Here is a 55,435-nt window from a genome sequence, read left to right as displayed (position 1 = left end):
GGTGTCGAATTCCAGCATTGCGTTTTGCTGCATGCCCTCGTCAAACAGGGCTTCCTCGACACGGGCCTTGATTTGCTGCGGTGGTATGATGGTGACCGCGCGCTGAATGATCGCTTTGTCGAGGCGCGAGTTCGCGCGCCAGGGCAGGGCGTACTTCTGTGCCACCGCGGTCAGCCAGCGCACACCGACGGGGACCTTTTTGCCCAGTGCCGGGGTGCGGGCAATCGCAGTCTCTGATTTTTCGCCCAGTCCGCTGAAGATATCGCCCAGCCTGACGATGTCACCCTCGACGACCACGTCGCGGTTCAGGGTGATGATGCCATCGCCGGTTTCCGGGGTATTACTTCCCTTGCTTTCGGCCGCGGCGAGCGGTGCAAGAAGGCCGAGAGCCAGAAACACCAGGCCGGCCAGCGAGATCCTGCGCATGATCAAACTCCTCTTAACTTAGCGAAGGTTGGAGACGCTTTGCATCATCTCGTCGGAGGACTGGATGACCTTCGAGTTCATCTCGTAAGCACGCTGCGCGGTGATCAGGTTGGTGATCTCGGCAACAACATTGACGTTCGAGGTCTCCAGAGCTCCTTGAAGAAGGGAGCCGGTTCCGGTCGAAGTCGGAGTGGCCACGCTTGCCTGACCCGAGGCCGCGGTTTGCAGGAACATATTGTCTCCGATCGCATCCAGGCCGGCGGGGTTGGGGAAGGTGGCCAGCTCGATGTTTCCAACCACCTGCGGCGCGACCTGACCATCAATATCGACAGAGACCTCGCCGCTGGCGTTGATGGAGATCGATGTCGCGTTGATGGGGATCGTGATGCCGGGCTGAATGACGTAGCCGTCCGGTGTCACGATGTCGCCGTCGGGAGAAAGCTGAAACGCGCCCGCACGGGTGTAGCCGGTTTCACCGGACGGCAGTTCGATGGTGAAATAGCCCTCGCCATTGATCGCAACGTCCAGGGGATTGTCGGTGATGGAGATATTGCCCTGTTCGGTGATCCGGTAAACGGCGGCGGGTTTGACACCCAGGCCAACCTGAACACCCGTCGGCACAATCGTGCCGGTGTCCGACGAGGTGGAACCGACCCGGCGCAGGTTCTGATAGAGCAGATCGTTGAACTCTGCACGCTGGCGTTTGAAACCGGTGGTGTTCATGTTCGCGATGTTGTTCGAGATGACTTCGACATTGAGCTGCTGTGCCAGCATGCCCGTAGCGCCAATGTTCAATGATCTCATGAGTTTATTCCTCTACTTCTACTGCTGTGACGAAGCCAGAACCTGGATCGCCCGGCGTTGGCGCTCGTGTTCCTGATCGACGAGTTTGCTTGTGGAGCTATAGCTGCGGACGGTTGTGATCATCTTCGTCATCTCGACGATGCCCTGGACGTTCGAGCCTTCGATCATGCCCTGGGCGACCTCGGCGCCTTCGGCGACCTGAGGCTCCTGTTCTCCCCGAGCGAAAAGGCTGTTCGATTGCTTTTCGAGCTCTTGCTCGTTTTCGAAGCCGACGATTTGAATGCGGCCGATTAGTGTCTCACCGGCTGAAATGCTGCCGTCTCGGGTGATGGAGATGTGCGGTTCGTTCGGCGGAATGGTGATGGCGTTGCCGTCGATGCCCAGCACGGGATCGCCCTGCGTGGTGACGATCTGGCCGTCCTGGTTCAACTGAAAGGTGCCGTTGCGGGTGTAGCGTTCACCGTCGGGCGTCTCGACAACGAAGTAGCCGTCTCCGTTGATGGCAAGATCGAGCGGATTGTCGGTTTTGGTCATGGGGCCGGCGTTGAGGTTCCGCAGGAGCGCAAGGTCCTGTACCAGGCTGACCCGATCGTTGTTGGCGGTCTTTTTGAGATGCTCGACAAACATCATGTCCTCGCCCTTGAAGGCCGGGGTGGTCATGTTCGCCATGTTATTGGCAATGATGTCCATCTGGCGCCGCAGCACCGACTGGCGGGAGAGAGCTATGTAACCGGTATTTTCCATCGCAGACCGTCCGAATTTTTGCTCGTGTTTCCAGCAGCGCGTTACCGGTCACACATGATCGCACTGGTCTTTGCACGACCCGTGCCAAAAGCAGTCTTCATGAAAAACCCCGGAAAACAGCCGGTTGGCGTGGGGAGACAACGCCTGGCTTCGCCCTTGCGGCAGGGCTTGCCGGGTAGTTCTTGCCCCGGCTTGCAGGATTAACGCTCTCTCTACGGCGGGCCCCGATTTCAACGACTTTTTAACCATCAGAGCGTAGGCTTACCGCCAGTTAAGTTTATGAAAACCAAAGAGTCCTGCGTATATGTCCGATCAAGCGGTATCTGAAGACGTCGGCGAAGAGTTTGAGGTCGAAGCGCGCCAGAAGGGTGGCATGAATGGGAAGAAGCTCGTTCTGTTTATCGTTCTGCCGATCCTTCTATTGGGTATCGGAGGCGCAGGCGTTTATTTCTCGGGGCTTGCCGACTCCTTCCTGGGAAAGGAAGAGGAAGCCGCTGAAGAGGTGGTGGAAGAAATTCCGGTCGGACCAGCTGTTTTCTATGACCTTCCGGAAATGCTGATCAACCTGACTTCCGGTGAGCGCCGCGCCAACTTCCTGAAAATCTCCGTTAGTCTGGAGCTGGAATCTGAGGCCGATGTTGCCACGATTGAAGCAGTTCTGCCGAGAATCCGCGACAATTTTCAGGTCTATCTCCGCGAGCTGAGGATCGAGGATCTTCAGGGGTCCGCCGGTCTGCAGCGCCTCCGTGAGGAACTCCTGCTCCGGGTGAACGCGGCGGCGCGACCTGCAGTGATACAGGATGTGCTGTTCAAAGAAATGCTTGTGCAGTGACGGTTGACGTAAATGGCTGAAGAAACAGAAACCGAAACCGAAGAAGTCGATCAGGATGCAATGATGGCCGAGTGGGAGGCCATGGCGGATGACGACGAAGAGGGCGGCGGCGAAGCTGAAGGTGACGGCGATGAGATGGGGGGTGCCGCCGGTTCCACCCGGGTTCTCGATCAAAGTGAAATCGACAGTCTGTTGGGGGTCGATACCTCCGCGGACGACGATGTTGCGCAGTCCGGCATCCAGGCAATCCTCAACTCCGCGTTGGTGTCCTACGAGCGGTTGCCGATGCTCGAGGTCGTCTTTGATCGCCTTGTGCGGATGATGTCGACGTCTCTGCGTAACTTTACCTCCGATAACGTTGAAGTCAGCCTGGACAACATCACCTCGGCCCGCTTTGGCGATTATCTGAACTCAATTCCCCTGCCGGCGATGCTCTCGGTCTTCAAGGCCGAGGAGTGGGACAATTTCGGTCTCATGACCGTCGATTCCGCCCTGATTTATTCGATCGTCGACGTGTTGCTTGGTGGGCGCAGGGGAACCGCGGCGATGCGGATTGAGGGTCGGCCATATACAACTATCGAGAGAAACCTCGTCGAGCGGATGGTTCATGTTGTGCTGGCGGATCTTTCCAGCGCCTTCGACCCGCTTTCACCGGTGAATTTCCGCTTTGAGCGCCTCGAGACCAACCCGCGTTTCGCGACGATCGCACGCCATGCCAACGCAACCATCGTCATCACCTTGCGGGTCGATATGGAAGACCGGGGTGGCCGGATCGAACTCCTGATCCCTTACGCAACTCTGGAGCCGGTTCGTGAACTGCTGCTGCAGATGTTCATGGGCGAAAAGTTCGGACGGGATTCCATCTGGGAAGGCCACCTGACGGCGGAACTCTGGCAGACCGACGTTCCCATCCAGGCCGTCCTGGAGCAGGTCGAGCTGCCCCTGGGTGAGATTATGAACTGGGAAGTCGGGAGCCATCTCGAGCTCTCCACCACACCGGCCTCCGCAATCGAGATGCGGTGCGGGGATGTGCCGATGTTCCAGGGGAACATGGGGCGCAAAAACGGCAGCATTGCCGTCCGCGTGGTTAACAAGCTGGCGCGGGAGAGTGAAGCGTCGTGAGCACAGGGTTTGATTTCACTTTGATAGTAGATCTGATTGTGGCGGGCCTTTTGGTCGCGACCATCGTTTATGCAGCAATCCTCGACCGGAAACTGGGCGCTCTTCGCAAGTCGAAAGACGAGATGGAGAGCTTGATCAAAGACTTCGCTGATTCAACACTCAAAGCCGAGGAGGGCTTGGCGGAGTTGCGCTCTCACGCCGGCTCGAGCGGAAACGAGCTCCAAAAACAGGTCGAGGGCGCCGCTAAAATGCTGACCGATCTCAAGTTTCTGGTTGAGCGGGGCGAGACGCTTTCCAACCAGCTCGAAAGTGCTTCGGCTACGGCTCGTGACAGTCTGGGCGGCAGTGGTTTCGGCAGCACACGCGGGGGCGGCCGGAACGTCGTGTCGACGGGACAAAGAGATGCGGGCGCGCGACAGCTGCGCCCGAACTCTGACATGGGCGCTGGCCAGAGCTCCGCGGCACCCAAGGTTTCGCCCGGGATGCATGACGAAGATGCCGATCCCGATGTGCCGATTTCGGAGCGGCTGAACCTGTCATCCGAAAATCCAGGCGCACAGGCGTTGCTGAAGGCTTTGCAAAGAATGCGTTAATCCACCTGATGTAATCTCTCCATGGCGGGCTGACCGGCTCATTTAAGAGATATGCAATTCAGTCAGTTAACACTACTGGCAGATTAAAAGCTCTGACTATTCGGGCGGAACAAGAGCGAAGCCGCCCAGATCCAATAGGATCCCGTACGAGGAAGGTATCCATGCGACTTCGTTTGCTGCCATTTGTTATTCTTGCCGCCGCCGCCTTGTTCACGGTGAAGGTCGGCAATATTTGGCAGGGAATCTCCTCCGCAACCGCCGCAAAAACCGGATTTGAGCAGCTTGCCGCCAAACCGGCGGACGAAGAGGCGGATGAGGGCGCTGAAGCTGCCGGAGACGAGGCTGCCGAACCCGCTGCGGCAGGCGAGACAGTTGAAACGGCTGCCGTCGCGCAGGATGAGGACACAGCCGAGAGCGGCGACGTCCGGGCTGATTCGGCTGAAAGCAAACAGCCCCGCGATCCTTTCTCCCTGACCGACGAAGAAATCAACCTCTTGCAGTCCCTGTCCGAGCGCCGCGAGGAGATCGAACAGCGCGGACGGGCCCTTGATCAGCGTGAAGTCCTGCTGAAGGCCGCGGAGAGCCGGATCGACGAGAAAGTGGCGGAGCTGGAGGCGCTGCGTAAGTCGATCGAAGGACTGCTCGAGGAGCATGACGAGGAAACCGAGGCTCAAATGAAAAGCCTCGTGAGGATATATGAGGCGATGAAGCCCAAAGATGCGGCGCGCATCTTCGAACAGCTCGACCTGGCGGTGTTGCTGGACGTTATCGAGCGGATGAAAGAGCGCAAAACCGCGCCAATCCTAGCGAAAATGGATCCTGAGCGGGCAAAAACCATCACCTTGGAACTGGCCCAGCGCCGGACCCTGCCCATTGCCAAATAGTAAACCGAATTCAACGATTTGAGCGCCGTGCCGTTTACGCTGCGTTAATCGAATACCGTTAATGTTCAACAGGTTTTACGAGCCGGTTCAGTGGAATCGCTCTGAGGGGACCGCCGGTAATTAAAGGAGACTAATATGTCCGCTGTCGACATGAACATGCCGATTTTGATCGTCGATGATTACAAGACGATGCTTCGTATCATTCGTAATCTGCTGAAGCAGCTGGGTTTCAACAATGTTGATGAAGCCGCTGATGGCAGTGCCGCGCTGCAGAAACTGCGCGATAAGTCCTACGGTCTGGTGATTTCCGACTGGAACATGGAGCCCATGAGTGGTCTGCAGCTTCTCAAGGAATGCCGCACCGACAATCAGCTTCAGGCTCTGCCGTTCATCATGATCACCGCTGAGAGCAAAAGCGAGAACGTCGTTGCCGCCAAGCAGGCCGGTGTGAACAACTACATCGTCAAGCCGTTCAACGCCGCGACGCTGAAAAGCAAGCTGACCGCCGTCCTTGGTGCGTTTTAAGGATCAGACAGATGTCAATGCCGGCGGGCAAAGAGACCGCTGTGGATAATGCCACGGCGGTCGACATGGAAGCCGCTGAGGGGGATCTCTCAGCGGTGAACATGCGCCTCTTTGCTGAGGTCGAGTCGGTCGCCGAGTTCATTACAAACGCCAAAGCAGAGATCGCCTCGCTTCGAGCAGATGAAATCACCAGTGAGCATCTGCCAACCGCGACGGACGAACTGGCGGCGATCGTCGGCGCGACCGAGGCTGCGACCAATACCATACTGGGGTCGATGGAAGAGCTCGAAGCTTTGGCTGAGACCGTCGATCAGGAGGTTTCCGACAAAATCAACAATTCGGTGACCCAGGTCTACGAAGCATGTAGCTTTCAGGACATTACGGGACAACGGATTGGCACGGTCGTCAACGCCCTTCAACATGTCGAAAACAAGGTTACGGCCTTGCTGGCGGCATTTGGTGAAGAGTTCAAGGCTGCCGGTGTCGAACGCCCGGCCACGCCCAAGCGTGCCGACGGCAAAGCAGAGCGGCCGGATGAAGACCTTTGCAATGGTCCTCAACTGCCGGGAAATGAAATCAGTCAGGATGACATAGACGCCCTTATGGGCTTCGACTGATTCGCGATGGCTGGTCCGCTGCCAAGGACCTTCGTGGGGCAAAGCGATCCCAATGTAATCGCCCTGCTGAGTCTCAAACTCCTTCTTCTGGCATTCTTCATTTTGCTCAACGCCCTCTCGGTGATTGAGGAGGATAAGCAGCGCGTCGTTATCGACAGCGTGAGCCAGGCCTTTGACGGCCGCATTCAAGCCTACAAAAATCTTTCCGAACAGGCTGCAGGGTCCGGACAGCTCTCAGGCGCCCGGGAACTGGCGAACGAACTCGCCGATCTCCTGGATACGACCCTGCCGGCGATCCGCCTCAACGAAGGGGCGCGCAACAGCGAAGTCCGGGTCGAGTTACCTTCCAGCATGCTGTTTGCACGCAATGCGACCGAATTGAATCCAGGCCGTGATCTTCTTTTGCAGCGGCTGAGCAAGGCGCTGCTAGCAGCAGGCACGAAGGGTAATGCGTTTCTGGTGGAGGTACGGCACGGCGTTCCCGAGGACGCACTTGCGCGCCTGGATGGGGCGCAGGAGCGCTCCGTCGAATTGCGGCGTCTTGGGGAACTTGCACGGCACCTCGCCAACGCCGGTCTGCCGGTCGAGCGCGTTTCGACGGGGCTCGAGGTTGGCCGGCCCGGTGCGATCTTCCTGAATTTCCGCAGTGTCGAGGTTCCTGCGGACGAGGCTGGAACCCCTGCGGCCGGCAATCCCCAAGCTGGCGCGGAGACGCAGCCATGACCCAAGCGGACCTCAACAGCGAAGAAACCTTGAAGGTGAAGGTGCAGCCGCTGCGGATGTCACGCCCAGCCTCAACCGCGGCTGCACGCCCGGCCGCGTCGCCGAACGCTTGGATGGTAACCTTTACAGATCTGGTCGCGTTGATGCTGACGTTTTTCGTTCTCTTGTATTCGATGTCCAGCCTCGACCTGGTGAAGTGGCAAAACCTGACCGGTTCCCTGGCGGAGAGTCTGGATAGCGTCGAGGACTCCACGGTCGTTGAACCCAAGTCGCAATTGGACATTGTGCCCGTCAAGTCCATACCCGGAACCGATCTGGACTATCTGGCGAATGTCCTTTCGGAACGCTTGGAAGAAGATGCGGTTTTGCGAGGCGCGGACTTTGTCAATCTCGGTGATCGCCTGATCGTGTCTTTGCCCGATGCGCTCGTCTTCGAGGGACAGTCCAATGAACTTGGCGCGGCGGCGGAACGCACGATGTTGGCCTTAGGCGGGCTTTTTCGGAGCCTTTCGAACAGCGTCGAAATTGTCAGCTATCCAATCGACGACCTGGACCCGGGCGCTGTTGGCGCAGAGCGAGAAGCCGTTTGGACGCAAACCCTCGGACGCTCGATCCGTCTGGCGCGCCTGCTGGAAGACACGGGCTATTCGGGAAGCATTCGCCCGCGCGGTGTCGCGCTGACACCCCAAGCATTCGACACTCAGTCACCGGAGGCCGATGCGACCGGGCAGGGGGCTCGGGCTTCGGTGCAGCGCCGCTTTGATGTGGTTCTGCTCGATACCGCGGGGGAGAGATGATGCGCGGTCTGCGTTTTGCCCGGCTTTGGCTGGCGTTTTTCCTGCTGACGGCAACCTCGGCATTTGGTCTCGCCGCAGAGACCATTACGGTCCGTGGCGGTGTTCATCCGGACTTTGCCCGGATTGTGTTTGATACGCCGCCCGAAGCGCCCTTCACCGTCCAGGCCGAGAAGGACGCGGTTGTGGTCCGATTTCAAGTTGGCGCCGAGTACGACTTGTCCGCTGCCCAGAAGGCTTTGTTCCGGTACATCGGCGCGGCGACGGTCAGCGCTGAAGGGCGTGAAGTCCGCTTTCCCTTCAAGAGAGAATTCGACGTCCGGTCCGCGCGGATCGACGGCAAAGTCGTGGTCGACCTCTACGCACAGAAGGCAGCTGACCGGCGCGTCCGGGTGCGGGCAGGTGAGCACCCGACCTACAGCCGCATCGTGTTCGATTGGGACAAGCCGGTTGCGGCGCGCCTGGAGCAGTCTGAGGGCGAGGCCACTATCGTGTTCGATCAGGCGGCGGAGTTTGGCCTGGAGCGCGTGCAAAGGAATTTACCGGCTGGAATCACTCGCGTTTCCGTCCCGAAGTCTGATAAAGGCAGCAGGGTCGCGATTCAGGCCTCTGAGAACTCAACCTTCCGGCTCTTTCGCGATGGTAACAAAGCCGTCCTGGACGTAACACGCCCAACGCAAAAACAAGCGGCCGAAGCCAATAAGGCTGAACCTGAACAGACTGAGGGCAAGTCGCTCGTAAACACGGCTGCTCCCAAGGCGACTGCAAGTGCCGAAAAGCCTGAAGATCCCAAGGCGTCTGCGGTCGATAAACCGACATCTCTTCTGCCACAAAAGCCGCAGGTTGATTCAACTGGACCGGCCGGCGTTGCACCGGATGCTTCCGCAGCACAAGGCAACGCTCCAACACCAAGCGCCGCTACAAACCAGGCGACCGCAACAAAAGACGCTGATGCCAATCCGCTCGAGCAGGAAGACAAGAAAGCCGTCAACCGGCCTGCCCGCCAGGAGACGGCGGCGGAGGCCCGACTGGCCAAGGGCGTAGTGCGTTTTGCGACGCCCGAGAGTATTCGCGCGGCTGCCGCAGCACAGCGGGCAGGTGCTCCGATACCTGAAGATAATCTTGTCACTCTTGATGCCTTCAGGACCGAGCTCAATGTCGAGGCGGCACTCGCTCAGGGCCAGGATGTCGGTGGTGATGCCGGACTCGTGATGCTGGCAGACGATCCCGACCTGCCACTGCTTACACCGGCTCCAGGAAAGGCGCCGGAACCCATCGAGCCGACTGTGCTCAAGTTCGGCTGGGATCGCGAAACCGGCGCGGCCGCTTTTCAGCGCGGCAACCGTCTCTGGCTGGTTTTCGACCGGCTTGGGCCTTTCGACCTGACCCGGCAACTGCGCAGGATTGCGCCGCATCTGGAGCCAATCGACCGTGTGCCGGTCCAGGGCGGTACGGCCGTGCGATTGACGCTTCCGCCGCTTTTCGCGCCGCGTTTGGCCTTTGACGACAATGTCTGGACTGTCGATATCAGACGGCGCGTGCCATTGCCCGAAGACGCCGTTTCGGTATCTGTCACCACGGGGGCAAAGGGACCAGAAGTCGTTTTCACGCGTGGCGATGCCCGGACTCTCTTATCGATCGCCGACCCTGATCTGAATGACCGCATCATCGTTGCGCCGGTCCGTCAGCCCGGCCTTGGGGTGGCATCCGTACAACAGTTCGCGCAGTTCAGGGCTCTTGTCAGCTATCAGGGCGTGGTGCTGCAGCCGACTGCTGAAGGCCTTGCCATGAGCCTCGAGAAGCGAGGCGTCGTGGTCTCGGGACGTGAGCCGCTCCAGGTCTCCGGTTCCGACGCCCGCGCCTTGCCCAGCACTGGAGAACGTAACCCGCTCGCGGGCGGATCAATGTTCGATCTGGAGCAGGCCCGGCGTGGAGGTGACGAGGAATTCACCGCCAACAAGCAGGAACTGCAGCGCGATGTGGTGCGCAGGGACGCAAACAAGGTCGGGATCGCGCGGCTGGATCTGGCGCGCTTTTACTTCGGCCACGGCCGGGCGCCTGAAGCGCTTGGAATGCTGCGTCTGCTCGACGCGGAAAATCCCGCCCTCGCGACGGACCCGGAAGTGGTGATGATGAAGGGGGCCAGCCAGTTTCTGACCGATAACTTCGATGAAGCCGCTCGCAACCTGGCGCACCCGGCCTTGGTCGGCGAACGGGAGGCGGTGCTGTGGCAGTCGGCTCTCGCGGCAAAAGATCAGGACTGGGAAGCGGCCGCGACCGGCTTTGCCGAGACGGACGATCTCATTGATCAATACGCGCGTCCGGTGCGGACCCGGCTGCGTCTCCTGGAGGCCGAAGCCAGTCTGGCCACCGGCGACACTGGCGGGGCAAGCCTTCAACTGCGCAAGATTGAGGCGGACGAGCCGACCGAAGCTGAACTGGCGCAAGTCGGTTATCTTCGGGGCCGGCGCTTGCTGCTGGATGGCGAAGAAGAGGAAGCAGAAAAACTCTGGAAGCAGATTGCGCGCAACCGGCACCGGCCCTCCAGCGCCCGCGCCCGGCTCGCGCTGGTCGATATGGGGCTTAATAAAGAGACCATTACGGACACGGAAGCCATCGACGAGCTTGAGAACCTCCGTTTTGCCTGGCGCGGTGATAAGTTCGAGTTTGCGCTCTTGCGCCGCCTCGGGGATCTCTATCTGGCCGGGGGCGACTATCGCCAGGGCCTGAAATCCATGCGGCAGGCCGCTTCGCACTTTCCATCCTCGAAGCGGTCCGAAGAGGTGACGCGGCGCATGCAGCAGGAGTTCAAGGATCTTTACCTTAGCGAAAAGGGGCAGGACGTGCAGGCGGTGACTGCTGTGGCCCTTTACGAAGAATACAAAGAGCTGACGCCGCCGGGCGAGGAAGGTGATGCGATTATTACCAAGCTGGCGGACCGCCTTGTCGAGGTCGACCTTCTGGAGCGCGCCGGAGACCTGCTGGAAGATCAGGTCACTTATCGTCTCAAGGGCGAAGAGAAGGCCAAGGTCGCAGCCCGCGCCGCGCTGATCCGCTTGCTTGAACGCAAACCTGAAGACGCCTTACGGCTGCTGGCCGAAAGCGAAAGCGATGAGCTTCCGGGTGGGCTCGTGCAGCAGCGCCGCCACCTGCAGGCGCGCGCTCTGGCCGAGGCGGAGCGGGAAGATGAGGCATTGGCATTGCTGGAGGGTGACACCGCCTCGGATGCCCTGCAGCTTCGCGCGGAGATCCTCTGGAAGCAGCGGAACTGGAAAGATGCGGGCCTCGCTTTGGCGCGTCTGGTGCCGGCCGAGCCCCCCAAACGGGAGCTGTCCAATAAAGAGGCGCTTGCGGTGCTGAATCTTGCGGTCGCGCTCACCCTCGCGGACGACCGTCCTGCACTGGAGCTCCTGGCGGAGAGCTATCGCGATCCCATGGACGAGACGCCTCAGGCAGAATCCTTCGCGCTGCTGTCGGGCGATCTGATCGGTAACGATGTGAAGTCGATCACCGAAGAGCTTGCCCAGATCGGTCAGATCCAGGACTTCGTGACGAGCTACCGCCAGCAACTCAACTCCACGCAGTTGAGCGAACTGGAATAGTTGAAGGACGAATCACTGAAGTCGTGGAGGGCCTCACGTGGTTTCCAAAGAAGATACTCACTCGGCCGATAAGCCGAACTCCGCTGATGTATTCCTTCGATTTGTTATCCAACGAAATCATCCCGAGTCAGGCGTTTTCTTGGGCGTATTTGGTGCAGCCTACGAACTCTTGGATGATAACACGACACCACACTGGGATAACGAGAGAATTACTGCTCTATTGTGTTGGTTTGGCGAAAACCTTGCACGGCCAACCCGCTTCAATCGCACAAAGTCAAAGGGTCATTACCACAGATCGGCAAAGGGCATTTCATGGCTGAAGTCGTCGGCGCAGGATCACATCAGTAAAATGCGCGAACTCATCACTTTGCTTGAGAGTTATGGTCATGTGACGGAGCAGATAAGGACACAGCGGCCAGGTTACATCGTCTATGAGGATGAATACCAGATTGTTGCCGAACCCTTCTCGGATACATTCCAGTCATGAGAATCTGTTGCTCTTGTGCAAGGGAAGATTGCGCCTCAATCCGCACGATGCCGCAGGATAGTGTGTTCAGATGAGTGATACACTTTTCGATGATAATGCGAATCAAATCGAGATGGCATTCAAGTCAGTGGGTATGACTAGTGGCAACTAAAAATTGTATATAGTTGTATTATTTCTCTAATTTTAACTTATGCTGTGTTATTCGGATACCACCTGAAGGGAGTGTCCGGATATGGGTATTTTTCGGTTTGGTGTAAGTATCTTCGCGAACCTCATCATGACGGTGGTTGGCGGTTTCTTGCTTTATTTCGGAAGCATGAGCCTCGTCATAACAGCATTGGTTTTCTTCGTTCAGGACACCGAGATACTGGACACTGAGTTCACGGCCAGGGAAGCACTTGCCACTATGAATGCCGGCCCGATGGATCTTTTTGCAGATCTGACGCCCTGGCTGATCATGTTCGGTCAACTTCTTATCGGTTTGCCGCTTGTCGTCTTCGGCATTCGCGGAATCCTGAAACGCTTGCAGGCAGGTGTACCGGACGAAGACGATGGTCTGCCAAAAACCTCGCTCGGGCGGATCGGTAACACCCTGGTGTTTCTCGCCGGCGGGCTCATCGGACTTAAGCTCATGATTTTTGCCATGCTTGATGTGGCGGATCATTTGCATGTCGCCGCGAGCTACGTTCGCGCCCAGGCTGTAGTCGAGAAAACCTGGAAATCCCTCGGCGTGGAAGACGAGCAGCGTGGTGCCTACTATAGTGTCTATCGCTTCCGTACCCCTTCAGGTGAGGTCTTTAAATCAAAAATCAGAGTCCCGCACCATGCCGGCAATCACTTTGTCGAAGGCAACCGGGTTTGGATAAAATACTTGCCGAGCAATCCCAGTGTTACAGCATGGGAAGCCGGCCAATCGCTCTCGGACTTTATTTTGCCCCTGTTGTTTTACGCTGTGCTCGTGGTGGGTGGCTTCTGGGGAGTGAAGATAAACCTGTTCGGCGTGTCTAAAGCCGCTTAGCGCGGTAGCCTTGCCTGCGTCCGTGCGATCAGCGCTCATCCTGGACAATGCGACCGTCCTCCATGGTGATAATCCGGTCTGCCAGATTGAGAATGCGATTATCGTGAGTGACCATCAATGTCGTTGTCTGCCGGACCCTGCCCAGGTCTTTCAGGAGCTTAACAACCTGATAGCCGCTCTCCTTATCGAGCGCGGCCGTCGGCTCGTCCGCGAATACGATCTCCGGATTTCCGACAAGAGCCCGTGCAATCGCCACTCTTTGTTTTTGCCCTCCCGATAGATTGCCAGGCAGGTAGTCGAGACGCTCTCCCAGCCCCAACAGCCGCAAAAGATGACTTGAAGCCTCATACCAGTTCCGCATCGCCGCCGGGCCGTGAACTTCCAGCGCCATGCGCACATTCTGCATTGCGGTCAGGCTTTCGTGCAGATTGTGAGCCTGGAAAATGAATCCGACCTGCCGGCGGCAGGCCACGAGCAGCTCTTCACTTGCGCTGTTCAGTTCCTTGCCCAGCAGCCGGACACTGCCCTCGTGGACCTCCCGGAGGCAGCCTACGAGCGTAAGGAGCGTGGTTTTTCCCGATCCTGACGGGCCCATCAGAATAACCAGTTCACCCCGTTCGATCTCAAGGTTTACATCGTACAGTGCCTGTTTCCGTGCTTCCCCTTGGCCGAACCAGTAATCAAGGTTTTGAACGGCGATTGGAGCGGCGCGCTGACCACGGCCTGGTTCCGTCATAAGATGAGACGCCGGGGAAGCAATCATGGCGGCTCCTAGAAAAGATCTGCCGGATCGGCACCGGCGAGCCGCCGGGTCGCAATGGCGCCCGAGATCACGCACATCAGGATCGTTCCTGCCAACACGAAAAGCGGCCGCAGGCCGGACATGACCACCGGCAGGCCGGTTGCGATGGAAACCAGCTCATAGAACCCCAGTGCAATGAGCAGGCCGGGCACGAAGCCGAAGAGCGCCAGTATCAGGGCCTCCTCAAAGACGATCCCTAGAAAGAAGCTTTGACGATAACCGACGGCTTTCAGCGTTGCATATTCACCCAGGTGATCGGTGACATCCGTAGAGAGCACCTGGTAGACGATGATAATGCCTACAAGGACACCGATGATGATGCCGAAGCCGAAAACAACGCCGATGGGACGTTCGGTGGTTTGATATTTCTGATCGTCGGCAGCAGCTTGGGCCAGAGTCCGCACGATACTGTCGCTGCTCGGAAGCCTATCGCGGAGACCTGTGACAACTGCGTCAGGGTGGCTGCCCGGTTCCACGTTAATCGCGATGTGGGTCGGCGCACCGGGAACACGTGCGGGAAACAGCCGCAGGAATGTCTGGTCCGAGACGATCATGTAGCCATCGGCTTCGAATCCCGAACCGACTTCGAAGGTTTCAGCCAAGGTCAGAGTCCGGTCGTTGATTTCCCGCAGAACCGGCGTGCCGCCATCGATCTCGTCAAACACAGCCCGTTCCATATTTCGGGTCTTGCGGTCGATCAAGGCATAATCGAGAAGTTTCAACTGCTCAAGCGCCCTGTTGATCCTTTCGGATGCGAAGATCTTTTTGCCGGGATCGACGCCGAAGACGTGCAGGCTGACCGCATTCCCGTCCTTGGGTTGCCAGTCTATCTTGCCGAGGTGAATGGCTGCGGCGTCGGCGACACCGGGAGCAGCCAGGGCCTGGTAAAGACGTTGCCGTGGCAGGTTGCTTCCGTCCGACAGGGTATTCGCGTCCGAAGCCGAGATCAGGATGTCCGAGGCGAACAAACCATAGGGTAGTTTTGTGCCCTCCATCAGTGCCCCCAGGAACCCAAGCTGCATGAAGATCAGGATGTTGGCGAAGGCAACGCCTGCGATCGCGGCGGCGAAGCGTGTCCGGTTGTGGATGAGCTGCAGCCAGCCGATGGGCAGACGCCCGAACAGGACCGTCAAAAGGCGTGTCATGGATTGCCGCCGGGGTCTCTGGTAGCGGGGTCTCTGGTGCCGGGGTTGTCGCCGCCAGGGCCTAGGCCAATGAGATCTTCGCCACTAAGATTTGCGCCAACCGCGATCCGGGCAATAACCTGCAGGTTCGTGTAACGCGACGCGGTTGCGGAGGAAGCGGGATCAAGAGCTACGGTCACCTCGATGACGCGCGCGTCCGTATTGGCGGCGGGGTCGTCGTCAATCAATGTCTGCCGGCCGATTTCCAGGCCGATCTTCGAAACTCTGCCGGTTAACGGCGTGGTCAGGGCGTCGGCATCGATCGTCACCCGGTCGTTCAACGAGACGGCACTGATCTGGGCTTGATAAATCTCCACCTCAGCGGTCATCCGATCGATGTTTCCGATGTTGAGGACGCCTTCCGGGCCGGGTTTTTCGCCTTCCTGCAGGTGGATCTTCAAGACCACGCCGGACAACGGCGCGCGGATGTAGGCTCGTTCCAGGTCCTGAATACGCCGGGCCAGGTCGATGTTTGCCGCTTCCAGATTGCGTCGCGCGACGACCACGTCGACCTGTTGTCCGATGTCGTCGGTTTGATAGCGCGAGAGTGTTGCAATGGCCCGGTCCACCTCCCGACGCGCCTGATCGTGGGTTGCGAGCCGTTGATCGAGTGTTGCCTGGGAGATGACTTTCCGTTCCACCAGCACCCGGCCGCGTTCGTATTCCTGTTTCGCATTCACCGCCGCCGCCTCGGCCTGCGCCAAAACGGCTTCGGCCTCCTCAATGCTGGCGCGGACAGAGGTCCGGGTTTGTGCCAGCGTCGCTCTTTGCACAGAGACGCTTGCCTTCGCGGCCTCGGCCAGGGCCAGGAGTTCAGGCTCGTTATCCAGGACGGCGAGGATTTCGCCGCGTTCAACACGATCGCCTTCTTCCACCTTCAGCACAGCAATCTTTGCATCGTTTGAGCCAAAAGGAGGCGCCAGGGTGACGATGTCCCCGTCCGGAAGCAGCCGCCCCAGGCCGACGACCACCTGCGGTCCGGGCGCTATCCCTGACAGCGGGCCGGTGGCTGCAATCGCACCGGCGCCGTTACCTTTTTGAGCCGGTACCGCGATTGGCGTGCTCGTTCCAGCGCCGGGCTCGAGATTGAGCAGTTCCATCGCTTTTTGAAGGCCGGGCGGCTGAAAATAGAGGCCGATCACGCCACCGGTTGCGACAAGAAGCAGGATCAAGGGCACGTATCGCAGCAGGCCCAGCGAGGTCAAAAACCGCGAAGTGGGGGTAGGGGCGCCGAAACCTTGCCCGGGCGCAGACCCATGCTTGATGATAGGCAGGGGCAGATCCTGCTTGTCCGTCGGCGGAGCGCTGGTCTCGCGCTCGGGCGCAGCCTGGGGTTCTATCTTCTGCCGGATCGGGCTATCCATCTCGTGCGACCTCTTGTATGGCGGCCAAGTCGCCGTAAATCACTATTAATGACTTTTGAGTCATTAATATATAGGATCGGAACCGATAACTGGCAATGATTGAAAAAAACGAACAGGCTGCCGAGGGCGAGCCTGGGAAATCAGATCGGATGAACACGCCAAAAACGAGGCGTCGGCGGAAGGCCGCACGGCCCGCGGAAATTATCGAGGCCGGCCTTCAGGAGTTTGCGGAGCGCGGCTTTGCCGGGGCGCGTTTGGAAGATGTCGCCGCCAGGGCCGGGGTCGTGAAAGGAACGATCTACCGCTACTTCGAGAGCAAGGAGGCGCTGTTTGAAGCGGCTGTGCATTCACGGATTGTGCCGATACTGGATGAGGTTGGGGGACTCGTTGATGCTTACACCGGTTCAACCGAGGATCTTTTGCGGATGGTCCTGCAGAGAATTTACGAGCGGATCGTCACCTCCGATGCGCCGGTCCTGATGCGCATCATCATCGCCGAAGGTAACCGCTTTCCTCAGATAACAGGCTACTACCATCGAACCACGCTCTCGAAAGGGCAGGCGCTTCTGAAACGGATTGTCGACCGCGGTATTGCAAACGGCGAGTTTAGGGCCGGGCCCGCCACGGAACTCCCGATCGTCCTGATGGCACCGGCCATCGTCGCGGCAATTTGGAGAATGACGTTTGAACGTCATCAGCCCGTCGGGTCCGAAAAATTCCTGGAGGCCCATCTCGATCTGGTTCTGAACAGCCTCAAGCAGCGCTAAAGAGTGTCGCTGCGCAATGAGGTGTCTGCGGGACCAAGCGGAGCTGATCCCAGCTTTGCTAACCGAAACTCTTCACCAGACTTCCCGATACGAGATACCAGCCATCGACCAGGACGAAAAAGATCAGCTTGAAGGGCAAGGAGATCACGATCGGCGGCAGCATCATCATACCCATCGACATCAGGATTGAAGCGATCACCATGTCGATGATGATGAAGGGCAGGAACAGCAGGAACCCGATCTCGAAGGCGCGGCGCAGCTCACTGATCATGAAGGCCGGGATCAAGGCGCGCATCGGTGTGTCCTCGGCGGTCTCAATCTCGCCGATGTCCCCCAGTTCGATGAAGAGCTTGAGGTCCTGCTCGCGTACGTGAGACAGCATGAAGTCGCGCACCGGCACCACACCGCGCTCGACGGCCTCCATTTCAGTGATTTCCTCCTCGATCAGGGGTTCGATGGCCTGATCGTAGACTGCCTCCATGGTCGGCATCATGATGAATGCGGTGAGAAACAGGGCCAGGCTGACCAGCACTGTGTTCGGCGGGGTCTGCTGAATGCCCATGGCGCTTCGCAGGAACGACAAGACCACAACGATCCGCGTGAAGGAGGTCACCATCATCAGGATTGCAGGCGCGAGGCTCAGGATCGTGATCAGGGCGACGATCTGAAGGATCCGGCCGGTGCTTGATCCCACGGAATCGCCCCCAAGATCGAGAGACAACTCCTGTGCCATGGCCGGCAGAGAGAGCAGGCTGAACGCCAGAGCCAGGGAGACTGCGGGCAGAAGCGAGCGCAAAACGATCATGCCTGACCCCCTTCTTGTGAGATTGCCGGGGGAACGTCGTTTTCTACGACAAGCGTGTTGGCCGGCCCGATCATCAAGAGGTGCTCGATCCCGTCGCGTTTGACCAGCACCAGTTTGTGACGTCCGTCGATCGGACGGACTTCGGTAACCGAGAGGCGTTGTTTCTGCCCCGCCTGAATGATCATCCGACCGCCAAAACCGAACCGCCGGGCCAGAAGAGCGAGGCCGCCGATCAGGCCGAGGACAAAAATCAGGGCCAAAACAAAGCGCAGGTATACTTCTAAATCCATGACGCCAATTCAGAGACTTGATGTTTTCCGGGAGTGGGACTCTTGCAGTCGATGTATGGGACTGTTGTCGTCAAGGTGCCTTGCCGTAGGCGGAGACCGCACGCTGCCGCTCAGAGAGATCCTTGAGCTCGTTGCGGATAATGACCAGCCCCTGATTGAGCTTGTCCGAGAGTGTGGAGAGTTCTTCGACCAGACCAATGACGTCACTCTGCACGGCGTCGCTCTCGTCCTTGGGGAGCGCCGCCAATGCTGCGCAAAGAGAGTCAACCTCGGCCTGCACAGGCAGTAGGTCGATCACGTCGCCTTTCTCGGCGGCCTCGATGCCGCGGCGAATCTTGTGACGCAGATCACGGGCGGATTCTGTGACTTGAGCAAGGTTTGTCATGAGCTGCTTTCCGGAGCTGAGGGCTGTTCTGCGCGATAGATGTAGCTGAGGATGTTGGCGACCGCGGTGAGTGCCTCGAGCGGGATCTCGCTTTCCACCTCGACCGCAGATAGGATTGTTGCGAGGTCCGCATCGCTGCGCACTTTTACACCATGCTCGAACGCGAGCTGGAGAATCTGCTCGGCAACTTCGCCGGTGCCTTTTGCGATCACCTGGGTGGCTTGTGCCTTTCCGCCCCTGGAGTTCAGCGCGATCGCCAAAGACTGTGATTCGGGCGCTTGGGCAGCGCTATCCGCCGGCGGAGCCGTGACCGTGCTCGGGGGAGAGGGCGCCGTGCCGCGCGGTGTATCTGGCTGCTTGGCCAAATCAACTTCCTGTAAAGCGAGTGCGCGATTTCTGTCGCTGCACCTCGGATGATCCTGAGTCGATTATCAACGGTTATGCTTAACGAATGGTTTAACGAATCGGCTATGCTGCTGATTCGCATCTGTTTTTGGGATGATCTGTCGTTGCGGTCATTCATCCCGGGGGCCAATCCCGACAAAGGGGCAGGGGATTTTGTGAAAACCGCCGTCTCAGATTGCCATGCAAAGATCTCTGCAGGCGCTTCGTCAGGCGGTGGAAGACGCCGGGACGGGCAAAAGGAAATTTGATGGAGAGTTCGGTTTATGCCCGGAAATCAACGCAGGTCAGGGCATCAAAACATGCTTTTACGGGCGGAAAACAGCCGTCAGAGGGTCATGATCCCTTATCGTCACTCGGCGTGTCGTCGTTTTCAATTCCCGCGATGGAGAGGGCAAGGGCTTCACTGCCGGCAGCAGCGGCACGGTTTTCTTCCTGAATCCGTTCGTAGATCTCGCGTCGCAGTACGGTCGCATCTTCCGGGAATGTGAACCCGAGCTTGATCGACTTGCCACGAATATCAACGACGGTGACTTCAATATTGTCGTTGATGATCACGGATTCGCCGATTTTCCGCGTTAAATAAAGCATCGGCTTCGCAAAAACTCCCTGCCCCTAGCCGGATTCTGACCGGCCCCCGAACCATACTCTAATACGCGGATTGTTCCATAACAAGCGAACCCTTTTTACCGAATCTTAACACGAGGTAGTGGAAAATTAAGACAAATCCAATCTAATGGTCGCGAAAACAGGTTTGTGTGGGCGCTATGGACGGCAAACTCAGCATCACAGATGTGATCGCCAAACGCATGCAATGGCTGACCGCGCGTCAGAATGTGCTGACGAAGAATATCGCCAATGCGGATACGCCGAAATACATCCCCCACGATCTGAAAGACGGTTCCTTCCAGCGCGCGGTGGCCAGGCAATCGCAGCCCATACGGCCCGCGGCGACCAACAGCAGTCACATTCAGGGCGTGTCCATGGGCGGGTCCGATGGCAGGGCACGTGAGCAGGAAGAGCTCTACGAAACGGCGCCTGCCGGAAACGCTGTGGTGATTGAGGAACAGCTGGTCAAGATGACCCAGAACCAGACCGACTTTCAGACCATGACGCAGCTCTACCGCAAGCACGTCGCGATGATCAGAATGGCGTTAAAGGGGTCCGCATAACGTGCTGGTTTAAAGAGAATTTCGTAAGCAGCCGGCTGCGGAGACCGGCGGCTCCGGCATCCGAGCTTTCCGGTTGAGCCGGGCAGAGGAGAGAAAATGGATCTGTTCAAGACATTGCATATTGCCGCTTCGGGGATGCGGGCGCAGGGCACTCGTCTGCGTGTGATTGCCGAGAACGTGGCGAATGCCGAGTCGCTTGCACAGACGCCGGGCGGCCAGCCGTATCGCCGCAAACTGGTCTCTTTCGCCAACGCCATGGACCGGGAACTCGGCGCCGAGACCGTCCGGGTCCGCAAAATCATGACCGATAAGAGCGAATTTTCGCGGGCCTACCAGCCTGGTCATCCTGCGGCCGACGACGATGGTTATGTGCTGCGTCCGAATGTGAACACCCTGATCGAGATGACGGATATGCGTGAAGCACAGCGCAGTTACGAGGCGAATCTTAAGGCAATCGAGGCTTCCCGGAGCATGCTTCAGAAGACCTTGCAGATCTTGTCGTGATACCCGGACTTTAGAGCCCGCGCAGACTGATATGGCCGCCAGGAAGGCGGCTTTGAATGAGCCATGAAGGCGGATGCGACTGCCCCAAAAGAACTTTGGGCACGGAGTTGATCATGCCAGTGAATTTTACCGATGCCATCGGCGCCTATCAGAAGGTAGCGGGCAAGGATTCCATTAAGCCGCTTGATTCAGGCGCCATGACGCCGAAGCAGGACTTCGCTTCAACGCTGCGCGGAATGGCCGACGAGGTTGTCGGCACCTTGAATGAAGGTGAGACGCAGAGCCTGAAGGCCGCTGCCGGGACCGCTGACCTGACGGACGTCGTGACGGCGATGTCCAAGGCCGAGGTCACCTTGCAGACTGTCGTCACGGTGCGCGACCGTGTTGTCCAGGCCTACCAGGAGATATTGCGCATGCCGATCTGAAGGCATGTTTCCACCCAAGTCTCCAGGCCGGTTTCTTTCACAGTCCGACACCCCGTCCGGCTTTTCCTCGCGTCCAGATTTGTATTTCTCCGGCGCCTCTCTCTTTGAGAAAAAACAGCATGAATCCAGTTGAAGTCATCGAGGTCTCCAGGGAAGCGATCTACGTGACCCTGAAAGTCGGCGCACCGGGGATTTTGATCGCTCTGGGCGTCGGTCTTTTGATCGCGCTTTTCCAGGCACTCACGCAGATGCAGGAGATGACGCTCTCCTTCGTGCCCAAGATCGTCGCCGTATGTCTCGGAATTATTGTTTTCATGCCCTTCATGCTGGCAACCATGATGGCCTTCACCAAGACCTTGATGGACCGGATTGTCGCACTGGGGTAACGCGGAATGCTCGACGAGCTTCTATCGGCTGAACTCTTTGTTGTGATCTTCGTGTTTGTTCGCGTCGGCGCAACCATGATGCTGTTGCCGGGCTTTGCCGAGCCTTACGTTGCGCCCCGCACCCGTCTCATGCTGGCACTGCTGATTTCAATCGTTATTGCGCCGGTTGTCGGCGATACGGTTCCGCCTTTGCCCGATGCGGTGCTGACCCTGGCGTTGCTGATTATCGGGGAACTGGTGATCGGTTTTTTCCTTGGCACCGTGACACGCCTGTTTCTGGCCACCATGGCGACCGCAGGGATGATCATCGCCTTCATGTCGTCTCTGGCGAATGCTTTGGTCGACGATCCCAGTTCACAACAGCAAGGTTCGATCATGGGCTCGTTCCTGACCACCGTGGCCGTTCTCATGATGTTTCTGCTCGACCTCCATCATGTCATGTTGATGGCGGTTGCTGACAGCTACACCCTGTTTCGGCCGGGAGAGGCTCTGCCGATGGGGGACCTGAGCGAAATGATCACCCGCGTCGTCGCAAAGACCTTCCTGCTCGCGGTTCAGCTTGCCGCCCCCTTCATCGTTGTGGGAACGATATTCTATCTTGGTCTCGGTGTTCTCGGACGCCTGATGCCGCAGGTGCAGATCTTTTTCGTCGCCATGCCCCTGCAGGTTGCCATGGGCGTGATCATCCTCTTCCTGTCGCTGCCGGTCATGATGGGGTTCTACATCACCCAGTTCAGCGACACCTTGATGCCTTTCCTGGCGCCGTCATGAGGATGCGGTGCCTTTCGGAAACCGCCGGTTTGTTTGCGGCTTTGGGAGCGGAGCGCAATGGCCGACGATAATACGGACGACTCCCAAAAAACCGAGGAACCGACTCAAAAAAAACTCGATGAGTCGCGGCAAAAAGGCCAGGTCGCCAAGTCTCAGGAGATCTCGCACTGGTTTATGCTGCTTGCCTTTACGTCGGTGATCGGAGTGTTCGGCGCGTCTTTGAGTGCAGGTCTCGGGTCTCAGATGCTGCGCTTTATCGAGAGCCCGCACACAATCCTTATCGACCCTGGGAGTCTTAAAAGTCTGTTCGGCGACGTATTGCTGGGTGTCGGCGGACTGGTGATCCTTCCGGCTATTGTCGCGATCGCCGCCGCGGTCGGTGCCTCATTTCTCCAGATCGGCTGGCTGGTCTCCGCCGAGTCCCTGAAGCCCACACCCGATAAGATCTCTCTTCAGAAGGGCATGAAGCGGCTGTTCTCCGCCAAGTCGATCGCCGAATTCATCAAGGGAATCGCGAAACTCACAATCGTTGCCGTTGTTATCGTGCTGATTATGGCGCCGCGCCGCGAAATGATCCCGCAGATTGCGTTGATGGAGATGTCACAGCTGCTGCTGTTGCTGCAGGAGATGGCCGTGCAGATCATGATCGGCGTGCTCGCGGTTATGGCGGTTATCGCAGGCGGCGACTTCCTCTTTCAAAAGTATCAGCATACCAAGCAGTTGAAGATGTCTTTGCAGGAAGTCAAAGACGAGTTCAAGCAGACCGAGGGCGATCCCATCGTCAAGGGACGCCTGCGCCAACTGCGCGCCGAGCGTGCGCGCCAGCGCATGATGGCGGCGGTCCCCGAGGCAGACGTTGTGGTGACCAACCCGACCCACTTTTCCGTCGCGCTGAAGTACGATGCGGAAACCATGGAAGCGCCGGTCTTGACGGCGAAGGGAGCCGACGAGATCGCGTTCCGGATCCGTGAAGTCGCCAAGAAGCACGATGTCCCGGTTCTCGAGAACCCGCCTCTTGCGCGTGCTCTTTATGGCGGTGTCGAGCTCGATCAGCAGATCCCGGCTGAACACTACACCGCCGTGGCGGAGGTGATCGGCTACGTGATGCGTCTGAAGGGCAAGCTGCCGAGCGCGAGGAAGACGTGATCGGGCGGAGGGGAATGACAGGCGTTACAGGCATCGTCACCGGCATGGGCAAGGAACACGCGCTGATCTGGCGCCGGCGTGCCGCAGAGTTTACCATGCCGCAGTTTTTTAGCGCCGAATCGTCGAAACCGATTCGGCGGTATCGGTGCAGCGACGCGGGAACAACAACAGAGGGCAGTGGGCGCTCGTGGGAATTGAGATAGCGTATTGGAGTGTGATCGCCGTCCTGGCGGCACTTGCGATCTACGCCTTTGTCGGATGGCGTCGGACCAAGATGGATCTCTCGATCTATTCCGCCACCTTCGTCTCCGTTTCAAGGCCCCGCCAGATCGTTGCACCGAACGGCAAGGTCGTTCAGTCCAACTCCGCTTTTTACGAACTCTTCGGACAGGTCGATAAACCGATCCCGGATCTTCTGGTCGCGGAAACCCGCGGCGATCTGGAGGTCCGCGAGCAGATTGAGATGCTTGATGCCAAAGCCAAGAGCGGACTGGAAGGCTATGCCGAAGTTCGGATTCCAGGCCGGGCAGAGGCGGGAAAGGGCGAAGACGCCGGCAACGGCGAGGTCGAAACCCAATGGCGTTACGTTGCCGCCTATCCGGTGAAGGGATGGCCCGGTTACGTCTTCTGGTTCGTCGACGATATCACCCTGCGCCGGCAGATGGAGCAGGTCATCAACGACCAGCAAAACCGCTTCGCCGACCTGCTGGAGAATGCGCCCATTGGCTTTTACTCGGTCGACGGGGAAGGGCGGTTCCTCTTTGTCAATCAGATGCTGGCCGAGTGGCTTGGGCGGACCCATGCGGAGCTGGAGAGCGGTACGCTGCGGCTGCACGACATTCTGGAAGATGACGGCGACTTCCTGCCCTACAGCCCGTTTCAGGATGAGTCCGTTTCCAAAGGCGAAGTTACGCTCAAAAAACGCGACGGCGGTAAATTTGTTGCCTTCATCAGTCAGGATGTCGTGCCTGCTGACGAGCGCGGTGGGCTTTGCACGCGCTCCGTCGTGCGCGATCTTTCCAGCGAACGCGCGGTCGCGCGCGCTCTGGAGCGGTCTGAAGAACGCTTCAAGAGCTTCTTCGAAAAAGCGCCGGTCGGTATTGCCCTGATCGACCCGAAAGGCTGCGTCACCGAGAGCAACCGGGCGTTCCGCGAACTCTTGCGTGAGCCGGGGAATGTACATGGTCTGTCATTGATCGAGCTGGCCGTACCCGATGACCGGGCAGCTTTTCAAAGCGCCCTGAACGATCCTCAGAACACCAGTCGTCAGACGGTGTTGGAGCTCGGCTTTCACGGCGGCGAACTTGTGTGCACGGTCTACGTGACCCGGATGGCGGGCAGTGGCGGTGAGACGGCCGGCTTTATCGCACATTTCATCGACACAACGGAACAGAAGAACCTGGAGGAGCAGTTCGCGCAGTCGCAGAAGATGCAGGCCGTCGGGCAGCTGGCGGGCGGTATCGCCCATGACTTCAATAATCTGCTGACCGCAATGATCGGCTTCTCCGATCTGCTGCTGCTGCGGCACCGGCCGGGCGATCAGTCCTTCGCAGACATTATGCAGATCAAACAGAATGCCAACCGGGCTGCAAATCTCGTGCGGCAGCTTCTCGCGTTCTCGCGGCAGCAAACCCTGCAGCCCCGTCAACTGATCATCACCGATATTCTGGCCGAGCTCTCTCATCTGCTGGCGCGGCTAATCGGCGAAAACATCGAACTGAAGATGATTCACGGCCGTGATCTGGGCATGGTCAAAGCGGACCAGGGGCAGCTCGAGCAGGTTGTGATCAACCTCGCGGTCAATGCGCGCGACGCCATGGTCGACGGCGGAGCTCTGACCATCCGGACCGCCAATGTGACGGTCGAGGAAGACAAGAATTACAAAGGCGAAGTCATGCCCAAGGGCAACTACGTCGCCGTAGAGGTCGAGGATACGGGGTGCGGTATCCCGCGCGAGATTCTGGACCGCATCTTCGATCCCTTCTTTTCGACCAAGGAAGTCGGCGCCGGAACCGGCCTGGGCCTCTCGACCGTCTATGGCATCGTCAAACAGACCGGCGGCTTCATCTTTGTTGATTCCGTGGTCGGGCGCGGAACGATTTTCTCGCTCTTCCTGCCACACTACGTTGCGGGGGCCGAGACGGAAGCAGTCGCTTCTGGCGGCGAAGCGCAGGTCCAGAAGGATCTGACCGGGATCGGGAATGTACTGCTGGTCGAAGACGAGGATGCGGTCCGGGCCTTCGGCTCCCGTGCCCTGCGCAACAAGGGCTACACGGTCCTTGAGGCGAACTCGGGTGAACAGGCGCTTGAGGTATTGCGTGACGCGGCAGAGCGGATTGATTTGCTGATTACGGATGTGGTGATGCCGCGCGTCGATGGCCCGACCCTGGTCAAGACGGTGCGGGAATCCTATCCCGACCTGAAGGTGATTTTCATCTCCGGCTACACCGAAGACAACTTCAGGCAAAAACTCGGTGAGGACGAGCGGATCCACTTCCTGCCAAAGCCGTTCAGCCTCAAGCAATTGGCGGCGAAGGTGAAGGAAGTCCTGGGTGGCGAGTTGGTTTAATGCCGAAGCCTGCGCCCGGATGACAAAAAGGCCGGGCCTACTGGGTGTAGAGCCGCCCGACAAATCTTCCGATCGGCGCCGAGAGTTCGATCCTGACGGGCACCATCTTTTCGTTGGGCAGGCGCCCAATCCAGATGATTCGCCGGATTTCGTCCTGACGATCCCTCCACTCCGAGTCTTTTCGGAAACCACCGATCGGCGTGTAGGTCAGACTGCAGCCAATCGCAGTGCCGTTATAGGTCCAGGGCCGGTCGCGAACCAGCTCGGCCCTGCCGATATGTCCGATCTTGAGGTCGTAGAGCCGCCGGCCGTCCCAGACACGGGCTTCGGCGTCACAACGTTCACCCTGTTCCAGGCGGTTCAAAGTGCTCAGAAGCACGGTGAAGGGGTCGGCGGTTCCGGCTGTGGCGTCTTCGGGCACAGGCGTCACTTCGGTGAGATCCGATTCCGGTTCCGCCACCAGTTCCGGAAGCGGTGCATCGGGGCGCCAGATGACACTTGTGCGGCGGGTTCGGTCTCTAAAGCTTCCCTCGCTGTCGTGCCGGGAGACCTGAAATCCCTTCTCCGTCGTCAGGCCCACACTGCGCGCTGAGCCTTTCCAGGGGAACAGAAAGGCGAGGGTGCCCTGGCTTTCGCCGCTTCCCTCGATCTCATAGCGCGTGTCGTTCAGAGCATAGTTCACCTTGGCTTCCGCCAGGGTCATATTACCCCAAGCGACCTCGTAGCGAAGCTGCATGGACTCATCTGCGGCCAATGAGCCTGCTGTTAAGGGGAGCGCAGCCACCGCTCCGCAAAAGATGCCCGCGAACAGCTGGGGCCTATGTGAATTTTTCAAACCAGGCATTCCCGTCCTCTGCAGCTTTCCTGAACGCACATCACCGGGGTTTCGTGGGAGCGGTCTCGAAGATCACTGATGGTAATTTAGTTTGCGGTAGCGAATCGACCAGTCCCCGTCATGTTGAGTTCTCAAGTGGCGATATCCCGTTCCTGTACCAGGTCATTCTACGCCGCTCGCCGATAAGTGATTAAAATGCAGGAATGTTCCTGTTTTGATCTTTGTGCTTGAATGTGAGAACAAAAGAGGTACAATCCGCACATTGCAGTTCCGATACCCCTATGAGATAAGGAAGGCATCACCATCATGTCACAGAGCGCATTGCGTTTGGTCGAGGAAAAAAACGTGGACAAACAGAAGGCATTGGATGCCGCCTTAGGCCAGATTGAGCGCGCCTTTGGCAAGGGTTCCATTATGCGGCTTGGCGAAGATCAGGTCGTGGAAACCGAAGTGGTTTCAACAGGATCCCTTGGGTTGGATATCGGCCTGGGAATCGGCGGGTTGCCGCGCGGTCGTATTGTAGAGATCTATGGTCCCGAGTCATCGGGTAAGACGACACTTGCGCTTCATGTGGTTGCCGAGGCGCAGAAGGCTGGCGGCACCTGCGCATTCGTTGATGCGGAGCATGCGCTTGATCCGGTTTATGCGGCAAAGCTGGGCTGCAACGTCAGCGAACTTTTGATTTCGCAGCCGGATGCCGGTGAGCAGGCCCTTGAAATCGTCGATACGCTCGTGCGATCCGGGGCTCTGGATGTTCTGGTGATCGATTCGGTGGCGGCTCTGGTGCCGAAAGCCGAACTGGAAGGCGAGATGGGTGATTCGCTGCCGGGTCTTCAGGCACGCTTGATGAGCCAGGCCTTGCGGAAGCTGACCAGCTCGATCTCGAAGTCTCAGACACTGGTGATCTTCATCAACCAGATTCGTATGAAGATCGGCGTGATGTTCGGCAATCCCGAGACCACCACAGGCGGTCATGCCCTGAAGTTCTATTCTTCGGTGCGTTTGGATATTCGCCGGATCGGGGCGATTAAAGATCGGGATCTGGTGGTAGGTAACCAGACCAAGGTGAAGGTCGTGAAGAACAAGATGGCGCCGCCCTTCCGGATCATCGAGTTCGATATTATGTACGGCCAGGGTATTTCGAAAACCGGGGAACTGCTGGACCTGGGGGTCGCGGCCGACATCGTCGAAAAGTCGGGTTCCTGGTTCTCCTACGATGGCCAACGCATTGGTCAGGGGCGTGAGAACGCCAAGAAATTCCTTCGTGACAATCCCGAAGCAGCGAACAAGCTCGAGCGCGCGATCCGGCAAAATGCGGGCTTAGTTGCATCAGCCATGCTGGAAGGCGGTCCCGAAGAGGAAGGGAAAGAGGCTTAAGCGTTCCGCTGCCGTCGGACTTTGATGCCGGGCCGCCTTAAACCCAGTCGCCCTAAACCCGGTCTAAGCCCCATACACCGGGTGGAAATGGACCCATTCAAAAGGGCCGGAGAAAGTGATCTCTCCGGCCCATTCACTATTGGATCCTGGGGCGTTGAGCCCGGGTTGACTTACTTGATTCCTGCAAAGGCAGCTGTGAAACCCTGAAGAGAGAAGGGGAGCGCGCCTGGCTTGCCGTTCAGATCGTAAAAGAGGATACGGCCGTCCACGCCCGCCTTGAATTCACTCAAAACCGCGTCGTCAATCAGGAGCTGTGCCTGGCATCCGTTGCGCAGACACCGCTCAAACGGCAGTTTCCGGCGCTCTCTTCCGGTGACCTCGATGGCGAGACCCGGCGGCAATCGCACGCCCAGCGGCAGGGTAATCAGCGCCAGATCGCGCTTTTCAGGTCCGAATTTGCCGATTGCGAGTTGGAGAACGCCCCTCCCGGTTTCCCTGGAGGTGACGCTTTGGACCATATAGCAGACTTCGGTCTGTGTCTGCGGATTAGGCCCGCAGCGCAGAGTCCAGTCTGCATGGGTCGCCACGGTCCTCGCGCCGTCCGGGGATGTGTTCTCTTCTTGAGCGGGCGCCGTGCTCTGGGCCATCGCCGTGCGGGTCAGGGGTTCCGCCAGGGGACCGAAAACCGCGAGGGCGACAACGACGGCCATTCCACCCGGGAGAGTCTGCGCCGCGCGGCGGACCGCAGAGCAGGCGGTGTCCCCGACACGTTGTGCGGCCCAGAAGGTGGCTGTTTGAAGCTGTTTTATCATGGCGCGATCCTAGAGCTTTTGCTGGGCATTTGGAACCATCTCACCGGGTTAATTTCGTGTCAGGAAGAGCGATACTTCCAATCAAATCTGCGTTGGAACTGCGCGATAGCGGGGATAACCACATATTTCGCCGATAAAGAAGCAGCATTTCCCTTACTTCAGCGTGATTAAATCAAGGAAACGCCGGGAGCAATCCTGATTCCGGGCGCGGATGGCCGGGACTGCCGTACAGGCGTGCTCGCTGGACAGCTCAGACATGGCAGGCTACAAACCGAGCCCTTATGTTAGTTTAGTTCTAGACCGGATCATGTTGCGGTTGAGACTCCACGGCTATGAGTTCTCAACCGGGCCGAAATCAAAGCGTGGCTTGATAACGGCATGTCACTCCGGTCTATTTCATATAGCTAGAGCAGGTTATCCGCTGCGATGGACCGTCCTGGGCGCTTCTATCAAGTCGGATCTGCTTTCGCGTCGGAAAGAGCCGGTTACGGCGGTTGAGAGATGAAGTCAGGCCATGAGCAGCGGTAACGAGATCAGAACTACATTCCTGGATTATTTCGGCAAGAACGGTCATGAAATCGTAGCGTCGTCACCGCTGGTACCGCGGAACGATCCGACGCTGATGTTCACCAACGCCGGCATGGTTCAGTTCAAGAACGTCTTTACCGGGCAGGAGAGCCGGCCCTACAGCCGGGCGACGACCTCACAGAAGTGTGTGCGGGCCGGCGGCAAGCATAACGACCTGGAAAACGTGGGGCACACGGCGCGCCATCACACCTTCTTCGAGATGCTGGGTAACTTTTCCTTTGGCGACTACTTCAAGGATCAGGCCATCGAGATGGCCTGGGACCTCATCACCAAGGTCTACGGCCTGCCCGCGGACAAGTTACTGGTTACGGTTTACTCCGAGGATGAAGAGGCCGCAGGGCTCTGGAAGAAGATCGCCGGTCTGGGCGATGACAGAGTCATCCGCATTCCGACCTCAGATAACTTCTGGGCCATGGGTGACACCGGCCCTTGCGGGCCCTGCTCGGAGATCTTCTTTGACCACGGACCCGATATTCCAGGTGGCCCTCCCGGCAGTCCGGATGAGGACGGTGACCGCTTTATCGAGGTCTGGAACCTCGTCTTCATGCAGTTCGAGCAGCTGGATAAGGAAAGCCGGGTCAGTCTGCCCCGGCCTTCGATCGATACCGGCATGGGGCTGGAGCGCCTGACCGCGATTCTCCAGGGCAAGCACGACAACTACGATATCGATCTGCTGCGCACCATTATTGAAGCTTCTGCCGAGGCTTCAAACGTCTCTGCGGATGGCGAACACGCGGTTTCTCACCGTGTGATCGCGGATCATCTGCGTTCGACCGCGTTTCTGATCGCCGACGGTGTGCTGCCGTCGAACGACGGACGCGGCTACGTGCTGCGCCGGATCATGCGCCGCGCGATGCGGCATGTTCATATGTTGGGCGTCAAGGATCCGATGATCTGGCGGCTGGTGCCGACCCTGGTGGAGATGATGGGCCAGGCCTTCCCGGAGTTGAAGCGGGCGGAGGCGCTGATATCCGAGACCCTGAAGCTCGAAGAAGGCCGTTTCAGCCAGACGCTTGACCGGGGTATGAAGCTGCTCTCGGGCGAAACCGAAAAACTGGGTGAGGGGCAGGCTCTGAACGGCGACGTCGCCTTCAAGCTCTATGACACCTTTGGCTTTCCGCTGGACCTCACGCAAGACATCCTGCGGAACCAGGGACAGACGGTCGATGTCGAGGGTTTCAACACCGCCATGGAGCGTCAGCGCGCCGCAGCTCGCAAGGCCTGGAGCGGTTCGGGCGAGGCTGCGACCGAGACACTCTGGTTCGATTTGCACGACCGGCTCGGCGGGACCGATTTCCTGGGGTACGACACGGAATCCGCCGAGGGCCAGGTAACCGCAATCCTCGTAGACGGTAAAGAGGTGCAATCCGCCGATGCCGGGCAGGAGGTAATGATCATCGCCAACCAGACGCCGTTTTACGGCGAATCCGGTGGTCAGATGGGTGACACCGGTGTCCTGACCGACGGCGATACCCGGGTTGAAATCACCGACACGCAGAAGAAGCTGGGTTCGGTCTTCGTCCACATCGGCAAGGTGACCACCGGTAAGCTGACAGTCGGTACGGCGGTCGAGATGACTGTCGACGGCGTGCGGCGCAATGCTTTGCGGGCGCATCATTCCGCGACTCACTTGCTGCATGAAGCGCTGCGCCGCCGCCTGGGCAGCCACGTGACCCAGAAGGGCTCTCTGGTGGCACCTGACCGTCTGCGTTTCGACATCAGTCATCCGAAGGCCATATCAAGTGAGGACCTCCAGGCGGTCGAGAATGAAGTCAACGAGCGGATCCGCGACAATGCTGCGGTGACTACCCGTTACATGACGCCCGACGAGGCCATTGCCGCCGGTGCGCTGGCTTTGTTTGGCGAGAAGTATGGCGACGAGGTCCGCGTGCTCTCGATGGGGGGAGAGGACCACGATAAGGCCGGTTCGGTTTACTCCACCGAGCTTTGCGGTGGGACTCACGTCAACCGCGTTGGTGACATCGGATTTCTGAAGATCATTGGTGAGGGCGCCTTGGCGTCCGGTGTGCGCCGGATCGAAGCCGTAGCTGGACAGGCGGCCATCGATTACACGGCCCGTCAGGACAATCTGCTGAGCGAGGCAGCCGCGACCCTCAAGGTTGCTCCGGGTGATTTGCCGGAGCGTATTCAGAGCCTAATGGAAGAGCGCCGCAGACTGGAGCGGGAGCTCTCGGAGACACGCCGTAAGCTCTCGACCGGAGGCGGTGCGTCCGACGACGCGGCTAAAGACGTCGCTGGGATCAAGCTGGCGTCCCGCGTGCTGGAAGGCGTCCCGGCCAAAGATCTCAAGGCCACAGCGGACGATTTGAAAAAACAGCTCGGCAGCGGGGTCGTGGCCCTGGTCGCGGTCAACGATGGCAAGGCCTCTATCGTCGTCGGTGTCACCGAAGATCTCACCGGCCGCTACTCGGCGGTGGATCTGGTGCGCGCCGGTTCCGAAGCGCTCGGTGGGCGCGGCGGCGGCGGCCGGCCGGATATGGCGCAGGCGGGCGGCCCGGACGCATCCGCGGCCAATGCGGCGATTACAGCCGTGGAGACTGCGATTGCAGGTGGCTGACGATCACTTGCCGTAGATGACAAAAAAGCCCCGCCGGGCGGTCGATCTCTCGGCCTGCCGGCGGTGCTTTTTGATCTCTGCGGCCCTTCTTGTCAGGCCGCGTGTCTGATTAGGCGTCGATGTCGGCCTTGATGCGTACGCGGACCATGGCGTCCGGATCTTCGACCTGACCGCTCTGGCTGCCCGCGGGGGCTTTCTTGATCCGGTCGACGTGTTCCATGCCTTCGGTGACTTCACCCCAGACGGTGTATTGACCGTTCAGGAAGCTGGCATCGTCCAGGCAGATGAAGAATTGGCTGTCACCGGTATCAGGGTGGTTGGCACGGGCCATACCGACCGTGCCGCGACCAAAGTTCTCCTGCGTGAACTCTGCGCCGAGCTTCTGGCCTGAACCGCCGGTTCCCGTGCCGGTAGGGTCGCCTGTCTGTGCCATGAAGCCGTCCATTACGCGGTGAAAAACAATACCGTCGTAAAAGCTTTCGCGAACCAGTTCCTTGATCCGGGCAACATGGTTCGGTGCAAGGTCCGGGCGCAGATTGATGGTGACCTCGCCCCATTCAAGCTCGATGACCATTGTGTCTTCGGCATTCTCGGTCATGGTTGGTCTCTCTTCTTGGCAATGGGGCGCACCGTGGTGCGCCCCGTGATTAATCGGTTCCGGGGTTTCTCCCGGACTTTCGGCTGATGAGCCTACTGAACGTCCGCTTGGATCCGCAGGCTGATCATGGCATCCGGGTCATCGACGGAGCCGCTCTGACGACTGCGTGGAGCTTTCTTCAGCTTGTCGACGAACTGCATGCCCGAGACGACTTCGCCCCAGACGGTATACTGCGTGTCCAAATGGCTGGCCCGTTCGAAGACGATGAAGAACTGGCTGTCCGCGGAATTCGGGTTGCTGGAGCGGGCCATACCTACCGTCCCGCGCCTGAAGGGTTCGCGTGTGAACTCGGCCTCGATCTTTTGGCCGGACCCGCCTCTGCCGGTTCCCGTGGGATCGCCGGTCTGCGCCATGAAGCCGTCGATTACACGGTGAAACACATGGCCGTCATAGTAGCCTTCGCGAACGAGTTCCTTGATCCGGGCAACATGCTTGGGCGCCAGATCCGGACGCAGGGCGATCAGGACTTGGCCGGTCGGAAGTTCCATCACCAGGGTGTTTTCAGGATCGGCCGCCTGTGCAGCACCAATGCTCAGGACTGCGCTGAAAAGCACAGCCGTAAGAGTCGTAAAAAATCGCATGGATTTTCCTCAGCTCATCGTTTTCTTCAGATTTTCGTCGATCTTGGCCATGAACTCTTCCGTCGTCAGCCACTTCTGGTCCGGCGAGATCAGCAGCGCCAGGTCTTTGGTCATATCGCCGCCTTCGACGGTCTCGATGCAGACCTTTTCGACGGTTTCCGCGAAGTTGGTGACCTCGGGCGTGTTGTCAAAGGCACCGCGGTACTTAAGGCCGCGGGTCCAGGCGAAGATCGAGGCGATGGGATTGGTCGAGGTCGGCTTGCCCTGCTGATGCATCCGGTAATGCCGGGTGACCGTGCCGTGCGCGGCTTCAGCTTCGACAGTCTTGCCATCCGGGGTCATCAGAACCGAAGTCATCAGGCCAAGCGAGCCGAAGCCCTGGGCAACGATGTCGGACTGAACGTCGCCGTCGTAGTTCTTACAGGCCCAGACAAACCCGCCGGACCATTTCAGCGCTGCCGCGACCATGTCGTCGATCAGGCGGTGCTCGTAGGTGATACCCTTTTGCGCGAACTTGTCGGCGAACTCGGCGTCGAAGATCTCCTGGAAGATATCCTTAAAGCGTCCGTCGTAGGCTTTCAGGATGGTGTTCTTGGTCGAGAGGTAGACCGGCCAGCCGAGATCCAGGCCATAGTTCATGCAGGCCCGCGCGAAACCGCGAATGGATTCGTCCAGGTTGTACATGCTCATGGCCACGCCGCCCGCCGGAAAGTCGAAGACTTCGTGGGTAATGGTTTCGCCGCCATCGGAGGGTTGGAAAGTCATGGTCAGCTTGCCGGGGCCCTGAACAACCATATCCGTTGCGCGGTACTGATCGCCAAAGGCATGACGGCCGATGACAATGGGCTGGGTCCATCCCGGCACGAGGCGCGGGACGTTGTTCATGATGATCGGCTGACGGAAGACGGTGCCGCCCAGGATGTTCCGGATCGTGCCGTTCGGTGAACGCCACATCTTTTTCAGCTTGAATTCTTCAACCCGGGCTTCGTCGGGGGTGATGGTCGCGCACTTTACGCCGACGCCGTATTCCTTAATGGCATTGGCGGAATCGATCGTGATCTGGTCGTCCGTCGCGTCACGGCTCTCAACCGAGAGGTCGTAGTACTTAAGATCAATGTCCAGGTAGGGCAGGATCAGGGTCTCTTTGATCTTTTCCCAGATGATGCGGGTCATTTCATCGCCGTCGAGTTCAACGATGGGGTTTTGGACTTTGATCTTAGCCATATGCTCCTCCGGAATTACGCCTGAAACGCCTCTTTCCGGCGTGTCGCGCGGTGAGGCCGATATCGAAAAGTCGGCGGAAACATAGCAGCCTTTTACGCCCACGCAAGGCGACTGACCTCGCACCTGCAAAAAGTCGCAGAATTGTTATGAAAACCGGCGCTTGTCCAGCTCTTGAGTAAGGCTCAAAGGAAGTCTGAAGATATTTGCAGACTGTTTGGAAGAGTGCGAAAAGTTCAGCCATTCAAAGGATTTACGCGGGATCTTCACCTAAAGACGCGAACTGTCCGGCGTTACCCTGCTATCCGCGGCCGACGCAATTGCAGAAAAGACACCTTCGACATCATCCGCGAGTGAGAAAAGAGAGCCGGGGTCGTTGTGAAGATATCCGCCCTCGACCTGGCGTCTGATCATGTCCATCAAGGGGTCCCAAAAGCCGTGTAGGTTCAGCAGGACGATCGGTTTGTCGTGCAGGCCAAGCTGTTTCCAGGTAATGATTTCAAAGGTTTCATCGAGTGTGCCGAGACCGCCCGGCAAAACGCAGAAGGCGTCGGATCGTTCGAACATCTTCTGCTTCCGGACGTGCATGGAATCGACCACTACCATTTCCGTCACGCCGTTATGTGCCGCCTCGCGGTCCTTGAGATGCTCTGGGATGATCCCGATCACCCGTCCGCCCGCCGACAGCGCCCCATCGGCTGCCGCGCCCATCATGCCGGAATGACCGCCACCGTAGACCAGATCTATCGCTTTCTCGGCGGCTGTACGGCCAAGTTGATCGGCCGTCTCAAGATGACGAGGATCAACGTTCTGGGAGGCACCACAGTAGATGCAGAGGGCTTTTATCTCGGGCATGAAGGGAGCGTCCTTGTGTAATTGCATGAAGCAGGTATTTCGCCGGACCGTACCAAATCCGCTCGGCGGACAGCACAGATCTATCGAATCGAACCTGGGTTTGAAGCCTGCCCGCAGGCCTTTGGAAAGGCTATCAAGTGCCCGGACCTGGTGCGGCTAATCTTCTACCTTAACCCATGAGAACAGACTGTTTCTCAGAAAAAAGCGGTAGTGTTATGATATTGCAAGGATTTTGACCCCAGTCTTCGGAGCATCGGGAGGCTTGCTAAAGGATCGGGTGATGTAATTGCATACACGGAGGCAGCGTACTAGGCTAGTGACTTACGAAGGGAGTCGGGCGTGTGCGTTTTCTTGGTCTCGTAGCTGTCGTTGTAATCGCGATATTTGCGGCGGCTTTTGGCGTTTACCACTGGCTGGGCGGCAGTTCAGACACTGATGTCCAGATTGCACGCTCTGAGTCTTCTTCTACAGTTTCACCGGACGAAAACCGATCGGACGGCTCTGTCGCGCAGAGTGGGGCAGAAGGAGGCTCCACCGGCACTACGGCGGGCAGTGAATCGGCGGTATTAAGCGAACCGGCGGTATCGAACGATCCCGGCAACGCATCTTCCGCACCCAATGAGGTCGCAAACACTGCCTCATTGGATGAGACTCAACCGCGGCCTGTTCAGGCGCAATCAGGCAATACAGTCTCAAGCGAGGCGACGGCTTTAAGTGAAACAACGGCGGGCGCGCCCGGGGCCGGCGGGCTGGTTTCCGGCGAACCAGGTCCGGCCCGTCCTACGGGGCCTCAAGTTGTTGCCCGGGTGGTGGAAGAGGCGGAGCGTGAAGCAGCTTCGAGACCGGCTGGCGACTCGCCTTCTTTTGACGTTGTCCGTGTAGAAAAAAGCGGTGAAGCCATCTTGGCCGGGCGTGCTCCGGCAGGAAGCGAAGTCACGATTTACGACGGCGATACACCCCTGGGTATTGTCACGGCCGATTCTCGTGGTCAGTGGGTGCTCGTTTTGGAGATTCCTCTCAGCCCGGGCAGCCACAGACTGGGGATCATCGCGCGTCTGCCCGATGAAGCCCCAATCGAGTCGGCGGAGCTCGTGATCGTCGCGGTGCCGGAGCCCGAAGAGCGTCTGCTGGCGTCCGGCGGCGCGCTGCCTGACAATGGTCAGCCGCAGACCGACCCGGTTGGCGGGGTTGCAGTTCGGGTCGACGCGGGTGATACCGATAGAAGTACCGTTCCTGATGACACCGCCGGCAACGGCGATGCGCCCGACAGCCTGATTGCGCCCAGCCCGATTGCGCCCAATCAGGTCGCTGCGGCGGGTGCGGGCGTCAGTGAACCAATTGCCGTCGTCGTGCCGCGCCGGGGCAGCGGTCCGGCACGGATCCTTCAGAAGCCCGATACCGCCGGTGAGGGTATCGGAAACGGCAGTTTGTTTCTCGACTCCGTGGACTACGATGACGACGGGCGTGCGGTCATCGGGGGACGGGCGAACGCGGGGGCGGCCCTCATTGTCTATCTCGATAATATCCCGATAGGCGAAGCCTTGACCGGCGAAGACGGCCGCTGGGCCATGACCCCCGAGGATCTGGTTCCGGTCGGGTTGCATCGGCTGAGGGTTGACCAGGTCGAGAGCGACGGAAAGGTGCTGGCGCGGGTTGAAACGCCCTTCTCAAGGGCAGAGAGTGTCGCCAGTAATCCGGACGAAGACTTTGTGACCGTGCAGCCGGGCAACAGCCTCTGGCGGATTGCCCGTACGACCTACGGCCAGGGAACGCGATACACGGTCATCTACGAAATCAACAAGGAACAGATCCGCGATCCTGATCTGATCTATCCGGGTCAGATTTTCCGCTTGCCCAGTGACGGTTAACGGCTAACGAGTGATGGCGAGAGATTGCTGGTCTGCCGGGTTTGCTGACACTTAAGCGCCAAAGGCAAAGTCAGAATTGGTGAAAACCGATTCGGCCCTGCACGTTTCCGTTGTTCCGCCGAGAAGCCGGATTGCTCTCCAGCGCCGGGCACAAAAGGCGGCCCTCGAAGTCTTACGGCGCATCGCGAAACCTGGACTTGCGCAGGTTGAACGCCGACTGGCCCTGAGCGTTGAATCAACCAGATCAATCGCCATGAAGGTGCGAATTCCCGTGACACCGTGTTTGCGGTGGTTTAGGGCGGTCTCTATGATGCGCTGAGGATTTACAGGTTTCTGTGTGATGGAAAACAATGTGCTGAAATACGTGCTGGTTCCGATAAACCGGGCCGGCTGGCCGTTTATCGCTGGCGCGCTCTTGCTGTCAGTGATCTTTGCCCTGATCTGGCCGCCCCTGGTGGTACCTGGTCTGCTTCTTTCGGCATTCTGCACATACTTCTTTCGCGACCCTGATCGCTATGTGCCGGTGCGGCCCGGCCTGGTCGTCAGTCCCGCCGATGGCCTTGTTTCTGCGGTTGAACCCGCCACGCCGCCGGCGGAACTCGGCATGGGTGACGTGTCGCTGATGAGGGTCAGCATCTTCCTGAGTGTTTTTGATGTGCACGTCAACCGCATCCCGACCGGTGGCGAAATCACAGAGTTGGCCTACCACGAAGGGGCCTTTCTTAATGCAGCCGAAGACAAGGCTTCTGATCTCAACGAGCGTCAGTCGGTGCGCATGAAGACAACGGACGGCCGCGATATCGTGTTCGTACAGATTGCCGGATTGATTGCACGACGGATCATTTGCACCTTGAAGCATGGACAATCGGTACGCGCCGGCGAGCGCTTTGGTTTGATCCGTTTCGGCAGCCGCACGGATGTTTATCTGCCCGATGGTGTCGCGCCCATGGTGGCTGTCGGACAGCGGATGATTGGCGGCGAAACCGTGATCGCCGATCTGACGTCGGACGAAGAGATCCGGGCAGGGGAGGTTCGATAGATGGTGAGGCGTCGGCGCCGCCTGCGCGGGCTTTCGATCAATCGGCTGATTCCCAACGCAATCACCCTTATGGGGCTCTGCGCAGGCATGACCGCGATCCGTTGGGCGCTCGAGGAGCGCTGGGAGGTGGCTGTCGCCGCTGTGGTGGTGGCAATGGTCATTGACGGTCTTGATGGGCCGGTTGCGCGTTTGATGAAAGCCACGAGTGAATTCGGTGCTCAACTCGATTCCCTGGCCGACTTTGTCAATTTCGGCGTGACGCCGGCGATCATTGTTTATCTCTGGGCGATGCATGAGCTGGGTGGACTGGCCTGGGCTCTGGCACTGGTTTATGCCATGTGCTGTGCGCTCCGGCTCGCGCGCTTCAATGCCGGGCTTAATCAGGAAGACGCCCCTGCTTGGTCCAGCAAGTTCTTTGTCGGGGTTCCGGCCCCTGCCGGTGCCGGACTCATGCTTCTGCCAATGGTTCTCAGCTTCAAACTCGGCGATGACATCTTCCGCTCCCAGCTTCTGAACGGCGTTGTTTTCATCGGGGTTGCGGCGCTGATGGTCAGCCAGATTCCGACCTACTCCTCGAAGCGGATTAAAGTGCCGCTGAGGTCTGTCGGCTTTGTGCTGATCGGTGCTGGTGCTTTTGCGGCTTTTCTGTTCAGCACGCCCTGGGTGACCCTCAGTGTCGCGGGGCTTGCTTATCTCTTGAGTATTCCCCTTGCACAGATCTCTTTTCGGAAGATGCGCTCCGCGATGCCTGAGATCCTTGAGGCGGATGCGCCAGATTCCGAGAATAACGACACGGATCCCTCTGGTCCGCGTCCGGACGAGCCCGGTTCCCGCTAGGGACATCTGAGGCGACAACATTAAACGCCGGCCAGCGTCGTGCGCTGGAGAGCGGACATGGGGCAGGGGCGCCGAAATGCTGGATGCCTGGATGCGGAGTCGGATCGATCCTCCGCTGAATAGAGTCGGACGTTTGGCGGTCCGCGCGGGTCTTCGTGCAAATCACGTCACCTACACAGGCGTCGCGGTGGGGATCGCGGCGGCGGCTGCGATTGCCCTCGAGGCCTATATCGCCGGGATGTTGTTGTTCTTCGTCAACCGGATCCTCGATGGCCTGGATGGTGCGGTGGCGCGTCACAGCAAGCTGACAGACTTTGGCGGCTACATTGATATCGTCGGCGACTTTGTCATTTATGCATTCTTCGTGTTCGGATTTGCGCTCGCCCGGCCGGAAGAAAACGCCGTTGCGGCCGCATTCTTGATCCTGTCGTTTGTCGGCACAGGATCATCTTTTCTTGCCTATGCGATCTTTGCGGAAAAGCGGAAAATCACCACCGACATCCGCGGCCGTAAGTCACTCTTTTATCTGGGTGGCCTGACTGAAGGCAGCGAGACGATTGCAGCCTTCGCGCTGATGTGCCTTTTCCCGAGTTACTTCGCGTTGATTGCCTGGATCTTCGGGGCGCTTTGCTGGATCACCACCGTGACCCGCGCGGTGGCCGCCGCCGGCAGTTTTACCGACGGTCCCCAGCGCTAACCTCAATAACACTCTGCGTTCTATTCGGCGATTCCAGGGATCTCATCGCCACCGCCTTTGCGTCCTCTCGACAAATCAGGAAAGCCGGGCAGCTTGCTCCGTGCGCTGTCCGCTTTATCGCTATCGTCCGATGCGAAGCGTGCACGCAGGTTTTCCCGCAGCATCAACGCGCAGGGCGTAAAGAGCAGCGTCAGGACTGTCGCGAAGCTCAGTCCAAACACGATGGCCGACGAGAGTTGCGTCCACCACTGCGTCGATGGTGCGCCGACCTGCACGATACGCGACGCGAAGTCGATGTTCACGGCCAGCACCATCGGCATAAGACCGAGGATCGTCGTGATGGTCGTCAGCAGCACCGGCCGCAAACGCTGGGCGCCCGTCCGCAAGATGGCCTCCCGCACCGGCACACCGGTCTCGCGAATACGATCAAAGGTATCGATCAGCACGATGTTGTTGTTCACGACGATACCTGCGAGGGCAATGACACCAATGCCCGACATCACAATGCCGAACGGCTGACCGGTGAGCAGCAGGCCCATCATCACGCCGATCGTCGACATGATCACGGCCGTCAGGATCAGGAAGGCGCTGTAGAAGCTGTTGAACTGGGTCACCAGAATGATCGCCATCATGAACAACGCGACGATAAAGGCCTTAACAAGAAACTCCTGAGCCTGTTTCTGCTCTTCGTCCTCACCTTTGAAGGTGATCTCGACGCGCGGGTTGATATCGGCCGTCTGCAGCCACTCGCGCACTTCGGTGACCTTGTCATCGGCAAGAACGCCCGGCGCAACGTCGGCCTTGACGGTCATAACCCGGTTGCCATCGGTTCGGCGCAGCAAACCGACCTTGGGTTTGGGCGTACGGGTGACAAAGTTCGAGATCGGGATCAGACCGGCATCCGTCTGAATACGGATATGGTCGAGTTGATCGATGTTGCGGTAAATCCTTGGAAGGCGCACAACGATGTCGATCTCTTCGTTGCTGTCGTCGGGTCGGAATTCGCCCAGCTTAGTGCCGTAGGTGACCATGCGCACGTAGCTGCCGATCAATGTTACGTCCGCGCCGAACCGCGCGGCCTGTGCCCGGTCGACCGCAAGCTGCCATTCGATCCCAGGCACCGGGCGGCCATCTTCGATATCGACAAAATCGCCCATACCGATCATCGCCTCGGCGATCTGACGAGCCACCGGTTCGATCTCGTCAGGGAAAGCGGAGGAGACCTGCACCTGCACCGCTTTGCCGACCGGCGGGCCGGCTTCCTGTTTGCGCGGCTCGACGAAGATGCCGGCCAGAGGCGCGGTCCGCTCACGGATATCCGCAATAACTTCGTCTGCGGGCCGTCGGCTGAACCAGTCGGTAAACTCGAGCTGAATGACCCCGATCAGGTCCTCGGCTTCGTCATCACTTGTTCCGGATGATGCCATGCTTTTGGCAAAGATCGTGTGGAACTCACCGTATTCCTGCTGCAGTCCGATCACCTCGTCTTCCACCTGACGCAGCAGGCTATCGCGCTCCTCAACGGAGAGGTTGCCGCGGCCGTGAATCTGGAGGATGACATTCTCCGGCTCGACGTCCGGGAAAAACTCGACGCCCTTACCATACATTCCGTAGCTGACCTGCGCGGCCACCAGCATGAGGACCGCAATCGTGATGACGATCGCGGGGTGCCGAAGCGCGGTTTGAAGCACGCGCAGGTATGTCCCGGTGAAACCTCTCACGCTGTCCGGCTCGAACACGGCATCGGCGGCGAGGGATTGATCTGCCCTTTCCTCAAGAGGCCGCACGGCGTTCAGGCTGTGGTAGGCCATGCGTCCGAGCTTCAGTCCGAAGTAAAGACCAAGAACGACACCCGGCAGTCCTGCGAGCAGAGAGAATGCCATGGGGGTTGCCGGGCCCAGGCCAATCGCCGAAGTCAAAGCCGGGATACCTTGCGCGAAAATCACGCCGCCGAGCGCCGTCGACAGAATGGGCAGCAGGAAGCGCATGAACCCCGCGAGGTTTGCCCCCAGTGCCGGGATAAAGATCAATGCCATGAACAGGGAGGCGCTGAGGGTCGCGATCAGCGTGATCGGCAGGAACTTCATGAATTCACCGACCACGCCAGGCCAGAACATCAGCGGCAGAAAGGCGGCCAGGGTTGTCGCCGTGGCAGCGATGATGGGCCAGGCCATCCTTTTCGAAGCCAGGGCATAGGCTTCTTTGGGCGTAAAGCCTTCACTCATTTTCCGGTCGGCGAATTCCGTCACCACGATGGCGCCATCGACCAGCATGCCGACAGCCAGGATCAAGCTGAAGAGAACCACCATGTTTACAGTGAAGCCGATGGCATAGAGCACCAGGATGCCGGCCAGGAAGGAACCCGGAATTGCAATGCCGACCAGGCCTGCGGAGCGGAGACCCAAGGCAGCGACGATGACGACCATGACCAGCAGGATCGCACTGATGACGTTGTTCTGCAGATCGAGCAGATTGTTGCGGATGTCGTTGGATTTGTCCTGGCTGAAGGACACCACGACGTCTTCGGGCCAGAATTTCTGTTCGGCTTCCACGACCCTCCGCACGTTTTCAATAGTCTCGATAATGTTTGAACCGGTGCGTTTCGAGACTTCCAGAGCAATGGCCGGGCGTCCGTTGGTGCGGGCGTAGCCGTCGCTGTCTTTAAAGGTCCGGCGTAGAATACCGACGTCACGGAAATGCACGATCGCGTCGCCGTTGACCTTCAGCGGCATGTTCAGAATGTCTTCGGATGTCTCGAACAGACCGGGCACCTTGACGGAAAAGCGGCCCTGACCGGTGTCCACTGATCCGGCTGCGATAACGCGGTTCGAGCGTGACACCAGGTTGATGATATCGGTGACGTTCAGATTATAGCTTTCGAGTGCGAGCGGATCGACGACCAGTTCGACCAGTTCGTCCCGGTCGCCCGCAATCTTCGCCTCCAGAACCGTCCCGATTCCCTCAATCTTGTCCTGAAGGTTGCGTGCGAGCTGCAGCAGAGTCCGTTCCTGGACGTTTCCCGACAGTGAGACAACCAGGACCGGGAAGAGGCTGAGGTTGACCTCGTTAACGCTGGGCTCGTCGGCGTCGTCCGGCAATTCAGGTTTCGCGATATCAACCTTTTCGCGCACATCGGCGATGGCGATGTCGACGTTAAACCCGGCTTCGAACTCGAGCAGAACATTGCCGCCGCCCAGGTAGGCGGTGGAGCGCATTTCCTTGACGCCCTCGACGTCGCGCAGCTCCTGTTCCATCGGTTTGATCAACAGCCGCTCGGCATCCTCTGGCGAGATACCTTCGTGGGATAGGCTGACATAGAGGATCGGAATGTTGATATCCGGTTCCGACTCCTTGGGGATCGTGATGTAGGCATAGGTGCCCGACATCAGGATCAGGACAAGGGACGCAATAACGGTTCGCGCGTGCGTGACGGCTGCCTCGATAATGGCGTTCACGAATTGCTCCCGATCTCTATGGGCTCGAGCGTTTCTTCGTCGATCGGCAAGACCTCCTGCCCATCCGTGACAAACTCCTGTCCAACGGTGATCAGGGTAATCTCTTCGGGCAGACCCGAGAGCCACACGCCGGTCGCGCCGTTGGCAACGATATTCGCCGGAATGAAGGTCACAAGGTTGTCTTCATTGACCACTTTGACGCCGACTTCGCCGCTATCCGTGAGCGAGAGAATGGCAGGGGAGACCAGGTGGGCCGGAATCTCCTGAAGCGGAAGGCGCACGTCGGCCGACAGGCCGTCGGGAATCTTCAGGTCCGGGTTCGGGACTTCGATCTCCACGCGAAAGGTCCGTGTCTGCGGATCGGCCACCGCCGAAACGAAGCGGATTTTGCCTTCGACCTCGTCACCCGTGATCAGGCGGGCATAGCCTGGTTCGCCCACAGAGAGCTGTTTGATCGAGCGTTCGTTGACCTGCGTCACGATCAGGATCGGATCGAGATCGACAACTTTGGTGATGGGATCGCCCTTGTCGATGAAGTCGCCGATCTCGACCATGCGCTCGTCAACGTAACCGTCAAAGGGAGCTCTGATCACGATGTTTTCCAGGGCGACCTTGGCGCGCTGCACGGCGGCGTCTGCGGCTTCCAAGTCGGCTTTGGAGGCGGCCAGCTGCGTTTCCGCCCGGAAGCCTTTCTTGGAGAGTTTACGTGCGGCTTCGTACTCGATCCGGCGCTGTTCGTAGAGCGCGCGTGCTTCGTCGAGCATGGCCGGCCGCTCTTCCGGTGACAGCCGGACCATTACTTCTCCGGACTCGACGCTCCCGCCACGTTGCGCGTTCAGTTCAACGACCCTGCCGAAGGTTTCGGCTTTTACGTTGACTTTCCGAACGGCTTCTGTGCTGCCGCGCAGAACAACATCGACCCTGTAGGGGGTCGCGGCTTGCGTGCGAACGCGCACGGAGGCGACGTTTGTGCTGGCCTCCAGGTTCGCCGGCGGCTTTTGAACTTCGGGGCCGCTATCACCATGTCCGATCTGCCCGGACGCGATCCATCCGACCGCGGCCAAACCCAGAAGACTTGCGATGACGATTGAACGTTTCATCATTGGATCCGTTCTGCTTTTGCTGTGAGGCGCGTTGGCGTCATGAAAATCCTGCTCCTAGGCCGACGCCGTTCGGGCGAGGTAGGAGGTTGTCTGCGGCGCGTTTTCGGCCTGCTCCGCCTCTATCTCGCGAAGCAACTGATCCATATTTGCTTTTAAGTACGAGATTTCGGCCCGGTAGTGCGCGAGTCCAAGTCCGTGGGTGAAACGTTCACCGGCAGGACGGATGGAGAGTTCGCAGTCTTGCATACGCGCCACTACGCCCTCGTACCACGCGATACGCCGCTCCAGGATCGCCCGCAGGAAATCGGCCGGAATCAACTGAGCGAAGAAGGTCATAAAATAAAAATCCGAGTTGACCTTGTCGGGCGAGGGCGGGACGACCAAAGCATCGAACAATGCCGTCCGGCCGCTTTCCGTGATGGAATAGACTTTTTTATCCGGCCGCTTTTCCTGGCTCATCTGGTAGCAGTCGACCAGCTTTTCGGCTGACAGTTTCGCCAGTGCCGGATAGATCGAACCGAAGCTCGCGTCCTGAAAATGGCTGAAGGGGCCTTCTTCGCAGGCCTTCTTGATCTCATAACCGCTCGCGTCGCCACGGCTGAGAACACCAAGACAGAGTGTTTTTACATCCATTCACCTGGTCCTACTGCAATCCGGTTCGGCGTCTCAACTGCGCGTTTCGTCACAGGATAGAGGCCGGGATCTCTATACGTCGGATATATATATTGCAGTTCGATATAGGTCATGCCAGCTTTATGTCCAACCGATATAGGTGTATCTGCTGTGCGCCGAAAGCATAGCTGCAGAAAGAACACAGGATTTTAGAAAAATATTGTTTAAAAACAATTATTTGAGATCTTATTTTTGTTCAGATAAGATTGCAGATCAGATAATTCGCAGGGTCGGTCATGGCGATCAATTTTTCCAACTCGGTTTCTGGATTGCAGGCGCAGAGCAAGCGCCTGGCGGTGTCCGCAAACAACGTAGCGAACGTATCCACGGCAGGGACGCCGGGGGTAACCGAGGGCGAGAACGCTGTTTATAAGCCGCAAGAGGTGATCCAAACCACGACGGCGGGTGGCGGAGTGCGTGCGGAAACGCGCCCGGTCCAACCCGCGTCTGTTTCGGCTTATGCGCCGCAAAATCCTCTTGCGAACGATGAGGGGGTCGTTGATCTGCCGAATGTCTCTCTTGAGGCCGAGTTTACCGACCAGTTACTTGCGAAGCGCGCCTATCAGGCGAATGCATCCGTCATTAAGACGCAGGATGAAATGCTGTCCAGCTTGATGGACATCAAGAGTTAGCGGTTAACGTCGCGCCGGTGGTGGCTGCGCGAGTGCCTGCAAATGACTGGCAAGCTGCGGAATAACCAAAGGCGGGCCACCCGTTGTTAACCCCGTCTCTTAGCAACATCCTAACTTTCTTCATTCATGGTGCATCGTTGGGAACTTGCGTTTTCAGAGAATTGAGGGAATGAGGCTGTGGATAACCAGCATGTCGAGAGTGGGGAGGTCGTGTCCCTCATGAAAGACGATGACAGGAGGCTTTGCAAGCGGGCCTATGTTGTTGTTTCGGGACAGGTGTCTGATCGTTTTCAAAGCGAACAAAAGGTTGATTGTGTCATTCTCAATCTCTCAGCCAGTGGCGCGAAGGTGCGTTTTGACGACCCGCTGATGAGCGATCAGATCAAGAGTATTACCCTGGCCGGCACGGTCGAGTTTGAAGTTGAGGTAGCCTGGACCAGCGGCGTCTTCGCGGGTTTGAAGTTCCTCGACACGCCGGTGAAGGTTGCGAGCGTTCTCGCCGGCGTTTTGCCAGACGGTTGTCTTGAATTTAAAGTTTCCTGACTTTGCGTGTTGGGAATTTCACGTCTGTAAATTCTCTCTGCGCATATTCCGAGCCGTCAGATTCCGAGCCGTCAGATTCCGGGCCGACCAATTCCGAACCGACAAATTCCGAACCCTGTGAACCCTTATCCGACCGGAATTGATTTCACTTCTCGGCGCTCGCGAAAAGGCGATCCTTGCACGAGCGAATCGGCATTTCAAATCTCGCTGAAAAATCGCGTTTGCCTGCAGACTATTCTCACAAACCCGCATTTTTGTAATATCCGCAGAAGATTCTCTGAAAATCAGTTCTTTTTGCGGCGAGTCTGGCAGTTTTTGTTTCATTAGGGTTAAAATCAGGCCATTCATAATACATCTAGGAGGCGCCACGCTGGTCGTTGACCAAAGCATGCCGGCGCGAATGACCGGAGACCATTGATGGCCAGAAAACCTGTTTCTGCAAAACCAAAAACTTCCAGTACAAATTCAACTAAACCAAAGCCCGCCGCTTCAAAGACCACAGCTTCTAAAGCAGCGGCTTCGAAAACCACCGCAGCAACGGCGCCCAAGAAACCTGCGGCCAAAGCCAGAGTCACGGTGACGTCAACACGCGCGAAAACGACAGCCTCGAGAGCTGCACGCCCGGCACGGTCAACGGCAGCCCGTTCTGCCGCGGCAAAAGCGACCGCTTCAAGCCCTGCTAAGCCGGCGGCACGAGCGCGGCCCAAGACGACTTCAGCCGCCAAGCCGAAGTCGACATCCGCGGCAAAGGCGCCGGCGGCCCGGCGGACGACGGCTGCGAGGAAGGCGCCTGCCGCGGCAAGAGCAGCGGCAGCCAAGAAAACAACGTCAGCAGGCAGGGCTGCTCCAGCAAGCAAGGCCCCGGCTCGAAAGGCACCGGTGGCACGCAAAGCTGCAGCGCCGAAAAAAGCACCTGCGGCCCGAAAGACGGCTGCGACAAGAGCGACAGCTGCGTCCAAGGCACCTGCAGCCCGCACGAGAACTACCGCAGCCAGGAAGGCGGCTCCGTCAGCGGCGAAACCGGCAACCGGCGCAGCGAGAAAGGCAAGTCCCGCTAAAACGACGGCAGCAAAGGCCAAGGCGAAACCGGCTGCGACAAAGTCTACTGTGACAAAGTCTACTGCGGCTACGTCCGCCGCGGCGAAAACAAAGGCCGCTCCACCTAAAGCTGTGAAAGCGAAGACAGCAAAACCCAAGGCGACGAAAGCAAAGCCGGCCAAAGCTAAACCCGCGAAGGCTGTTAAGGCTAAAACGGTGAAAGCCAAAGCTGCCAAGCCCAAGCCAACTAAAGCCAAGCCCACTAGAGCCAAGACGGCGAAACCCAAAGCGGCAAAAGCCAAGAGCGGAACGTCAAAGGCGAAGGCCGGTAAAGGCGATTTTTCGGTTTCGCTCAGTGTCACGGACGGCCGGGTCAAATCCGTGATTGCATCTGCTTTCATGAAGCGCGGTCAATAACGTGATGCTTCTAAACCGCGCCGTGCTCTGCGCGGAAGACTCCGCAGCGCGTGTGTCGCAAACTGCGTTATAGAGCGCCCTTCGCATAGTTTTTGCGTTGGTTGTAAGTACGAGGGAACGGGGCCAATCGGCCCCGTTTTCTGTATCTCCAGTCCTTTTTCAACTGCCGCCGGAAGCGCTCGGGAAGAGGCGGCCGGATCAATCGGGAAGCTTTACCTTGCCAAGTTGCTGGGACACATGGAAGCAGTGCCCCTTGTCGCAGTAGCGCACGGCGCCTGTATCGACATTCACAACGTAAGCCACACCGTTGCTCGAGGCGACCGCATATTGGTCGTCCCGCTGCTGCGATTGAGCGGGTTGATCTACGACGACAAACACGCCGAGCAAAAGTAATGCGCAGCCAAAAATGATGCGTTCAATCATATTCAGAACTCCTAATTCCCTGGTTCGAGGGTACTGTTTTCCCGCTCGTTCCCCGAGCGGTACTCGCGCCTCGCGTTGCTGTTGTTAGCGCGGCAAGTGGTGCGGACCGACAGGGAGTTTGCTGGAAGAGCCGGGATCCGGTTCTTCACATGCGCGCTATTGGTCGTTTCCTTGCCTCGCTTCTGCGCTATATTAGCCTTAATCCAGCACGAGGGCCTGTGGAATTTGGCGGCAGGGAGCCGCAGCTGGGTCTAACGGGAAACGAGATAGGAGATCCGGGGTTATGGCAGCGGTAGAAGCGGCGAGCGTTGACAAGGTCGGTTTGGAACTCCAGGCGATCCTCGGTGATAGGGTCAGCCGGTCCCAATCGGTCCGCGACCATCACGGCAAGGATGAGTCCTGGCATCACCCTATCGCGCCGGACATTGTCGTCTTCCCGCATTCGACGGAAGAAGTGGCCGCCATCGTCAAGATCTGTGCGGAGCACGGTACACCGGTCATTCCTTTCGGTGCCGGCACCTCGCTTGAGGGGCATGTCATTGCGGATCGCGGGGGCGTCTGCATCGATCTTATGCAGATGGACCAGGTTCTCGCGGTCAACGCGGAAGACCTGGATTGCCGCGTGCAGCCCGGTGTGACTCGGAAACAGCTCAATAGTTATTTGCGGGACATGGGACTCTTCTTTCCCATCGACCCCGGTGCCAATGCATCGATCGGCGGAATGACGGCGACCCGGGCCAGTGGCACCAACGCGGTGCGCTACGGTACCATGCGCGAAAACGTTCTTGCGCTGACCGTGGTTTTGTCCGACGGACGCATCATCAAAACGTCGCGCCGCGCCCGGAAGTCGGCAGCAGGCTACGACCTGACACGTCTTTTCGTCGGCTCCGAGGGAACGCTGGGTGTGATCACCGAGATTACCTTGAGGCTGTACGGGATCCCGGAGTCCATTACCTCTGCCGTGGTTTCCTTCCCCGATTTGAAGTCGGCTGTGGACTCGGTTATTTCCACCATCCAGATGGGGATACCCATCGCGCGCATCGAGCTGCTCGACAAATTGCAGGTCCAGGCCTGCAACAGCTACTCGGGCCTTGGGCTGGCGGAGCAACCCACTCTCTTCCTTGAATTTCACGGGACGACGGCTGGGGCCGAGGAGCAGGCCAAACTGGTTGGGGAAATCTCGGGTGAATTCGGCGGCAGTGACTTTCAATGGACCGGACAGCTCGAAGAGCGCAACAAGCTCTGGGAAGCGCGGCACAATGCTGCCTACGCGGCGCAGTCCCTGCGCCCGGGTTGCCAGCTCTGGGCAACAGATGTCTGCGTGCCCATTTCACGCCTGGCCGACTGCATTATGGAAACGCAAGCGGACCTCGAGGGCAGCTATCTTCAGGCACCCCTGGTGGGCCACGTCGGCGACGGCAATTTCCACCTCACGCTCCTGATTGATCCGGAGAAGCCGGAAGAGCTGGAAGAGGCGAATCGGATCAACGATCGTTTGGTGATGCGGGCGCTTGCCATGGAGGGGACCTGCACGGGTGAACATGGCATCGGCAGCGGGAAAATGAAGTTCCTGCAGGCGGAGCATGGCGATGCGGTCGCTGCCATGCGCACCCTCAAACTTGCCTTCGACCCGCAGAACATCATGAACCCGGGCAAGATCATTTCTCTATAGAAGCGCAGCGACACGGATTGCCCGGAGAGCCGGGCGGCGTCGCGTATTTTCAAGTCGATGAGGGCTGCTGTCCGGGGAGCGCTGTCCGGGCGGCGGCGAGGATACGCCTGCCGCCCTGAGCCGGGGTTGCTACTTCACATTGAAAATGGCTTGCTGGGATTTTCCTGTGGTGCCGGGAATGCGCAGAATAAAGGTGCCGGGACGGATCGTGACAAAAGAGATTTCTGCCGTGCCTTCGTCATCGAATTCCAGGCTGTCAATGCCCAGCGGGCGTACTTCGATGTCGTTGATGACCACCTCATTCACCCAGACATTCCGGAAAAACTCCGCACCGCTGATGGCGATCTCGGCGGAACCATCCGCGATGATTTCAAGCCGATAGTATTTTCCTGACTCCAGCTCATAAGGCTTTTCAATCATAGGCTTGCCGGAAGCCAATGTGATGGGATCGAGCTCTTGAACGCCGCCGAGCAGACCGGAGAAACCGAGGTCGTGACCGCTTGCGTTCATTGGGGCGAAAGCAAGAGCTCCCAGGACAAGGGCGGAATATAGAGATTTCATCGAGGCGTTCTCCCATCAGGTTGTTGTTTATTCGCGTGTTCGCTATTTCGCTTAACGTACCGGAGGAAGAGTTGCTCTCAAGGCTCCGGCCTTAAACCACTTTAGATGGCCAAGTCTGGAGATGCCCTGGTTGCTTGTCTATTGCCAATAGGTTGTATGAGCCGGGCGTTCGATCGGGTTAAATCAGGCCCAATGACCGGAAACTGCTCTCGCCGCTGCGGGTGACGATCAGGTGATCATGCAGTTCGATGCCCATGCGGCGCGCCGTCTCCCGGATTTCCTTCGTCATATCAATATCGCCCTGTGAGGGCGTGGCATCGCCGGAAGGGTGATTATGGACCAGAATGACGGCGCTAGCAGAGAGCTCAAGGGCGCGTTTGACGACTTCGCGGGGATAGACCGGCGTGTGATCGACGGTCCCGCGTTGCTGCTCTTCATCGGCGATCAGCCGGTTTTTGCGGTCGAGGAACAAAACCCGGAAATGCTCGACCGAGGAACGCCCCATGATGCTCCGGCAATAGCCCACCAACTGGGTCCAGGACTCGATAACCGGTTGTTCCAGGATGTCTGTGCGGGCAAGCCGGGTCGCGGCTTCCCGGATGATCAGAAGCGCCGCCGTCGAAGCATCGCCCATGCCTGGCACTTTCTGAAGATCCCGCGGCGCGGCGGAGAGCACGCCCGCCAGGCTGCCGAACTGCGCGATCAGGGCTTTGGCGAGGGGTTTCACGTCACCGCGCGGCTTGGCGCCGAAGAGAAGGAATTCGATAACTTCGTAGTCGCTGAGGGACCCCGGACCTTGCTCCAGAAGCCTGCGCCGCAGACGTTCGCGGTGGCCGTGAAAATGCGGCTTGGAGTGATTTGCGGGCGCGCTGTGACCGCCCTCCGCCAATTCATCCATCTTCCGCCGACGCCCCCAATCCGATGCTGCCTTTGCCTCTAACGCCTCAGCTCATTCCGGTCGCACCGCCTGGTGTAGCAGAACTGGCTCAATCCACGAAGGGCGGGCAGGTCCAGCCCTTCGGTGACTTGGTGAAAATTTCGTAACCATCCGCCGTGACCCCAAGTGAATGCTCGAACTGGGCGGAGAGAGAGCGGTCATTGGTCACCGCTGTCCAGCCGTCTTTCAGGATCTTCACATCCAGGCGGCCGGCGTTGATCATGGGTTCGATTGTGAAGAACATGCCTTCGCGCAGGCGTGTCCCGGTTCCGGGACGGCCATAATGCAGAACGGATGGCGCTTCGTGAAAAATCCTGCCCAGGCCATGTCCGCAAAAATCCCGTACGACGGAAAAGCGGTTCTTTTCGGCGAAGCTCTGAATGGCAAAACCGATGTCGCCAAGAGTCGCGCCCGGCTTCACGACTTCGATACCACGCATCATGGCTTCGTAGGTGACCTCAACCAGCCGCTTGGCTTTGATGCTTGGTTTACCGACGTAGAACATCCGGCTCGTGTCACCGTGCCATCCGTCCAGGATCACGGTGACGTCGATGTTCAGAGCATCGCCGGTATGCAGCTTTTTATCCGCGCTGGGAATGCCGTGACACACCACGTGATTGACCGACGTACAGATTGACTTCGGAAATCCCCGGTAATTCAGCGGCGCCGGGATCGCCTCGTGGGCGATGATGAAATCATGGCAGAGCCGGTCCAGCTCCTCGGTCGTAACGCCCGGAACCACATGTGGCGTAATAAAATCAAGGGTTTCGGCAGCCAGACGCCCGGCCTTGCGCATACCCTCAAAGCCGGCCGCGTCATGGATTGTGATCCGCCGCTCCTCCGCGCTCATTTGGAGGGCTAGTTCTTCTGATTCTGCTTGGCCGTACTGCATATCTCTCGTCCTGCGGTTTGTTCCCGTGGGGGTGGTGAAACCTCCCGGACCGTCATCTACGTGGTTATTCCCACTTTATATATCCAGAAGTCTTAAACTTCCAGGAAGTGATGGCTTGAGTCAGCGCCTAAGGCGGTAAAATACGCTGAAAACCCCGGAAACTACCGTGGCTGCGCTGCAATGCGGATGTGCGGAGCCACGGGGAAAGCCTCAAATCATTCAAATGTTGATTTCAAGCGCCCGGTTTATCTCAACTGCCTCAGGCGTGACCTTGCAATCGTAGCAGACCGTCTCGACACCCCTGGCAAGAGCCCGTTGGATTGCGGCCTCGTAGTTCGGATCGATGTCGCCGGCCACGCCAAGTCTGCTGCAGTCGCTCCGTTGAACCAGAAAGAACATCACGGCGCGGTAACCCGCCTCAACGGCATCTCCGAGCTCTTCCAGGTGCTTTGCGCCGCGGCTGGTCACGGAGTCCGGAAATTCAGCGAGGTCGGCGCCGCGCTTCAGTGTTACGTTTTTCACCTCGACATAGCAGGGGCGCTTTGCGTTTTCCGGGGAGCTGTCCTCGGCGGCGGAGGACAGCAGAATGTCGATCCTGGAATTCTTGCCGTACCGCACTTCGCGTTTCAGGTCCGGGTAACCAGTCAGTTCGGGGATCGCCCCAGCTGCAATGGCATCGGCGACGATCCCATTGGGCAGGCTGGTGTTAATGCCGACCGGTTCGCCGTCGGCTGACGCGATCTCCCAGGAGAAGCGAAGTTTACGGGCGGGATTGCGAGCGGGCGAAAGCCAGACCTGCGATCCAGGCTCTGCCAGTCCCATCATTGAGCCCGGATTGGCGCAGTGCGCGGTCACAATGTCACCGTCCCGCAGTTCCACGTCCGCCAGAAAACGTTTGTAGCGTTTGATCAGTCGTCCAGGGATGAGCGGATCTGGAAATCTCATGCTTTTTGCCTTTTGTCCGGGTGTTCCCGCGGCGTGACGCTGCGTTTGCCTGTCAATTTTTTTTACGTCGTTGTGCTGTGAAACCTTGGACATAATTCCCTTATCTTTCCGTTGTTTAACGCGTGGATTGTAAGGGAGAGGGAGTCTTAAGTTTTGTGAGATATGTGTGCTGCTTCTTGCTTCAGGATCGTGAAGCGACCAATTTACCTGTTATCGCGCCTGCATCCACCCGATTCGCCGACAATCTTTAGTTCCGAGAGAGTTCCAACATGGCACGGACCACCCCAATTCATCAAATTGTGCCGGCATTGCTTGTGCTTGCTGTCGGGCTTACGGCGTGCTCGTCTTTCCAGGAGCAAGAGTACCAACGCCAGCCCGCGGCCAGCAGCACGCTGGTGACGCCACCTGCGCCGACCGAGCCGGGCAAGCCCGTTGAAGTGCCGCCGACCACGGGTACCTATCCTTACGGGACTGCTAGTGAAACGCCCGCAGAGGGGGCAGCCGATCAGGACGAAGCCTTTGTGCGTGGGCCGGACGGCTCTCTTTGGAAAGGCGCTGCCCAGCACGCTGAGGCGCACAATGCGGATATCGAATCCTGTTATCGCTATGCGGCGGCGCAAACAGAAAATGATGCCCGGATTGAACAGGATCGCCGCGCCGTCTACGGCGATGGCTTCAGCGACACACAGAGTGTAGGTCTGCTGAGCTCCAAGCTGCGCAGTTATGATCACGAATCGCGGCGCCGTTCCTTGTTTTCGAGCTGCATGCGCTCCAAAGGTTACGCCGCGCGCTGAATTCTTCTGGAATTCCGGTGCTTGAGGAGGTTTGCTTTGTCTCGCGCCTTTGCGTGGGCATGGCGTCCTCGTCCGTCAGCCTTTAACATGCACTCACAACATTTTGGCTGAGACGGGCAGATTTCGTTCCGTCTCGTCGACCCGCCCGGACACACATCGGAAGACTGTTATGCCCTCAGAGTCTTATCATCCCGCTTCTGTTCCCTCCAGCGCGTCTGTTCCCTCAAGTGATTCTGGGCCGGCCGGCGAAAAACAGGTCGTGACCGCCTGCCTGATGATTATCGGCAATGAAATCCTGTCGGGGCGGACCAAGGACGCCAATCTCGCTTTCCTGGGCGAGCAGCTCAACGAAATCGGCGTGCGTCTGATGGAGGCCCGCGTTGTCCCAGATATAGAGGCCGTGATCGTCGACACCCTGAACGAGGTGCGGCAGAGGTTTGATTACGTCTTCACCACCGGTGGGATCGGACCGACCCATGACGATATTACCTCCGCCTGTGTTGCCAAGGCCTTTGGCGTCGAGTGGTCATTGCACCCGGAAGCGCATGCACTTCTCAAAGCGCACTATGCCGAGGGAGATCTCAACGAGGCCCGGCTGCGCATGGCTCATACACCCGAGGGCGCGTCCCTGATCGAAAACCCGATCAGCAAGGCGCCGGGCTTCCGCATGGGGAATGTCTTTGTCATGGCCGGAATCCCGCGGGTGATGCAGGCCATGTTCGAGAGTCTCAAATCCAACCTCTCGGGCGGCGCACCGGTGCGCAGCGTGACCCTTGCGGTGGCGCTGCCGGAAGGCGCCATTGCAAAGGGGTTAGGTGAGGCGCAGGACCGCTTTCCAGGCGTCGAAATGGGCAGCTATCCCTATCGTAACGGCGATCGTTTCGGGGTCCGCCTGGTCTTGCGCTCGACCGACGAAGCAGACCTGGAAGCGGCCGTGGAAGCGGTTGCGGGAAAGGTCCGGGACCTGGGCGACGAGCCTGTTCGCGAGCCGTAATGCGTCTTAGAGCAGATCCGGTTTAGATGGAATCGCCTTCGGCGATCCGTCGTACCGGTGAATCTGCTCTCACTATACGATTTAGAGCGGGTTCACATATTTTAGCGAAAACACAGAGTGTTTCCGTTAAAATATGGCGCGCTCTAGGGTCGGGACTCAATTGATCCACCAAGTGATGGAAGCGGCGAGGCATATGGCCGCGAGGAAGGTGTCGGCACGCTTGTCGTAGCGGGTCGCTATCCTCCTGAAATCCTTGAGCCTGCAGAAC

At 58.6% G+C, this 55,435-nt stretch carries 56 protein-coding genes and 1 pseudogene (1 of these 57 cut by a window edge); 30 read left to right on the top strand and 27 right to left on the bottom strand.

Going from position 1 to position 55,435, the window contains the following annotated elements:
- The 3 genes in view from flgA to flgF are tightly spaced (at most 18 nt apart) and all read right to left on the bottom strand, a layout consistent with a single transcriptional unit that may run on beyond the window.
- Positions 1-426, bottom strand: partial view of a flagellar basal body P-ring formation chaperone FlgA gene (gene flgA / locus FKG95_RS26955; protein WP_142899570.1) — the beginning only. Its footprint begins 564 nt before the window's first position; 426 of the gene's 990 nt are visible here — the first part of the coding sequence; the start codon lies at positions 424-426; its stop codon lies off the left edge, out of view.
- Between the two features lie 18 nt (positions 427-444).
- The gene (gene flgG, locus FKG95_RS26950) at positions 445-1,230 is read right to left on the bottom strand and encodes a flagellar basal-body rod protein FlgG (RefSeq protein WP_142899569.1); all 786 of its coding nucleotides are present in this window, start codon (positions 1,228-1,230) and stop codon (positions 445-447) included.
- An 18-nt stretch (positions 1,231-1,248) separates the two neighbouring features.
- Positions 1,249-1,974, bottom strand: a complete 726-nt coding sequence (gene flgF, locus FKG95_RS26945) for a flagellar basal-body rod protein FlgF (RefSeq protein ID WP_142899568.1) — start codon at positions 1,972-1,974, stop codon at positions 1,249-1,251.
- A 304-nt stretch (positions 1,975-2,278) separates the two neighbouring features.
- On the opposite strand from flgF, the gene FKG95_RS26940 reads away from it, so the two are divergent.
- The 11 genes from FKG95_RS26940 to FKG95_RS26890 all read left to right on the top strand — a co-directional run bounded on the left by FKG95_RS26940 (position 2,279) and on the right by FKG95_RS26890 (position 13,171).
- Entirely contained in the window at positions 2,279-2,806 is a 528-nt protein-coding gene (locus FKG95_RS26940) for a flagellar basal body-associated FliL family protein (RefSeq protein WP_142899567.1), read from the top strand.
- A gap of 12 nt (positions 2,807-2,818) precedes the next feature.
- Positions 2,819-3,928 (top strand): flagellar motor switch protein FliM, encoded by a 1,110-nt coding sequence (gene fliM, locus FKG95_RS26935; protein WP_142899566.1) that lies wholly within the window; start codon positions 2,819-2,821, stop codon positions 3,926-3,928.
- Complete coding sequence (locus tag FKG95_RS26930; protein WP_142899565.1) at positions 3,925-4,521, top strand: DUF6468 domain-containing protein; 597 nt, start codon at positions 3,925-3,927, stop codon at positions 4,519-4,521. Before fliM ends, FKG95_RS26930 begins: the two co-directional genes overlap by 4 nt.
- A gap of 161 nt (positions 4,522-4,682) precedes the next feature.
- Positions 4,683-5,405, top strand: a complete 723-nt coding sequence (locus FKG95_RS26925) for a MotE family protein (RefSeq protein WP_142899564.1) — start codon at positions 4,683-4,685, stop codon at positions 5,403-5,405.
- 135 nt (positions 5,406-5,540) lie between these two features.
- A complete protein-coding gene (locus FKG95_RS26920) occupies positions 5,541-5,930 on the top strand; it encodes a response regulator (protein ID WP_142899563.1) in 390 nt (129 codons plus the stop codon).
- A gap of 11 nt (positions 5,931-5,941) precedes the next feature.
- On the top strand, positions 5,942-6,547 hold the full coding sequence (locus tag FKG95_RS26915; protein WP_142899562.1) for a protein phosphatase CheZ: 606 nt from the start codon (positions 5,942-5,944) through the stop codon (positions 6,545-6,547).
- A gap of 6 nt (positions 6,548-6,553) precedes the next feature.
- Positions 6,554-7,270, top strand: coding sequence for a flagellar motor protein MotB (locus FKG95_RS26910; RefSeq protein ID WP_142899561.1), 717 nt, complete (start codon positions 6,554-6,556; stop codon positions 7,268-7,270).
- Entirely contained in the window at positions 7,267-8,067 is an 801-nt protein-coding gene (locus FKG95_RS26905; protein WP_142899560.1) for a flagellar motor protein MotB, read from the top strand. Before FKG95_RS26910 ends, FKG95_RS26905 begins: the two co-directional genes overlap by 4 nt.
- Positions 8,064-11,666: a hypothetical protein gene (locus FKG95_RS26900; protein ID WP_142899559.1), complete on the top strand. Its 3,603-nt coding sequence runs from the start codon at positions 8,064-8,066 to the stop codon at positions 11,664-11,666. Before FKG95_RS26905 ends, FKG95_RS26900 begins: the two co-directional genes overlap by 4 nt.
- Positions 11,667-11,703: 37 nt before the next feature.
- Positions 11,704-12,153, top strand: a complete 450-nt coding sequence (locus FKG95_RS26895) for a hypothetical protein (protein ID WP_142899558.1) — start codon at positions 11,704-11,706, stop codon at positions 12,151-12,153.
- 232 nt (positions 12,154-12,385) lie between these two features.
- Positions 12,386-13,171, top strand: coding sequence for a DUF3592 domain-containing protein (locus tag FKG95_RS26890; RefSeq protein WP_142899557.1), 786 nt, complete (start codon positions 12,386-12,388; stop codon positions 13,169-13,171).
- Between the two features lie 28 nt (positions 13,172-13,199).
- On the opposite strand, the gene FKG95_RS26885 is transcribed toward FKG95_RS26890, so the two are convergent.
- From FKG95_RS26885 to FKG95_RS26875, 3 genes are read right to left on the bottom strand one after another with little or no spacing between them, the layout of a single operon-like run.
- The gene (locus tag FKG95_RS26885; RefSeq protein ID WP_142899556.1) at positions 13,200-13,934 is read right to left on the bottom strand and encodes an ATP-binding cassette domain-containing protein; all 735 of its coding nucleotides are present in this window, start codon (positions 13,932-13,934) and stop codon (positions 13,200-13,202) included.
- A gap of 8 nt (positions 13,935-13,942) precedes the next feature.
- Positions 13,943-15,118 (bottom strand): ABC transporter permease DevC, encoded by a 1,176-nt coding sequence (gene devC / locus FKG95_RS26880; protein WP_142899555.1) that lies wholly within the window; start codon positions 15,116-15,118, stop codon positions 13,943-13,945.
- The gene (locus FKG95_RS26875) at positions 15,115-16,521 is read right to left on the bottom strand and encodes an HlyD family efflux transporter periplasmic adaptor subunit (protein WP_142899554.1); all 1,407 of its coding nucleotides are present in this window, start codon (positions 16,519-16,521) and stop codon (positions 15,115-15,117) included. The genes devC and FKG95_RS26875 overlap by 4 nt, the downstream gene beginning before the upstream one ends.
- A gap of 149 nt (positions 16,522-16,670) precedes the next feature.
- Here FKG95_RS26875 and FKG95_RS26870 point away from each other — a divergent pair, with 149 nt between their 5' ends.
- A complete protein-coding gene (locus FKG95_RS26870) occupies positions 16,671-17,288 on the top strand; it encodes a TetR/AcrR family transcriptional regulator (RefSeq protein ID WP_218940387.1) in 618 nt (205 codons plus the stop codon).
- A gap of 58 nt (positions 17,289-17,346) precedes the next feature.
- On the opposite strand, the gene fliP is transcribed toward FKG95_RS26870, so the two are convergent.
- The 5 genes from fliP to csrA form a co-directional block, all read right to left on the bottom strand.
- Positions 17,347-18,093 (bottom strand): flagellar type III secretion system pore protein FliP, encoded by a 747-nt coding sequence (gene fliP, locus FKG95_RS26865; RefSeq protein ID WP_142899552.1) that lies wholly within the window; start codon positions 18,091-18,093, stop codon positions 17,347-17,349.
- Entirely contained in the window at positions 18,090-18,383 is a 294-nt protein-coding gene (locus FKG95_RS26860; RefSeq protein WP_142899551.1) for a flagellar biosynthetic protein FliO, read from the bottom strand. The genes fliP and FKG95_RS26860 overlap by 4 nt, the downstream gene beginning before the upstream one ends.
- A 70-nt stretch (positions 18,384-18,453) precedes the next feature.
- Entirely contained in the window at positions 18,454-18,768 is a 315-nt protein-coding gene (locus tag FKG95_RS26855) for a hypothetical protein (protein ID WP_142899550.1), read from the bottom strand.
- Positions 18,765-19,133, bottom strand: a complete 369-nt coding sequence (locus tag FKG95_RS26850; RefSeq protein ID WP_425456783.1) for an EscU/YscU/HrcU family type III secretion system export apparatus switch protein — start codon at positions 19,131-19,133, stop codon at positions 18,765-18,767. Before FKG95_RS26850 ends, FKG95_RS26855 begins: the two co-directional genes overlap by 4 nt.
- 373 nt (positions 19,134-19,506) lie before the next feature.
- The gene (csrA, locus tag FKG95_RS26845) at positions 19,507-19,761 is read right to left on the bottom strand and encodes a carbon storage regulator CsrA (RefSeq protein ID WP_142899549.1); all 255 of its coding nucleotides are present in this window, start codon (positions 19,759-19,761) and stop codon (positions 19,507-19,509) included.
- Between the two features lie 176 nt (positions 19,762-19,937).
- Here csrA and flgB point away from each other — a divergent pair, with 176 nt between their 5' ends.
- The 7 genes from flgB (at position 19,938) to FKG95_RS26810 (ending at position 26,143) form a co-directional block, all read left to right on the top strand.
- Positions 19,938-20,342: a flagellar basal body rod protein FlgB gene (flgB, locus tag FKG95_RS26840; RefSeq protein ID WP_142899548.1), complete on the top strand. Its 405-nt coding sequence runs from the start codon at positions 19,938-19,940 to the stop codon at positions 20,340-20,342.
- Between the two features lie 96 nt (positions 20,343-20,438).
- Positions 20,439-20,846: a flagellar basal body rod protein FlgC gene (gene flgC / locus FKG95_RS26835; protein WP_142899547.1), complete on the top strand. Its 408-nt coding sequence runs from the start codon at positions 20,439-20,441 to the stop codon at positions 20,844-20,846.
- Positions 20,847-20,959: 113 nt separating this feature from the next.
- On the top strand, positions 20,960-21,271 hold the full coding sequence (gene fliE, locus FKG95_RS26830) for a flagellar hook-basal body complex protein FliE (protein WP_142899546.1): 312 nt from the start codon (positions 20,960-20,962) through the stop codon (positions 21,269-21,271).
- A gap of 119 nt (positions 21,272-21,390) precedes the next feature.
- A complete protein-coding gene (fliQ, locus tag FKG95_RS26825) occupies positions 21,391-21,657 on the top strand; it encodes a flagellar biosynthesis protein FliQ (protein WP_142899545.1) in 267 nt (88 codons plus the stop codon).
- 6 nt (positions 21,658-21,663) lie between these two features.
- Positions 21,664-22,428, top strand: coding sequence for a flagellar biosynthetic protein FliR (gene fliR, locus FKG95_RS26820; protein WP_142899544.1), 765 nt, complete (start codon positions 21,664-21,666; stop codon positions 22,426-22,428).
- Between the two features lie 57 nt (positions 22,429-22,485).
- A complete protein-coding gene (gene flhB / locus FKG95_RS26815) occupies positions 22,486-23,574 on the top strand; it encodes a flagellar biosynthesis protein FlhB (RefSeq protein WP_142899543.1) in 1,089 nt (362 codons plus the stop codon).
- A 187-nt stretch (positions 23,575-23,761) separates the two neighbouring features.
- The gene (locus FKG95_RS26810; RefSeq protein ID WP_142899542.1) at positions 23,762-26,143 is read left to right on the top strand and encodes a hybrid sensor histidine kinase/response regulator; all 2,382 of its coding nucleotides are present in this window, start codon (positions 23,762-23,764) and stop codon (positions 26,141-26,143) included.
- 37 nt (positions 26,144-26,180) lie between these two features.
- Here the strand turns inward: FKG95_RS26810 and FKG95_RS26805 are convergent, their stop codons facing one another.
- Positions 26,181-26,879, bottom strand: a complete 699-nt coding sequence (locus FKG95_RS26805) for a DUF3108 domain-containing protein (RefSeq protein ID WP_179954301.1) — start codon at positions 26,877-26,879, stop codon at positions 26,181-26,183.
- A gap of 405 nt (positions 26,880-27,284) precedes the next feature.
- On the opposite strand from FKG95_RS26805, the gene recA reads away from it, so the two are divergent.
- Positions 27,285-28,355: a recombinase RecA gene (gene recA / locus FKG95_RS26800; protein ID WP_142899540.1), complete on the top strand. Its 1,071-nt coding sequence runs from the start codon at positions 27,285-27,287 to the stop codon at positions 28,353-28,355.
- A gap of 170 nt (positions 28,356-28,525) precedes the next feature.
- On the opposite strand, the gene FKG95_RS26795 is transcribed toward recA, so the two are convergent.
- The gene (locus FKG95_RS26795) at positions 28,526-29,167 is read right to left on the bottom strand and encodes an invasion associated locus B family protein (protein ID WP_142899539.1); all 642 of its coding nucleotides are present in this window, start codon (positions 29,165-29,167) and stop codon (positions 28,526-28,528) included.
- 514 nt (positions 29,168-29,681) lie between these two features.
- Here FKG95_RS26795 and alaS point away from each other — a divergent pair.
- Positions 29,682-32,333 (top strand): alanine--tRNA ligase, encoded by a 2,652-nt coding sequence (gene alaS / locus FKG95_RS26790; RefSeq protein ID WP_142899538.1) that lies wholly within the window; start codon positions 29,682-29,684, stop codon positions 32,331-32,333.
- A gap of 109 nt (positions 32,334-32,442) precedes the next feature.
- On the opposite strand, the gene FKG95_RS26785 is transcribed toward alaS, so the two are convergent.
- The 4 genes from FKG95_RS26785 to FKG95_RS26770 all read right to left on the bottom strand — a co-directional run bounded on the left by FKG95_RS26785 (position 32,443) and on the right by FKG95_RS26770 (position 35,648).
- Complete coding sequence (locus FKG95_RS26785; protein WP_142899537.1) at positions 32,443-32,931, bottom strand: peptidylprolyl isomerase; 489 nt, start codon at positions 32,929-32,931, stop codon at positions 32,443-32,445.
- Positions 32,932-33,023: 92 nt separating this feature from the next.
- Positions 33,024-33,572: a peptidylprolyl isomerase gene (locus FKG95_RS26780; RefSeq protein ID WP_142899536.1), complete on the bottom strand. Its 549-nt coding sequence runs from the start codon at positions 33,570-33,572 to the stop codon at positions 33,024-33,026.
- Between the two features lie 9 nt (positions 33,573-33,581).
- Entirely contained in the window at positions 33,582-34,796 is a 1,215-nt protein-coding gene (locus tag FKG95_RS26775) for an NADP-dependent isocitrate dehydrogenase (RefSeq protein WP_142899535.1), read from the bottom strand.
- A 267-nt stretch (positions 34,797-35,063) separates the two neighbouring features.
- Positions 35,064-35,648, bottom strand: a complete 585-nt coding sequence (locus FKG95_RS26770) for an LOG family protein (RefSeq protein WP_142899534.1) — start codon at positions 35,646-35,648, stop codon at positions 35,064-35,066.
- Positions 35,649-36,550: 902 nt separating this feature from the next.
- Here FKG95_RS26770 and FKG95_RS26765 point away from each other — a divergent pair.
- From FKG95_RS26765 to FKG95_RS26750, 4 genes are all read left to right on the top strand, one after another.
- Positions 36,551-37,516: a LysM peptidoglycan-binding domain-containing protein gene (locus FKG95_RS26765; RefSeq protein WP_142899533.1), complete on the top strand. Its 966-nt coding sequence runs from the start codon at positions 36,551-36,553 to the stop codon at positions 37,514-37,516.
- A gap of 340 nt (positions 37,517-37,856) precedes the next feature.
- Positions 37,857-38,555 (top strand): phosphatidylserine decarboxylase, encoded by a 699-nt coding sequence (locus tag FKG95_RS26760; protein ID WP_142899532.1) that lies wholly within the window; start codon positions 37,857-37,859, stop codon positions 38,553-38,555.
- Complete coding sequence (gene pssA, locus FKG95_RS26755) at positions 38,556-39,392, top strand: CDP-diacylglycerol--serine O-phosphatidyltransferase (protein WP_142899531.1); 837 nt, start codon at positions 38,556-38,558, stop codon at positions 39,390-39,392.
- A gap of 76 nt (positions 39,393-39,468) precedes the next feature.
- Complete coding sequence (locus tag FKG95_RS26750; protein ID WP_142899530.1) at positions 39,469-40,089, top strand: CDP-alcohol phosphatidyltransferase family protein; 621 nt, start codon at positions 39,469-39,471, stop codon at positions 40,087-40,089.
- A gap of 20 nt (positions 40,090-40,109) precedes the next feature.
- Here the strand turns inward: FKG95_RS26750 and FKG95_RS30275 are convergent, their stop codons facing one another.
- The 3 genes from FKG95_RS30275 to FKG95_RS26735 are packed head-to-tail and all read right to left on the bottom strand — an operon-like array spanning position 40,110 to position 45,280.
- Complete coding sequence (locus FKG95_RS30275; RefSeq protein WP_142899529.1) at positions 40,110-43,544, bottom strand: efflux RND transporter permease subunit; 3,435 nt, start codon at positions 43,542-43,544, stop codon at positions 40,110-40,112.
- A complete protein-coding gene (locus tag FKG95_RS26740; RefSeq protein ID WP_142899528.1) occupies positions 43,541-44,647 on the bottom strand; it encodes an efflux RND transporter periplasmic adaptor subunit in 1,107 nt (368 codons plus the stop codon). Before FKG95_RS26740 ends, FKG95_RS30275 begins: the two co-directional genes overlap by 4 nt.
- 54 nt (positions 44,648-44,701) lie before the next feature.
- Positions 44,702-45,280: a PadR family transcriptional regulator gene (locus FKG95_RS26735; protein WP_142899527.1), complete on the bottom strand. Its 579-nt coding sequence runs from the start codon at positions 45,278-45,280 to the stop codon at positions 44,702-44,704.
- A 275-nt stretch (positions 45,281-45,555) separates the two neighbouring features.
- Here FKG95_RS26735 and FKG95_RS26730 point away from each other — a divergent pair, with 275 nt between their 5' ends.
- The gene (locus FKG95_RS26730; protein WP_142899526.1) at positions 45,556-45,951 is read left to right on the top strand and encodes a flagellar basal body rod protein FlgC; all 396 of its coding nucleotides are present in this window, start codon (positions 45,556-45,558) and stop codon (positions 45,949-45,951) included.
- Between the two features lie 219 nt (positions 45,952-46,170).
- Entirely contained in the window at positions 46,171-46,494 is a 324-nt protein-coding gene (locus tag FKG95_RS26725) for a PilZ domain-containing protein (RefSeq protein ID WP_142899525.1), read from the top strand.
- 344 nt (positions 46,495-46,838) lie between these two features.
- Here the strand turns inward: FKG95_RS26725 and FKG95_RS26720 are convergent, their stop codons facing one another.
- On the bottom strand, positions 46,839-47,933 hold the full coding sequence (locus FKG95_RS26720; protein ID WP_142899524.1) for a hypothetical protein: 1,095 nt from the start codon (positions 47,931-47,933) through the stop codon (positions 46,839-46,841).
- A 214-nt stretch (positions 47,934-48,147) separates the two neighbouring features.
- Positions 48,148-48,372: a hypothetical protein gene (locus FKG95_RS26715; RefSeq protein ID WP_142899523.1), complete on the bottom strand. Its 225-nt coding sequence runs from the start codon at positions 48,370-48,372 to the stop codon at positions 48,148-48,150.
- A gap of 283 nt (positions 48,373-48,655) precedes the next feature.
- Here FKG95_RS26715 and FKG95_RS26710 point away from each other — a divergent pair, with 283 nt between their 5' ends.
- Complete coding sequence (locus FKG95_RS26710) at positions 48,656-50,044, top strand: FAD-linked oxidase C-terminal domain-containing protein (protein ID WP_142899522.1); 1,389 nt, start codon at positions 48,656-48,658, stop codon at positions 50,042-50,044.
- A gap of 129 nt (positions 50,045-50,173) precedes the next feature.
- On the opposite strand, the gene FKG95_RS26705 is transcribed toward FKG95_RS26710, so the two are convergent.
- From FKG95_RS26705 to sfsA, 4 genes are all read right to left on the bottom strand, one after another.
- Positions 50,174-50,605 (bottom strand): cupredoxin domain-containing protein, encoded by a 432-nt coding sequence (locus FKG95_RS26705; protein ID WP_142899521.1) that lies wholly within the window; start codon positions 50,603-50,605, stop codon positions 50,174-50,176.
- Between the two features lie 178 nt (positions 50,606-50,783).
- Positions 50,784-51,503 carry a RadC family protein gene (gene radC / locus FKG95_RS26700; protein WP_142899520.1) on the bottom strand — a complete coding sequence of 240 codons (720 nt, stop codon included), beginning with the start codon at positions 51,501-51,503 and terminating at the stop codon, positions 50,784-50,786.
- A gap of 88 nt (positions 51,504-51,591) precedes the next feature.
- On the bottom strand, positions 51,592-52,392 hold the full coding sequence (gene map / locus FKG95_RS26695) for a type I methionyl aminopeptidase (protein WP_142899519.1): 801 nt from the start codon (positions 52,390-52,392) through the stop codon (positions 51,592-51,594).
- Between the two features lie 261 nt (positions 52,393-52,653).
- Positions 52,654-53,379: a DNA/RNA nuclease SfsA gene (sfsA, locus tag FKG95_RS26690; protein WP_142899518.1), complete on the bottom strand. Its 726-nt coding sequence runs from the start codon at positions 53,377-53,379 to the stop codon at positions 52,654-52,656.
- Positions 53,380-53,648: 269 nt separating this feature from the next.
- Here sfsA and FKG95_RS26685 point away from each other — a divergent pair, with 269 nt between their 5' ends.
- Together FKG95_RS26685 and FKG95_RS26680 are read left to right on the top strand one after the other, a co-directional pair.
- On the top strand, positions 53,649-54,173 hold the full coding sequence (locus FKG95_RS26685) for a hypothetical protein (RefSeq protein ID WP_142899517.1): 525 nt from the start codon (positions 53,649-53,651) through the stop codon (positions 54,171-54,173).
- Between the two features lie 169 nt (positions 54,174-54,342).
- Positions 54,343-55,167, top strand: coding sequence for a competence/damage-inducible protein A (locus FKG95_RS26680; protein WP_142899516.1), 825 nt, complete (start codon positions 54,343-54,345; stop codon positions 55,165-55,167).
- 156 nt (positions 55,168-55,323) lie between these two features.
- Here the strand turns inward: FKG95_RS26680 and FKG95_RS26675 are convergent.
- A pseudogene (locus FKG95_RS26675) lies at positions 55,324-55,435 on the bottom strand (IS5/IS1182 family transposase); the annotation flags it as partial.

The organism is Denitrobaculum tricleocarpae (genome assembly GCF_007004665.1).
GTDB classification, from domain to species: Bacteria; Pseudomonadota; Alphaproteobacteria; order Kiloniellales; family Kiloniellaceae; genus Denitrobaculum; species Denitrobaculum tricleocarpae.
This window is presented reverse-complemented; position numbering and strand designations above follow the sequence as displayed.

What these genes read in the sequence shown, in the direction of transcription:
- FKG95_RS26900 (WP_142899559.1), top strand. Translation starts at nt 8,064, where the DNA reads ATGATGCGCGGTCTGCGTTTTGCCCGGCTTTGGCTGGCGTTTTTCCTG.
- FKG95_RS26885 (WP_142899556.1), bottom strand. Translation starts at nt 13,934, where the DNA reads ATGATTGCTTCCCCGGCGTCTCATCTTATGACGGAACCAGGCCGTGGT.
- FKG95_RS26940 (WP_142899567.1), top strand. Translation starts at nt 2,279, where the DNA reads ATGTCCGATCAAGCGGTATCTGAAGACGTCGGCGAAGAGTTTGAGGTC.
- FKG95_RS26680 (WP_142899516.1), top strand. Translation starts at nt 54,343, where the DNA reads ATGCCCTCAGAGTCTTATCATCCCGCTTCTGTTCCCTCCAGCGCGTCT.
- FKG95_RS26740 (WP_142899528.1), bottom strand. Translation starts at nt 44,647, where the DNA reads ATGATGAAACGTTCAATCGTCATCGCAAGTCTTCTGGGTTTGGCCGCG.
- FKG95_RS26705 (WP_142899521.1), bottom strand. Translation starts at nt 50,605, where the DNA reads ATGAAATCTCTATATTCCGCCCTTGTCCTGGGAGCTCTTGCTTTCGCC.
- FKG95_RS26780 (WP_142899536.1), bottom strand. Translation starts at nt 33,572, where the DNA reads ATGCGATTTTTTACGACTCTTACGGCTGTGCTTTTCAGCGCAGTCCTG.
- FKG95_RS26860 (WP_142899551.1), bottom strand. Translation starts at nt 18,383, where the DNA reads ATGGATTTAGAAGTATACCTGCGCTTTGTTTTGGCCCTGATTTTTGTC.
- devC (WP_142899555.1), bottom strand. Translation starts at nt 15,118, where the DNA reads ATGACACGCCTTTTGACGGTCCTGTTCGGGCGTCTGCCCATCGGCTGG.
- flgB (WP_142899548.1), top strand. Translation starts at nt 19,938, where the DNA reads ATGGACGGCAAACTCAGCATCACAGATGTGATCGCCAAACGCATGCAA.
- FKG95_RS26870 (WP_218940387.1), top strand. Translation starts at nt 16,671, where the DNA reads ATGAACACGCCAAAAACGAGGCGTCGGCGGAAGGCCGCACGGCCCGCG.
- flgF (WP_142899568.1), bottom strand. Translation starts at nt 1,974, where the DNA reads ATGGAAAATACCGGTTACATAGCTCTCTCCCGCCAGTCGGTGCTGCGG.
- FKG95_RS26890 (WP_142899557.1), top strand. Translation starts at nt 12,386, where the DNA reads ATGGGTATTTTTCGGTTTGGTGTAAGTATCTTCGCGAACCTCATCATG.
- FKG95_RS26720 (WP_142899524.1), bottom strand. Translation starts at nt 47,933, where the DNA reads ATGAAAGCAGATGCAATCACGGATTTGACCCGGCCGTCCGTGACACTG.
- fliR (WP_142899544.1), top strand. Translation starts at nt 21,664, where the DNA reads ATGCTCGACGAGCTTCTATCGGCTGAACTCTTTGTTGTGATCTTCGTG.
- FKG95_RS26875 (WP_142899554.1), bottom strand. Translation starts at nt 16,521, where the DNA reads ATGGATAGCCCGATCCGGCAGAAGATAGAACCCCAGGCTGCGCCCGAG.
- flgC (WP_142899547.1), top strand. Translation starts at nt 20,439, where the DNA reads ATGGATCTGTTCAAGACATTGCATATTGCCGCTTCGGGGATGCGGGCG.
- FKG95_RS26685 (WP_142899517.1), top strand. Translation starts at nt 53,649, where the DNA reads ATGGCACGGACCACCCCAATTCATCAAATTGTGCCGGCATTGCTTGTG.
- FKG95_RS26735 (WP_142899527.1), bottom strand. Translation starts at nt 45,280, where the DNA reads ATGGATGTAAAAACACTCTGTCTTGGTGTTCTCAGCCGTGGCGACGCG.
- csrA (WP_142899549.1), bottom strand. Translation starts at nt 19,761, where the DNA reads ATGCTTTATTTAACGCGGAAAATCGGCGAATCCGTGATCATCAACGAC.
- FKG95_RS26785 (WP_142899537.1), bottom strand. Translation starts at nt 32,931, where the DNA reads ATGACCGAGAATGCCGAAGACACAATGGTCATCGAGCTTGAATGGGGC.
- alaS (WP_142899538.1), top strand. Translation starts at nt 29,682, where the DNA reads ATGAGCAGCGGTAACGAGATCAGAACTACATTCCTGGATTATTTCGGC.
- fliQ (WP_142899545.1), top strand. Translation starts at nt 21,391, where the DNA reads ATGAATCCAGTTGAAGTCATCGAGGTCTCCAGGGAAGCGATCTACGTG.
- FKG95_RS26730 (WP_142899526.1), top strand. Translation starts at nt 45,556, where the DNA reads ATGGCGATCAATTTTTCCAACTCGGTTTCTGGATTGCAGGCGCAGAGC.
- FKG95_RS26805 (WP_179954301.1), bottom strand. Translation starts at nt 26,879, where the DNA reads ATGCAGCTTCGCTACGAGGTCGCTTGGGGTAATATGACCCTGGCGGAA.
- fliM (WP_142899566.1), top strand. Translation starts at nt 2,819, where the DNA reads ATGGCTGAAGAAACAGAAACCGAAACCGAAGAAGTCGATCAGGATGCA.
- FKG95_RS26770 (WP_142899534.1), bottom strand. Translation starts at nt 35,648, where the DNA reads ATGCCCGAGATAAAAGCCCTCTGCATCTACTGTGGTGCCTCCCAGAAC.
- flhB (WP_142899543.1), top strand. Translation starts at nt 22,486, where the DNA reads ATGGCCGACGATAATACGGACGACTCCCAAAAAACCGAGGAACCGACT.
- FKG95_RS26910 (WP_142899561.1), top strand. Translation starts at nt 6,554, where the DNA reads ATGGCTGGTCCGCTGCCAAGGACCTTCGTGGGGCAAAGCGATCCCAAT.
- FKG95_RS26855 (WP_142899550.1), bottom strand. Translation starts at nt 18,768, where the DNA reads ATGACAAACCTTGCTCAAGTCACAGAATCCGCCCGTGATCTGCGTCAC.
- FKG95_RS26710 (WP_142899522.1), top strand. Translation starts at nt 48,656, where the DNA reads ATGGCAGCGGTAGAAGCGGCGAGCGTTGACAAGGTCGGTTTGGAACTC.
- FKG95_RS26775 (WP_142899535.1), bottom strand. Translation starts at nt 34,796, where the DNA reads ATGGCTAAGATCAAAGTCCAAAACCCCATCGTTGAACTCGACGGCGAT.
- map (WP_142899519.1), bottom strand. Translation starts at nt 52,392, where the DNA reads ATGAGCGCGGAGGAGCGGCGGATCACAATCCATGACGCGGCCGGCTTT.
- FKG95_RS26915 (WP_142899562.1), top strand. Translation starts at nt 5,942, where the DNA reads ATGTCAATGCCGGCGGGCAAAGAGACCGCTGTGGATAATGCCACGGCG.
- pssA (WP_142899531.1), top strand. Translation starts at nt 38,556, where the DNA reads ATGGTGAGGCGTCGGCGCCGCCTGCGCGGGCTTTCGATCAATCGGCTG.
- flgG (WP_142899569.1), bottom strand. Translation starts at nt 1,230, where the DNA reads ATGAGATCATTGAACATTGGCGCTACGGGCATGCTGGCACAGCAGCTC.
- radC (WP_142899520.1), bottom strand. Translation starts at nt 51,503, where the DNA reads ATGGATGAATTGGCGGAGGGCGGTCACAGCGCGCCCGCAAATCACTCC.
- FKG95_RS26795 (WP_142899539.1), bottom strand. Translation starts at nt 29,167, where the DNA reads ATGATAAAACAGCTTCAAACAGCCACCTTCTGGGCCGCACAACGTGTC.
- sfsA (WP_142899518.1), bottom strand. Translation starts at nt 53,379, where the DNA reads ATGAGATTTCCAGATCCGCTCATCCCTGGACGACTGATCAAACGCTAC.
- FKG95_RS26750 (WP_142899530.1), top strand. Translation starts at nt 39,469, where the DNA reads ATGCTGGATGCCTGGATGCGGAGTCGGATCGATCCTCCGCTGAATAGA.
- FKG95_RS26925 (WP_142899564.1), top strand. Translation starts at nt 4,683, where the DNA reads ATGCGACTTCGTTTGCTGCCATTTGTTATTCTTGCCGCCGCCGCCTTG.
- FKG95_RS26905 (WP_142899560.1), top strand. Translation starts at nt 7,267, where the DNA reads ATGACCCAAGCGGACCTCAACAGCGAAGAAACCTTGAAGGTGAAGGTG.
- FKG95_RS26725 (WP_142899525.1), top strand. Translation starts at nt 46,171, where the DNA reads ATGAAAGACGATGACAGGAGGCTTTGCAAGCGGGCCTATGTTGTTGTT.
- FKG95_RS26715 (WP_142899523.1), bottom strand. Translation starts at nt 48,372, where the DNA reads ATGATTGAACGCATCATTTTTGGCTGCGCATTACTTTTGCTCGGCGTG.
- fliP (WP_142899552.1), bottom strand. Translation starts at nt 18,093, where the DNA reads ATGATCGTTTTGCGCTCGCTTCTGCCCGCAGTCTCCCTGGCTCTGGCG.
- recA (WP_142899540.1), top strand. Translation starts at nt 27,285, where the DNA reads ATGTCACAGAGCGCATTGCGTTTGGTCGAGGAAAAAAACGTGGACAAA.
- FKG95_RS26760 (WP_142899532.1), top strand. Translation starts at nt 37,857, where the DNA reads ATGGAAAACAATGTGCTGAAATACGTGCTGGTTCCGATAAACCGGGCC.
- fliE (WP_142899546.1), top strand. Translation starts at nt 20,960, where the DNA reads ATGCCAGTGAATTTTACCGATGCCATCGGCGCCTATCAGAAGGTAGCG.
- FKG95_RS26920 (WP_142899563.1), top strand. Translation starts at nt 5,541, where the DNA reads ATGTCCGCTGTCGACATGAACATGCCGATTTTGATCGTCGATGATTAC.